This is a genomic window from Yoonia sp. KMU-150, from assembly GCF_056858355.1.
This window is the reverse complement of record NZ_JBXEQF010000001.1, coordinates 1,920,902-1,978,440: the sequence shown is the minus strand read 5'-3', so window position 1 is coordinate 1,978,440 and position 57,539 is coordinate 1,920,902. Positions and strand designations below refer to the sequence as shown.

49 protein-coding genes, 2 tRNA genes and 1 other RNA gene (2 of these 52 running past the window's edge) are annotated in these 57,539 nt (G+C 63.1%); 35 read left to right on the top strand and 17 right to left on the bottom strand.

The genetic code is table 11. From position 1 onward, the window contains the following. Positions 1–383 carry the 3' portion of a hypothetical protein gene (locus tag AC04PH_RS09755; protein WP_483065550.1) on the top strand. 82 nt of this gene lie to the left of the window's left edge, so only the last 383 of its 465 coding nucleotides appear in the window; its start codon lies beyond the left edge, outside the window; the stop codon is at positions 381–383. 11 nt (positions 384–394) lie between these two features. Here AC04PH_RS09755 and fumC read toward each other — a convergent pair whose 3' ends face one another. The 4 genes from fumC to AC04PH_RS09735 form a co-directional block, all read right to left on the bottom strand. Further along, on the bottom strand, positions 395–1,786 hold the full coding sequence (gene fumC, locus AC04PH_RS09750; protein ID WP_483065549.1) for a class II fumarate hydratase: 1,392 nt from the start codon (positions 1,784–1,786) through the stop codon (positions 395–397). 44 nt (positions 1,787–1,830) lie between these two features. Continuing rightward, a complete protein-coding gene (locus AC04PH_RS09745) occupies positions 1,831–2,328 on the bottom strand; it encodes an SspB family protein (protein ID WP_483065548.1) in 498 nt (165 codons plus the stop codon). Between the two features lie 70 nt (positions 2,329–2,398). Then, entirely contained in the window at positions 2,399–3,667 is a 1,269-nt protein-coding gene (chrA, locus tag AC04PH_RS09740) for a chromate efflux transporter (RefSeq protein WP_483065547.1), read from the bottom strand. Beyond that, positions 3,664–4,464, bottom strand: coding sequence for a chromate resistance protein ChrB domain-containing protein (locus AC04PH_RS09735; RefSeq protein ID WP_483065546.1), 801 nt, complete (start codon positions 4,462–4,464; stop codon positions 3,664–3,666). The genes chrA and AC04PH_RS09735 overlap by 4 nt, the downstream gene beginning before the upstream one ends. A gap of 266 nt (positions 4,465–4,730) precedes the next feature. Here AC04PH_RS09735 and AC04PH_RS09730 point away from each other — a divergent pair, with 266 nt between their 5' ends. Continuing rightward, complete coding sequence (locus AC04PH_RS09730) at positions 4,731–5,351, top strand: hypothetical protein (protein ID WP_483065545.1); 621 nt, start codon at positions 4,731–4,733, stop codon at positions 5,349–5,351. A 3-nt stretch (positions 5,352–5,354) separates the two neighbouring features. Here the strand turns inward: AC04PH_RS09730 and AC04PH_RS09725 are convergent, their stop codons facing one another. Next, complete coding sequence (locus AC04PH_RS09725; protein WP_483065544.1) at positions 5,355–6,011, bottom strand: DUF1194 domain-containing protein; 657 nt, start codon at positions 6,009–6,011, stop codon at positions 5,355–5,357. Positions 6,012–6,107: 96 nt separating this feature from the next. Then, positions 6,108–6,459, bottom strand: a transfer-messenger RNA (tmRNA) gene (gene ssrA / locus AC04PH_RS09720). Between the two features lie 112 nt (positions 6,460–6,571). On the opposite strand from ssrA, the gene AC04PH_RS09715 reads away from it, so the two are divergent. Beyond that, positions 6,572–7,240 carry an LCCL domain-containing protein gene (locus tag AC04PH_RS09715; RefSeq protein WP_483065543.1) on the top strand — a complete coding sequence of 223 codons (669 nt, stop codon included), beginning with the start codon at positions 6,572–6,574 and terminating at the stop codon, positions 7,238–7,240. A gap of 50 nt (positions 7,241–7,290) precedes the next feature. On the opposite strand, the gene AC04PH_RS09710 is transcribed toward AC04PH_RS09715, so the two are convergent. The 3 genes from AC04PH_RS09710 to AC04PH_RS09700 form a co-directional block, all read right to left on the bottom strand. After that, positions 7,291–7,635: a DUF4345 family protein gene (locus tag AC04PH_RS09710; protein ID WP_483065542.1), complete on the bottom strand. Its 345-nt coding sequence runs from the start codon at positions 7,633–7,635 to the stop codon at positions 7,291–7,293. A gap of 98 nt (positions 7,636–7,733) precedes the next feature. Continuing rightward, entirely contained in the window at positions 7,734–8,780 is a 1,047-nt protein-coding gene (locus AC04PH_RS09705) for a type 2 periplasmic-binding domain-containing protein (protein WP_483065541.1), read from the bottom strand. 65 nt (positions 8,781–8,845) lie between these two features. Further along, entirely contained in the window at positions 8,846–9,586 is a 741-nt protein-coding gene (locus AC04PH_RS09700) for a FadR/GntR family transcriptional regulator (protein ID WP_483065540.1), read from the bottom strand. A gap of 86 nt (positions 9,587–9,672) precedes the next feature. Between AC04PH_RS09700 and AC04PH_RS09695 the strand changes: the two genes are divergently transcribed. Genes AC04PH_RS09695 through AC04PH_RS09685 form a run of 3 tightly spaced genes read left to right on the top strand, consistent with a single transcriptional unit; the run spans position 9,673 to position 11,655 of the window. Then, positions 9,673–10,428: a DUF2182 domain-containing protein gene (locus tag AC04PH_RS09695; RefSeq protein WP_483065539.1), complete on the top strand. Its 756-nt coding sequence runs from the start codon at positions 9,673–9,675 to the stop codon at positions 10,426–10,428. Positions 10,429–10,441: 13 nt separating this feature from the next. Beyond that, positions 10,442–11,152, top strand: a complete 711-nt coding sequence (locus AC04PH_RS09690) for a DUF1326 domain-containing protein (RefSeq protein ID WP_483065538.1) — start codon at positions 10,442–10,444, stop codon at positions 11,150–11,152. Continuing rightward, positions 11,149–11,655: a DinB family protein gene (locus AC04PH_RS09685; RefSeq protein ID WP_483065537.1), complete on the top strand. Its 507-nt coding sequence runs from the start codon at positions 11,149–11,151 to the stop codon at positions 11,653–11,655. The genes AC04PH_RS09690 and AC04PH_RS09685 overlap by 4 nt, the downstream gene beginning before the upstream one ends. Before the next feature lie 14 nt (positions 11,656–11,669). On the opposite strand, the gene AC04PH_RS09680 is transcribed toward AC04PH_RS09685, so the two are convergent. Further along, entirely contained in the window at positions 11,670–12,278 is a 609-nt protein-coding gene (locus tag AC04PH_RS09680; RefSeq protein ID WP_483065536.1) for a hypothetical protein, read from the bottom strand. On the opposite strand from AC04PH_RS09680, the gene AC04PH_RS09675 reads away from it, so the two are divergent. The 6 genes from AC04PH_RS09675 (at position 12,272) to AC04PH_RS09650 (ending at position 20,898) form a co-directional block, all read left to right on the top strand. After that, a complete protein-coding gene (locus AC04PH_RS09675; protein WP_483065535.1) occupies positions 12,272–13,372 on the top strand; it encodes a dimethylsulfoniopropionate demethylase in 1,101 nt (366 codons plus the stop codon). The two genes, AC04PH_RS09680 and AC04PH_RS09675, sit on opposite strands and share 7 nt — an antisense overlap. A 67-nt stretch (positions 13,373–13,439) precedes the next feature. Further along, a complete protein-coding gene (gene acuI / locus AC04PH_RS09670) occupies positions 13,440–14,423 on the top strand; it encodes an acryloyl-CoA reductase (RefSeq protein WP_483065534.1) in 984 nt (327 codons plus the stop codon). Between the two features lie 180 nt (positions 14,424–14,603). Continuing rightward, on the top strand, positions 14,604–16,286 hold the full coding sequence (locus AC04PH_RS09665) for a BCCT family transporter (protein ID WP_483065533.1): 1,683 nt from the start codon (positions 14,604–14,606) through the stop codon (positions 16,284–16,286). Positions 16,287–16,434: 148 nt separating this feature from the next. Continuing rightward, positions 16,435–18,078: a BCCT family transporter gene (locus tag AC04PH_RS09660; RefSeq protein ID WP_483065532.1), complete on the top strand. Its 1,644-nt coding sequence runs from the start codon at positions 16,435–16,437 to the stop codon at positions 18,076–18,078. 69 nt (positions 18,079–18,147) lie between these two features. Continuing rightward, the gene (locus AC04PH_RS09655) at positions 18,148–19,368 is read left to right on the top strand and encodes an aminotransferase class V-fold PLP-dependent enzyme (protein WP_483065531.1); all 1,221 of its coding nucleotides are present in this window, start codon (positions 18,148–18,150) and stop codon (positions 19,366–19,368) included. 108 nt (positions 19,369–19,476) lie between these two features. Continuing rightward, positions 19,477–20,898: a cryptochrome/photolyase family protein gene (locus tag AC04PH_RS09650; RefSeq protein ID WP_483065530.1), complete on the top strand. Its 1,422-nt coding sequence runs from the start codon at positions 19,477–19,479 to the stop codon at positions 20,896–20,898. Here the strand turns inward: AC04PH_RS09650 and AC04PH_RS09645 are convergent. Beyond that, positions 20,895–21,836: a glutathione S-transferase family protein gene (locus tag AC04PH_RS09645; protein ID WP_483066179.1), complete on the bottom strand. Its 942-nt coding sequence runs from the start codon at positions 21,834–21,836 to the stop codon at positions 20,895–20,897. The two genes, AC04PH_RS09650 and AC04PH_RS09645, sit on opposite strands and share 4 nt — an antisense overlap. Positions 21,837–21,995: 159 nt before the next feature. On the opposite strand from AC04PH_RS09645, the gene AC04PH_RS09640 reads away from it, so the two are divergent. From AC04PH_RS09640 to AC04PH_RS09605, 8 genes are read left to right on the top strand one after another with little or no spacing between them, the layout of a single operon-like run. Then, complete coding sequence (locus tag AC04PH_RS09640) at positions 21,996–23,207, top strand: class I SAM-dependent methyltransferase (protein ID WP_483065529.1); 1,212 nt, start codon at positions 21,996–21,998, stop codon at positions 23,205–23,207. A gap of 51 nt (positions 23,208–23,258) precedes the next feature. Next, on the top strand, positions 23,259–23,699 hold the full coding sequence (locus AC04PH_RS09635) for a TrgA family protein (protein ID WP_483065528.1): 441 nt from the start codon (positions 23,259–23,261) through the stop codon (positions 23,697–23,699). Next, a complete protein-coding gene (locus tag AC04PH_RS09630; RefSeq protein WP_483065527.1) occupies positions 23,696–24,820 on the top strand; it encodes an NUDIX domain-containing protein in 1,125 nt (374 codons plus the stop codon). Before AC04PH_RS09635 ends, AC04PH_RS09630 begins: the two co-directional genes overlap by 4 nt. 55 nt (positions 24,821–24,875) lie before the next feature. Then, on the top strand, positions 24,876–25,913 hold the full coding sequence (locus AC04PH_RS09625; protein ID WP_483065526.1) for a cysteine synthase A: 1,038 nt from the start codon (positions 24,876–24,878) through the stop codon (positions 25,911–25,913). 5 nt (positions 25,914–25,918) lie between these two features. Continuing rightward, positions 25,919–28,441: a DUF3772 domain-containing protein gene (locus AC04PH_RS09620; RefSeq protein WP_483065525.1), complete on the top strand. Its 2,523-nt coding sequence runs from the start codon at positions 25,919–25,921 to the stop codon at positions 28,439–28,441. Next, positions 28,438–29,157 (top strand): alanyl-tRNA editing protein, encoded by a 720-nt coding sequence (locus tag AC04PH_RS09615; RefSeq protein ID WP_483065524.1) that lies wholly within the window; start codon positions 28,438–28,440, stop codon positions 29,155–29,157. The genes AC04PH_RS09620 and AC04PH_RS09615 overlap by 4 nt, the downstream gene beginning before the upstream one ends. Before the next feature lie 2 nt (positions 29,158–29,159). Next, entirely contained in the window at positions 29,160–29,813 is a 654-nt protein-coding gene (locus AC04PH_RS09610) for a M35 family metalloendopeptidase (protein ID WP_483065523.1), read from the top strand. After that, positions 29,810–30,178, top strand: a complete 369-nt coding sequence (locus AC04PH_RS09605) for a hypothetical protein (protein WP_483065522.1) — start codon at positions 29,810–29,812, stop codon at positions 30,176–30,178. Before AC04PH_RS09610 ends, AC04PH_RS09605 begins: the two co-directional genes overlap by 4 nt. Here AC04PH_RS09605 and AC04PH_RS09600 read toward each other — a convergent pair whose 3' ends face one another. Continuing rightward, the gene (locus AC04PH_RS09600; protein ID WP_483066178.1) at positions 30,179–31,309 is read right to left on the bottom strand and encodes an AI-2E family transporter; all 1,131 of its coding nucleotides are present in this window, start codon (positions 31,307–31,309) and stop codon (positions 30,179–30,181) included. Positions 31,310–31,439: 130 nt separating this feature from the next. Between AC04PH_RS09600 and AC04PH_RS09595 the strand changes: the two genes are divergently transcribed. After that, positions 31,440–31,529 (top strand) — tRNA-Ser (locus AC04PH_RS09595). A 48-nt stretch (positions 31,530–31,577) separates the two neighbouring features. On the opposite strand, the gene AC04PH_RS09590 is transcribed toward AC04PH_RS09595, so the two are convergent. After that, a complete protein-coding gene (locus tag AC04PH_RS09590) occupies positions 31,578–32,450 on the bottom strand; it encodes a MurR/RpiR family transcriptional regulator (RefSeq protein WP_483065521.1) in 873 nt (290 codons plus the stop codon). Positions 32,451–32,566: 116 nt separating this feature from the next. Here AC04PH_RS09590 and AC04PH_RS09585 point away from each other — a divergent pair, with 116 nt between their 5' ends. From AC04PH_RS09585 to AC04PH_RS09535, 11 genes are all read left to right on the top strand, one after another. Further along, positions 32,567–33,346: an N-formylglutamate amidohydrolase gene (locus tag AC04PH_RS09585; RefSeq protein ID WP_483065520.1), complete on the top strand. Its 780-nt coding sequence runs from the start codon at positions 32,567–32,569 to the stop codon at positions 33,344–33,346. Next, a complete protein-coding gene (locus AC04PH_RS09580) occupies positions 33,346–33,903 on the top strand; it encodes a TRAP transporter small permease subunit (RefSeq protein ID WP_483065519.1) in 558 nt (185 codons plus the stop codon). The genes AC04PH_RS09585 and AC04PH_RS09580 overlap by 1 nt, the downstream gene beginning before the upstream one ends. Next, positions 33,903–35,231 carry a TRAP transporter large permease gene (locus AC04PH_RS09575; protein ID WP_483065518.1) on the top strand — a complete coding sequence of 443 codons (1,329 nt, stop codon included), beginning with the start codon at positions 33,903–33,905 and terminating at the stop codon, positions 35,229–35,231. The genes AC04PH_RS09580 and AC04PH_RS09575 overlap by 1 nt, the downstream gene beginning before the upstream one ends. A 42-nt stretch (positions 35,232–35,273) precedes the next feature. Then, on the top strand, positions 35,274–36,308 hold the full coding sequence (locus AC04PH_RS09570; protein WP_483065517.1) for a TRAP transporter substrate-binding protein: 1,035 nt from the start codon (positions 35,274–35,276) through the stop codon (positions 36,306–36,308). A gap of 72 nt (positions 36,309–36,380) precedes the next feature. Beyond that, positions 36,381–37,745, top strand: coding sequence for a glutamine synthetase family protein (locus AC04PH_RS09565; RefSeq protein ID WP_483065516.1), 1,365 nt, complete (start codon positions 36,381–36,383; stop codon positions 37,743–37,745). 3 nt (positions 37,746–37,748) lie between these two features. Continuing rightward, on the top strand, positions 37,749–39,119 hold the full coding sequence (locus tag AC04PH_RS09560) for an aldehyde dehydrogenase family protein (protein ID WP_483065515.1): 1,371 nt from the start codon (positions 37,749–37,751) through the stop codon (positions 39,117–39,119). A gap of 4 nt (positions 39,120–39,123) precedes the next feature. After that, a complete protein-coding gene (locus AC04PH_RS09555; protein ID WP_483065514.1) occupies positions 39,124–40,269 on the top strand; it encodes an iron-containing alcohol dehydrogenase in 1,146 nt (381 codons plus the stop codon). 66 nt (positions 40,270–40,335) lie between these two features. Next, positions 40,336–41,397 (top strand): extracellular solute-binding protein, encoded by a 1,062-nt coding sequence (locus AC04PH_RS09550; protein ID WP_483065513.1) that lies wholly within the window; start codon positions 40,336–40,338, stop codon positions 41,395–41,397. Positions 41,398–41,461: 64 nt separating this feature from the next. Next, on the top strand, positions 41,462–42,559 hold the full coding sequence (locus AC04PH_RS09545; protein WP_483065512.1) for an ABC transporter ATP-binding protein: 1,098 nt from the start codon (positions 41,462–41,464) through the stop codon (positions 42,557–42,559). Continuing rightward, a complete protein-coding gene (locus AC04PH_RS09540) occupies positions 42,556–43,416 on the top strand; it encodes an ABC transporter permease (protein ID WP_483065511.1) in 861 nt (286 codons plus the stop codon). The genes AC04PH_RS09545 and AC04PH_RS09540 overlap by 4 nt, the downstream gene beginning before the upstream one ends. Then, positions 43,413–44,261: an ABC transporter permease gene (locus AC04PH_RS09535; RefSeq protein WP_483065510.1), complete on the top strand. Its 849-nt coding sequence runs from the start codon at positions 43,413–43,415 to the stop codon at positions 44,259–44,261. Before AC04PH_RS09540 ends, AC04PH_RS09535 begins: the two co-directional genes overlap by 4 nt. Positions 44,262–44,362: 101 nt before the next feature. On the opposite strand, the gene AC04PH_RS09530 is transcribed toward AC04PH_RS09535, so the two are convergent. From AC04PH_RS09530 to AC04PH_RS09515, 4 genes are all read right to left on the bottom strand, one after another. After that, positions 44,363–49,249 carry a beta strand repeat-containing protein gene (locus AC04PH_RS09530; protein WP_483065509.1) on the bottom strand — a complete coding sequence of 1,629 codons (4,887 nt, stop codon included), beginning with the start codon at positions 49,247–49,249 and terminating at the stop codon, positions 44,363–44,365. Positions 49,250–49,392: 143 nt separating this feature from the next. Further along, entirely contained in the window at positions 49,393–50,031 is a 639-nt protein-coding gene (locus AC04PH_RS09525; protein ID WP_483065508.1) for a glutathione S-transferase family protein, read from the bottom strand. A gap of 123 nt (positions 50,032–50,154) precedes the next feature. After that, positions 50,155–50,229 (bottom strand) — tRNA-Asn (locus AC04PH_RS09520). 85 nt (positions 50,230–50,314) lie between these two features. Then, a complete protein-coding gene (locus tag AC04PH_RS09515) occupies positions 50,315–51,229 on the bottom strand; it encodes an MBL fold metallo-hydrolase (RefSeq protein ID WP_483065507.1) in 915 nt (304 codons plus the stop codon). A gap of 44 nt (positions 51,230–51,273) precedes the next feature. Between AC04PH_RS09515 and AC04PH_RS09510 the strand changes: the two genes are divergently transcribed. From AC04PH_RS09510 to AC04PH_RS09500, 3 genes are all read left to right on the top strand, one after another. Further along, positions 51,274–52,593: an ATP-binding protein gene (locus AC04PH_RS09510; protein WP_483065506.1), complete on the top strand. Its 1,320-nt coding sequence runs from the start codon at positions 51,274–51,276 to the stop codon at positions 52,591–52,593. Between the two features lie 77 nt (positions 52,594–52,670). Beyond that, positions 52,671–53,312, top strand: coding sequence for a hypothetical protein (locus tag AC04PH_RS09505; protein WP_483065505.1), 642 nt, complete (start codon positions 52,671–52,673; stop codon positions 53,310–53,312). Positions 53,313–53,554: 242 nt separating this feature from the next. Further along, on the top strand, positions 53,555–57,539 hold the 5' portion of the coding sequence (locus AC04PH_RS09500; RefSeq protein ID WP_483065504.1) for a beta strand repeat-containing protein. Its footprint extends 1,055 nt past the window's final position; only the first 3,985 of its 5,040 coding nucleotides appear in the window; its start codon is at positions 53,555–53,557; its stop codon lies beyond the right edge, outside the window.

Below are 57,539 nucleotides of genomic sequence, written 5' to 3'. Positions count from 1 at the left end.
CATCGCATGGGCGCGCCGTCGGGGTCGGCAGCGCGGATCGGGCGATCTGGTTGGAATGCAATACCCGGGGCACGACCGCCGTGTTGACCGATGGTCCCACGATTGCGGAACCGGACCTGTTGGGGATGACGCATCAGGGCTTTGTGTTTTCCTTTGATGATGGGCCGGAGACCCTGGTCTATGGCATCTGCGTCGCCGGCGTAGAAGGATGCCTGCTCGATCTGGATACGGGCGATGCGCGGCGCACATTCGTCGAGGCCCTGAAATCCGGCAGTCGTTTGAACGTCTCGTTTTTTAACGGTGGACCCGCAGGAGAGGTGCCGCTTACCGGCTCCTCCGCCGCTATCGAGAGTTTCGCCGCGTCCGGCTGCGTCATGCCGTAGCGCACGCGGCCCTACTTCGGGCCAATCATGTCTTCGGGGCGGACGACTTTGTCGAATGTCGCCTCGTCGACGTAGCCCAGGTTGATCGCCTCTTCCTTCAGCGTTGTGCCGTTCTTGTGGGCGGTCTTGGCGACCGTCGTGGCGTTGTCATAGCCGATGGTGGGGGCCAGCGCCGTGACCAGCATCAGCGATTCGCGCATCAGCTTTTCGATCCGGGTGCGGTCGGCCTGAATGCCCACGACGCAGTTGTCGGTGAAGGCCACGGACGCATCGCCGATAAGCTGCATGGATTGCAGCACGTTGTAGGCCATCATCGGTTTCATCACGTTCAGTTCGAAATGGCCTTGGCTTCCGGCAAAACCCACGGCGGCATCGTTGCCCATGACATGGGCGCAGACCTGCGTGATCGCCTCGACCTGCGTGGGGTTCACCTTGCCGGGCATGATGGAACTGCCGGGTTCGTTTTCGGGCAGCATCAATTCGCCCAAGCCGCAACGCGGGCCGGAGCCGAGGAAGCGGATATCGCAGGCGATCTTGTAGATGCTGGCGGCCACGGTCTTCAACGCACCGGACATCTCCACCAATGCGTCGTGCGCCGCCAGTGCCTCGAACTTGTTGGGCGCGGTCACGAAAGGCAGACCTGTGATGCTGGCCATTTCGTTGGCGACGGTCTCGCCCCAGCCCTTTGGCGTGTTCAGCCCGGTGCCGACGGCAGTGCCGCCCTGTGCCAATTCGTAGATCGCGGGCAAGGCGGATTTGATCCGGCGCAGCCCCATGGCGACCTGATGCACGTAGCCCGAAAATTCCTGGCCCAAGGTGAGCGGCGTCGCATCCATCGTGTGGGTGCGCCCGATCTTGATGATGTCGTCGAACTCTTCCTGTTTGGCCTGCAAGGCGGCGTGCAGTTTTTCCAGACCCGGGATCAGCACGTCATGCGCCGTGGTGGCCACGGCGATGTGCATCGCGGTCGGGAAGGTATCGTTGGACGACTGCCCCATGTTGCAGTGATCGTTGGGGTGCACGGGGTCTTTCGATCCGATCTCGCCGCCGAGGATCTCGATCGCGCGGTTGGAGATCACCTCGTTGGCGTTCATGTTCGACTGCGTGCCCGACCCAGTCTGCCAGACGACCAGCGGGAAGTGATCGTCGAGCTTGCCTTCCACCACCTCCGATGCCGCCTGAATGATCGCATCGGCCAGTGCGTCGTCCAGCTTTCCACGCGCCTTGTTTGCGGTGGCACAGGCCTGCTTGATGACGCCCAGCGCACGCACGATGGCGATGGGCTGCTTTTCCCAGCCGATGGGAAAGTTCATCAGCGACCGCTGGGTCTGCGCACCCCAGTACCGGTCTGCGGGGACCTCCAATGGGCCAAAACTGTCGGATTCGGTGCGTGTGGCGGTCATGGGTCGCTCCATCAGGGAAAATATCGGTCGTGCGGGGGCGCGGGCTATTTGCGGAACTGGTCGAGGCTGACGACTTCGGCGTCCTTGCGCTGCCCTGCATCGGTCTCTGCCTCGGGTTCGGCCATCTCGTCCATCGGGGCTTCGGCGGTGTCGTCGTCATCCTCCGCGTCGTCATCATCGTCCTGCGTCTCGAACCGCAGGCCAAATTCGACCGAGGGGTCCACGAAGGTCTTGATCGCGTCGTAGGGGATGTAGAGCGGCTCCGGCGCGTCGCCGAAATTCAGCGTGATGGCAAAGCCTTCGTCGGTGACCTCCAGATTGTCGAACCAGTGCTGGATCACGACTGTCATTTCTCCGGGATAGCGGTCCGACAGCCAGTCGGCGATCTCCACATCGGGGTGCATGGTGTCGAAGGTGATGAAGAAGTGGTGCTTGCCCGGCAATTTCGGTGGATTGGCCTTGGCGATGCCGCTCAGCACCTCCTGGATCAGGCCGCGCATCGCACGGTGCATCAGGTTGCCGTAATCAATGGATCGGGTCACGGGTCCATGGTCCTCCGGGTCGCGGTTGACACGAACATACGGGGGAAGCGGACGGGATGAAAGGCCCGCTTTAGGCGGAAAAACCGGCGATGTGGATCAAAAGCGCGGCCGCCCCGGACACACACAGAACCGGCGGCAGCGGCATCCCGCGCCGCTGCAGCAGCCAGCCTGCCAGGATCGCCAACAGCACCGGCACGGGCTGGACCGAACCCGCAAGCGGCCGGATCATATAAAGCGGACCTGCGTGTAGTGTCGTGACTTGCGCAAAGAAGACGTGCGCCGCGAACCAGACCGACAGATTGGCGATCACGCCGACCACCGCTGCGGTGATCGCGGCCAGCGCGCCGCGCAGCCGCGGCTGGTTGTCGAGCCGGTCGATCAGCGGCGCGCCGGCGAAGATCCAGATGAAACAGGGCACGAAGGTCACCCAGAGCGTCAGCGCCCCGGCGATCAGCGCCAGTCCGATCCCGCCCTGCGCCATGCCCGCCAGCATCGCCACGAATTGCGTGACCAGAATCAACGGGCCGGGCGTGGTTTCCGCCAGTCCCAGCGCGTCGATCATCTGTTCGGGTGTGATCCAGCCGAAATCCGCAACGATCTGCTGCGTCATATAGGCCAGAACGGCATAGGCGCCGCCGAAGGTCACGACCGCGAGTTTGGAAAAGAACAGCGCCAGATCGGTCAGAAACGGGTCGGGCAGGGCGGCGACGAGGGCGACCGGAAACGCCCAGATCAGCCCGCCGATCACGAGGATGCGCAGCGGGCGATGGCGGATCGCGGTGCCGGGCGGGTCCTGCGGCGCTGTCGCGGCGCCCGCGAACAGGATGGCCCCAAGCACCGCCGCCGTGGCGATCACGAAAGGGAAGGGGACGTCGAAGACGAACAGGGCGGCAAAGCTGAGCAGGGCGATCACCCGATGCGCCGGTCCCAGCAGCGCGCGCTTCGCGATTTTCAGCAGGGCCTGCACCACGATCACGACGACCGTCGCCTGCACGCCCAGAAACACCGCCTGCACGGCGGGCAGGTCGCCATAGGTCGCGTAGAGCAGGGCCAGCACCATGATGACAAGCGCACCGGGTAGTACGAACAGCCCACCACCGATTAGCCCGCCGATGATCCCGGCCTGTCGCCAGCCCGCGTAAGTGGCCAGTTGCATCGCCTCCGGTCCCGGCAGCAACATGCAGAACGACAGCGCGCGCAGGAATTGCGCCTCGGTCAGCCAGTTGCGAGTTTCTACCAGTTCCTTGTGCATCAGCGCGATCTGCGCCGCCGGTCCGCCGAAGGACATCAGCCCGATCCGTCCGAACACACGGATAAGGTCGCGCAAGCGCCGCGTCATGCGCCGGTCCGTGCGGCGGAGTCGTGGCTTTCGCCCATCCCGTCGCGCGCCCAGCGATACAGCGCATCATACACGAGCAGGCCCGCTTCCATCTGTGCGCAATCGTCGCGGAACATGCGCGACAGCCCGACGGAAATCGCGAGCAACCCGGCCGCCTGCGGGGCGAGGTCGTGGGCGTCGGTGTCCGCGGCGCGGATCACCTGCGCCATCGCATCGAGTGCCGGGGTCCGCAGGTTGAAATGCGCGCAGAGCGCGTCGAAGGTGCACGAGGTGCCGTGATGGCGCAACGCCGCCTCGGCCACGTCGAAAGGTATGGCATCGAACCGGTCGGCCACGGCCATGACCTCACCAGTCGGGACAAAAAGGAACCGGGCATCCCGGTCGATGAACCGCCGGATCAGCCAGGGACAGGCGATGCGGTCGATCTTGGGTCGCGCGCGGGTAACCCAGAGGTCGGTCTTTGCAAGATGCGCAAGGGGCATACGCGGCAGGTCTGCCGCGACCCAGCCCGCCATACCGCCCGCCAGAACCTCGGCGGGCCAGCCGCGGGCGCGCAGCAGGGCGGCGGCACCATGGCTTAGCTTGCGCCCTTTCTGACAGACCACGACGACGGGCTGCGCGGGCCGGGTGGCGGCCCATGCGTCGATTTCGGTGTGGGGGACATGCCGACTGCCGGGGATCAGATGCGGGTCGGCGGCCACATCTTCGAGCAGGCAGACGTCGATGATCAGCGGCGCATCGGGTGTTCCGATGCGGCGCATCAGCTGGGCGGGGGAAATTTCGGTAAAGCCGGACATGGGGCATCCCTTCTGAAAGCGTCAGTGGATGCGCGCTTCCGGCCGTGGCCTCACGGGGCGCGTCGCGGACCCCATATGCGATGTTTGGCGGTGCTTTTGCGGGCCGTCAAGCCACGGTCGCCGCCAAAATGCCCCCGTTTGCGGCCTTGCGCGGTCGAATCAGTTGTGATGCGGCGCTTCTCCATGGTAGGCGGAATTACGCTCGCCGCTAAATATAGTGGCGAGGCATAGATCGCATGAATGCGACGCCACCGGGGAGAGTAGTGATGGCAAAGTTTTTCGAAGCAGTGGGTATGCTCAGCGTCGGGGCCGCGACGGCTGCAGGCGCGATGTGGTTCATGTTCGCACCCGAAGAGACCGCGACATCCGCGCCGTCGCCGGTCTTTTCCGCCACACCCGTGGCCCCCGTCGCGGTGACCCCGGCACCGGCACCCGCGACCGTCGCGGTGAGCCGCGCCAGCGGAACGCCTGTCCAACTCGGGGCCGCCGACCAGATACATGCGCTGATGGCGCAGTCGGACGACGCGGTCCACAGCGCGGACGCCTTGACGCCGGAACAGGAGCAGGTCGTCGCCTTTTTCGAAAAGATCGCCCGCGACCGGAACGCCGAGGGCGGCACCGAGGGTGCATTGGTCAATTTCGACAACCTCACCATCGACGATCTGAACGTGCGCTATTATTATTCGACCGCCGCGCGGTTCGAGGCCGTGGACGTGCCGGCGCTGCTGGCAGAGCAGGCACAGCTTGTGCAGGCCAATATCTGCAATCAGCCGTCGATCCGCGCGCTGATCACAGACTATGGCGTCAGCTACAGCTATCGGTTTATCTCGAACGATTTTCGCTACATCGGCGAGGTGACGGGCGACGCGGGTCGCTGCCCGACCTAGACACTATCCCAGCACGCGCGCCAGTTCGCGGATGATCTTGCGCCGGATCGCGGCGGGGTATTCGCGATGCGTACGCGCCGTGATGACGAACCCGTTGCGGGTGATGACCGCGCTGCGAAAAAATCCGGTGATGGCCAGCCCCATGCTTTCGATGGCGATGCCGTTGATGGTGATGCCCGCGCGTTCCGCGACACTGCGCGCGGCACGCGTATCGCTGCCGGAATTTGGCGTGCCGTCGCCCGAGACGTCGATGACCTGCCGCTTGCAGGCCGGTGCATCGTCGAACATGCCGATGGCGAAGAGCAGCGCGTCACCCGGTGCGGTATCCGACAGGACAAAGGCGCGCGGCATCAGCCGCGCCTCGAATGCCAGCGCCTCGGCATCCAGTGCGGTGCGGACCTGCCGCCACGGGATGCTGACTTCCTGCCGCCCGACGCCGGACCATTGCATCACGGCGATCGCTACCTCGCCGCTGACCATCGCCTCGACGATTTCGGGGTCGGTCAGCGCATCGGCCATGCCGTCGACCTGCAGCTTGTATTCCGCCGGGTCGATGGAGTTCGAAACGTCGATGGACAGGACAAGGGCGGTATCGCAGGCGCGGGCCTGAAACGGCAGGGAAACGACGGCGGCGAGGGCGAGGGCAGGCAGGCGGAACATGGGGCAAGTGTTGCGCGGCGTGTGCTGCAATTGCAAGCCACGTCTTTGTCAGCGCGTGACAGGCGGGCTTGGAAATCACTTGTGGAATGAGGGAAAAGCGCAGGTTTCTGTTGCCAGGTACCTGCAAACCCCGCCTGACGCGGCTAGGCATCAGGGCTTAAGTTTCGGCGACATTTACTGCTTACGCAGCAACTGCCATTGCCGGAGCACGGTTGTCATTTGCAACTATACTAAGCGTACCGATAACGGTGGTAACTCACCGAGACAAAGTCATCCCTTTTACACGTTCGTCGATCCTATTTCGGCCCCATCGTCCGCAAATGACGGTGGTTTGGTGGAGCCGCCGGGTACCGCCCCCGGGTCCGATCCGCTTATTATGAGCGCGTTTATGTCCATAGTCCCGAAGGACCTCTCATAGATAGGCGGCGCAGGTCCGTGTGACAAGGGGGGTGCGGACATTGCATCCGCACGGTCGGGAAAACCCGTATTGGGTGACGCTCTCGCTGTGCTAGGCTGTGGCGCGGGCGTTTTGGTCCGCAAATACCAGGGAAGGATTTGACATGAAAATTTTGAAGATCATGGCGACGGCAGGGGCCGGGTTGGTCGCGACGGGTGCCAGCGCGCAGGAGTTTCCGGAATGCGGCATCTTGCCGGACGACACGCGCTCGCACCGCTGCGTGTGTCCTGCGGGTGCGGCCACCGGGTCCGTCTGGGGCAGCGGGCCGTATACCGCCGACAGCAGTATCTGTGCAGCCGCCACCCATGCAGGCGTCGTCGGTGCAGATGGCGGACGGGTGCTGGTGATCCGCAGGCCGGGGGCGGAACGCTACACCGGCTCGGACGCCAATGGCGTCACGACTCGCGATTGGGGGTCCTACCAATACAGTATCGACGTGCGGCCCTGGAAGGGCGACCGCGCCGCGGCACCGACCAATACCGACGCGGCGCTCGAGGCCTGCGCCACCATGCCGACTGGAACCGACGCACATGCATGCAGCTGCCCGGCAGATGCACCCGTCCGCTCGGTTTGGGGGTCCGATCCCTACACTGCCGACAGCGATCTGTGCACCGCGGCACGTCACGTCGGCTATATCGACGAGACCGGCGGCACGGTGCGGGCGCTGCGGGTCCAGGGTCTGGAAAACTACCTCGGCTCGACCGTGAACGGGATCGACAGCCGCGACTGGGGCAGCTATTCCGAAAGCATCGTGTTCGACTGGAACCACTGAGACGAATTGTATTTGGAAATCAACACCCTGCGCGGCGATGTTCGCGCAGGTTACAAGTTGATCAGGATCGCCAGAACACCGACGACGGCCTCGACCCCGAAGAAGATCCATTTCTTCTGCGTCTTGCCGTCGAGCAGGAGTGATGCAAGCCGTCCGCCCGCGGCACCAAGCCAGCAGAACCCCAGCATCATATAGGCTTGCGGCGACCCCAGGATCAGCGCGCCCAGACCCATGCCCACAAAGAGCGCGCCCGATGCGGCGCGTACCTCGGACATGCCCATGGTCGACCCGCGGTCGGACAGATCGAGCGTGCCCATGGCATAGCGTGGATTGATCAGGCTGATCAGGCCCAGCCCGATGCTGAACAAGGCGAAAATGACGTTGAGAAAACCCATGGGATGTCCTTTCCCGGCTCTTGGGGGCAACCCCCGCAAATGTAAGACGGGCAGCACCGGATGGCGCTGCCCGTCATGACATAGCGCGGGCGCCCGGTTTAGAAACCGGCCTTGATCAGCTCGAAGGTCTCGTTCTGCTGCTCGCGGCGTTCGTTGGACATCGGCAATTGCGCCAAAACCGGCACGTCGATTTCGCCCAGACCGGAAGCGACAAGGTCTTCCTCACCGACCTGTGCGGTCAGCGCCGTGGCGTTGGCCGAGCCGTAGCCCGCATCGAGCAGCGGCACGACCGAGGATTCGGCCAGGAATGCGTTGAGGTAGTCATAGGCCTTGTCCTCGTCACCGGGACCGTTGGCCAGGTTCACATAGCCGCACAGCCAGAGCGAGGAGCCTTCCGCCGCTTCACGCTGGAATGCGATCGGGCGGCCTTCCTCTACCATTGTGGGATAGGTTTCGTTCCAGGCCCAGCTGATCAGGATTTCGCCCGAGGCCAGAAGCTGTGCGAGTTCGCCCGGATCAGTCCAGTAGGTGCGCAGGTTGGGGTGCACCTCGCGGAGCCAGTTCGATGCGGCCTCGAATTCCGCGTCCGTGGCCTCGGCCCAGTCGGTGACGCCGGTGGCCAGATAGGCCAGCGCATAGGCGTCGTCGACGTTGTCGGGCAGGGTCATGCGGCCCGCGTATTCAGGATTCTTGAAGACGTCGAGCGATGCCACGGCATCTTCCGGCACTTCTTCCGGGTTGTAGGCGATGGCGGTCGATCCGAAATCGGTCGGAATGAAGAATACGTCGCCTTCACCTTCGCCGACCTGGCTGCCGGTCAGGTTGCGGTCAAGGTCGGCGTAGGCGTCGATCTTGGACGTATCCCAAGGATCGAGGATGCCGCTTTCGGCCCATTTCGTCACAGAGCCCGCGCAGATGTGCGACACGTCGGCCTGAAAACCGGCGCGGATTTTCTGGAACGCCTCGTCCTCGTCGCCGAAAAAGGCGAAGGTCGGGCTGTCGCCGTGCATTTCGACATAGTCGCCGTGATAGGCGGGGTCCTCGAAACCGGAATAGTCGAAGACGAGCAGGTCCGCGTCCTGAGCGGTGGCGGTGCTGGCGAGGGCGATGGCGGATGCCGCGCCCAGATATTTTGCAAATGTCATGCGCAATTCTCCCGTTATGCGTATTTCGCCCGTGACGTTATCACCGCTTTTGCGACCCGCAAGCGTCAATTCGCGGGCCTGGCGGTGCTGCGGGCGGCAAAGACGCTGTCGGCAAGTGCAAGCGTGTAATCGGCCAGCGCCGTCAGATGCGCGTCTGCGGCACCCGCATCGCGGGCTTCGACGGCATCGGCGATCTGGGCGTGCAGTGCGACGATCTTTTCACGCGACCGGGCGGTGAAGGTGATCATGTTCATCAGCGGCTGCATCGCCTCGACAGCGCCCGCCAGTTGATAGGACAGCACCGGATTGCCCGCCGCATCGACCAGCGCGCGGTGAAAGGCCACGTCGGAGGCGCAAAACGCCTCGTCGGTCAGGCCGGGTTGCGCCTGCCTGTGCGCCTCGGCCCGCATGGTGGCCAGATGGTCGGCGGTACGGCGCTGTGCCGACAACGGCGCGCAGGCCCGCTCCAGCGCATAGCGCGCCTCGCAAGCGGTGGCGAAGCTGACCGCGTTCATCGACAAGAGCAGCGTGGAGGTGGTGATCTGCTGGCCATAGGCATCCTCGAACCGCAGGCGGTTGACGAAGGCGCCGCCCGTCGCACCACGCTGCGTGCGGATCAGCGATTGCGCGGCGAGCCGTTTCAGCGCCTCGCGTACGGTGGGGCGGGACACGTCGAATTGCTCAGCGAGCTCCGCTTCTGACGGCAGGCGTTCGTCCACCGGCAGCGCGCCGGAAATGATCGCGTCGCGGATCGCGGTGGCGATCTGGGCGGACAGGTCGGCGGGATTGTCAGGGTCGATTTTCACGGTGGCGCACGCCTTTTTAATTGTCAGACAATTAAACGTCTGACATATGAATTGGCAAGGTCCGAGTCGCGGGGAGGCGATCTGGCATGACGACATCACCGGCGTCACACGTGCTGCGCACGACGCTCTGGCTGGCGTTTTTCGCAAGCATTCTGGCGGCTTGGGCGGTGATGTTCATGATGGCGCGGATGTCGGGTGTCGATGTGATTGGCCGGCCCGTGGGCATGAACATGATGCCGATGGTGACCTTCGGCGCGCTGTTCCCGATGTGGGCGGTGATGATGGCAGCGATGATGTTGCCCACGATGATCCCTACCTTGCGCAACTACGAAGCACTTATGATCAGCGCCGACGGCACGCGGGCCGGGTGGCTGGGCGTGCTGCTGGGATACTTTATCGTCTGGGTCGGTTTCGCCGCACTGATCGCGCTGGTGCAGGTTGTGCTGATCGCGGGCGGGGTCGTCGATACGCTGGGCATCGCCACGAACGGATATATCGCGGCGGCGCTGCTGATCGTCGTCGGCGCATTCCAGTTCACCCGCGCAAAGGAGGTGTGCCACGGCGTCTGCCACGCGCCGATGACCTATTTCCTGGGCCACTGGCGCACCGGCTTTAAGGGCGGGTTGCGCATGGGGCTGGGGTTGGGCGCGTTCTGCGTGGGCTGCTGCTGGGGCTTCATGGCGCTGGGGTTCGTCGGCGGCGTGATGAGCCTGTTGTGGATGGGGCTGGCCACATTGTTCATGGTCTTTGAAAAACTGCCGCAGATCGGGCATCGTCTGATCAAACCTGCCGGGGTCGTGCTGATCGCGGCGGGGGCGGCACTTGCGGCAAGAACGCTTTAGGAAAGGGTGACAGATGCCTGAGAAGAAAAGAGAACCTGCCGACAAGCTGCGGATTTCCCAGCGCATCGACCAGCGCATGGAAAGCAACCCGCTGCGCCGCAAGAAGCACCCCACCGACTGGGCGATCAAGGGGGAATTGTTCCTCAACTGCTCGTGCACGGTCTTTTGTCCCTGCGTCGTTTCGCTGGGCGCGCACCCGCCGACGGAAGGGCATTGCCACGCCTGGATGGCCATCGCCATCGACGAAGGGCATTTCGAGGGCGAGGACCTGTCGGGCCTGAACGTGGGCCTGCTGGTCGACATCCCGGGCCGCATGGCCGAGGGCAACTGGCGCGTCGCGGCCTATGTGGACGAGCGCAGCACGCAGAAGGCCTATAATGGCATCCTCAAGATCTTCAGCGGGGCGGCGGGAGGCACCACCGGCCTGTTCACCATGCTGGTATCCGAGATCATCGGGGCGGAGCGCGAGAAGGTCGAGATCGTGCGCGACGGCACCCGGCGCGGCATCTACATCGGGCGTAAAATTCAGGGCGAGATCGAGATGATGACCGGCAAGGACAAGGATCACCCGGTCATGGTGTCCAACTCGCAATACTGGATGGGCCCGGACATCATCGCGGCGCAGGGCGTGAAATCGAAGGTGCGCGACTATGGCCGGGTCTGGGATTTCGGCGGGAAATCTGCGGAGATATGCCCAATCGACTGGAAAGGACCCAAGCCGTGATCACGCCGCAGTATTGCCGGACAATGGCGCAATACAATCGTTGGCAGAACAACGGCTTGCGCCGCATCGTCAAGGAGATGGACGAGGCGGAGTTGCGCAAGGATCGCGGCGCGTTCTTCGGGTCGATCTTCGCGACGCTGAATCATCTGCTCTGGGGCGATGAGCTATGGATCAGCCGCTTTGACGGTGGCGATGCGCCAACGGTCGGGATCCCGGAAAGCGTTGAGTACAAGAAGAACGTGACCGACTGGTCTCTCGCGCGGTTCCAGACCGATGCGCGGATCACGCTCTGGGCCGAAAATGTGCAGAGCGTCGATCTGGTGGGCGATGTGGAATGGTATTCGGGGGCCATGGGCCGTGACATGCGCAAGCCGAAGGCGCTGTGCATCGTGCATTTCTTCAACCATCAGACCCACCACCGCGGGCAGGTTCACGCGATGTTGACGGCGGCGGGTCACAAACCCGCCGACACCGATATTCCGTTCATGCCGGAAGGGCTATGACCGGCGCGGCACGCTCAGTTGACCGGGCCCGCGCCTTCGTAGGCGTCGATCTGCGCCCCGTTGATATCCTCGAACCCCCATGTGGTGTCGTCGGCGCTGTCGCGGGTCAGCACGATGACGAGGTAGCGGCAATCGTCGGTGCAGCCGTCGGACAGGGACATCGACCCGTCGACGTTGTTATAGCCGAACGGTACCTGCACCATCATCGGGTCGTCGCGGAATGTCCTGGCGGGCAGGGTGGTGCCGTCCCAAGCGTCGAGGCCGTCTTGCCGCCAGCTCGACCACATCTCCCCCCATTCGGCGTCTTCGGGCGACATCGCGGCGAGCGCGGGGGCCATGCGGGCGTTGGTTTCATTGACAAGTGGCGCAAGGGCGGGACCGTCCTTGGCGCGGAAACCCTCGATCACCGCGACGGCGACGGCATCGGGATCGCCGAGGTCGAGATGCGCGTCGGCCTGGACCTGGCTGGCGAGTGCGATGGCCGCCACGGCGGCTGCGGGACGCATGAAGATGCTGAACATGAAAGACGCTCCGTTGAAATTGCTCGTATCGGGCACCCGGAATTGGGTCCACGGATCGTAGCGGCACTGGAAATGACTGACAAGGAATGGCCGCGATGGCATTGATTTCCCCTTCGCGCCGGTTGCGGCGCACGCCTTTTTCCGCCGGTGTCGAGGCGCAGGGCGTTTCGGCCTATACCGTTTACAACCACATGCTGCTGCCCACGGTGTTCGAGAGCGTGGTGGAGGATTACCACCACCTGAAAAAGCATGTGCAGGTCTGGGATGTCGCCTGCGAACGGCAAGTGGAACTGCGCGGCCCGGATGCCGCGCGGCTGATGCAGATGCTGACCCCGCGCGACCTGCGGGGGATGCTCGCCGGGCAGTGTTACTACGTGCCCATCGTGGACGAAACCGGCGGGATGCTGAACGATCCTGTCGCGCTGAAGCTGACCGAGGATCACTGGTGGATTTCTATCGCCGACAGCGACCTGCTGTTCTGGGTCAAGGGGCTGGTCTATGGCTACCGGCTCGACGTGATGGTGGACGAGCCTGACGTGTCGCCGCTGGCGGTGCAGGGGCCAAACGCGGACGACCTGATGGCGCGGGTGTTCGGCGAGGCGGTGCGCAACCTGCGGTTTTTCCGCTACGGCTGGTTCGATTTCGAGGGCCAGAGCATGATCGTCGCCCGGTCGGGTTATTCCAAGCAGGGCGGGTTCGAGATCTACGTCAACGACAGTGCCGTCGCGATGCCGCTGTGGGATGCGCTGTTTGCGGCGGGGGAGGACCTGAACGTGCGGGCGGGCTGCCCCAACGGGATCGAACGGGTCGAGGGCGGATTGCTGTCCTATGGCAACGACATGACGCGCGAGAACACGCCGCATGAATGCGGGCTTGGCCGGTTCTGTTCGACGCAGACCGCCATCGGCTGTGTGGGGCGCGATGCCCTGTTGCGGGTGTCGCGCGAGGGGCCGACACAGCAGGTGCGTGCGCTGCAGATCGACGGCGAGATCGGACCGTGCGACCGCGCCTGGCCGCTTTATGGTGGCGGCAAGCGGGTGGGGCAGGTGACGTCTGCCGCGCGCTCCCCCGATTTCGGGACCAACGTGGCCATCGGCATGGTGCGGATGACGCATTGGGACGCGGGCACGCGGCTGGAGGTCGAGACACCGGACGGCATGCGCGACGTGACCGTGCGAGACGGGTTCTGGGTTTAACGAACGAGGCTGTCGCCGGAGCCTCCGGCGGGAGTATTTTGGGCAAGATAATACGAGGAGACGCGATATGTTCGACGCATTGGTTGTGACGAAAAACGACGAGGGCAAGACACAGGCCGAGGTTAGGCAGATCGGGCTGGACGACCTGCCCGCGGGCGAGGTGACGGTGGCCGTCGAATATTCCACCGTCAACTACAAGGACGGGCTGTGCATCGGGCCGGGCGGCGGGCTGGTGCGTAACTATCCGCATGTGCCGGGCATCGACTTTGCCGGCACCGTGGAGGCATCCGACGATGACCGCTACAAACCCGGCGACAAGGTCGTGCTGACCGGCTGGCGCGTGGGCGAGGCGCATTGGGGCGGGTATGCGCAGAAAGCGCGGGTGAAGGCCGACTGGCTGGTGCCGCTGCCCGACGGGCTGGACACGCGGCAGGCGATGGCGGTCGGCACCGCCGGGTTTACCGCAATGCTGGCGGTGATGGCGCTGGAGGATCACGGGATCAAGGACGGGCCGGTGCTGGTGACCGGGGCCGCGGGCGGTGTCGGGTCGGTGACGACGGCGATCCTGGCGCATCTGGGCCACGAGGTTGCAGCGGTCACCGGGCGGCCCGAGACGGCGGATTACCTGAAAGGGCTGGGCGCGACGCAGATCGTCGCGCGCGAAGACCTCAACGAAACCGTAAAGCGCCCGCTTGAGGGCGAGACATGGGGCGGGTGCGTCGATGCGGTGGGCGGCGACATGCTGGCGCGCCTGCTGGGGCAGATGAAATACGGTGCCTCGGTCGCGGCGGTCGGGCTGGCCGGGGGGGCGGGCCTACCCGCCACGGTGATCCCGTTCCTGTTGCGCGGCGTGAACCTGCTGGGCATCGACAGCGTGATGCAACCCTACGACAACCGCCTGCGGGCATGGGAGCGGATCGCCCGCGACCTGCCGATGGACAAGCTGGAGGCCATGGTGCAGCCCGCGACGCTGGCCGATCTGCCGGGGTTGGGGCGTGACATTCTGAAGGGTCAGGTCAAGGGCCGCGTCGTCGTGGACGTGAACGGCTGACGGAAACTGCCTGCAAAGGACGACGGCACAACCTTTGATTGCGCCGTCGCTTTTGTTCGGAAAGTGCCGGTTCCGCGCCCCTGATGGCGCAATAACGCCGCGCCTTGTCACAAATATGGGTTATATTGTCGCGGTTTCCCGGTATGCTGCACGCATAAAAACAAGCAACAGGGACAAATCATGACAATCAAACCCCCCTTGTCGGAGCTTCCGATCAAGACGGCTGATTCCGGCTTTTACAGCGGTTTCAGCGTCAATGTGGCGGTCATAAGCAAGATCATCATCAGCGTGCTGGCGGTCTGGTGCATCGTCTGGCCCATTCAGGCCGGTGCCGTGCTGGGCGACTGGAACGCACTGATCCTCGAAATCTTCGCGTCCTGGTACATCTGGGTTACGGCGGCATTCGTCGTGACCTGTCTGATCCTGGCCCTCTGGCCCTCGGCCGGACGGATGAAGCTGGGCGCGGATCACGAAGTGCCCGAATTCACCAATTTCTCGTGGTTCTCGATGATGTTCGGCGCCGGTATCGGTGTCGGCATGCTGACCTGGGCCGTGGCCGAGCCGGTGGCGCACTTCCAGAACAACCCGCAGGTCATTCAGGGCATCACAGAAGGCGGCGCGGAGAACAATATCCTGACCGCTTACGAGTGGTCCTATCTGCACTGGGGGTTCAGTGCCTGGTCGACTTATGCGATCGCCGGTCTGGCGCTGGCGTTTTTCAGCTATCGCCGCGGGCTTCCACTGACGATCCGGTCGGCGCTGACGCCGCTTTTCGGGCGGGCCCTGTCGGGCACGCTGGGCAACATCATCGATATCGTGGCCGTTGTGGCGACGATCCTCGGTGTGGCGCAGACGCTTGGTTTCGGTGTGGAACAGTTCGTCGCCGGTCTGAACCGGATCGGTATCGGCGGTCTGGTGCTGGAAGACGGGTCCGCGACGACGATGGGCATCATCGTGGCGCTGCTCTTCATCATGGGGGCATCGACGCTGTCGGCGCTTTCGGGTGTCGGCAAGGGCATCAAATGGCTGTCGAACATCAACATGGTGCTGTCGATCTTCCTGCTGTCGTTCTTCATCATTTTCGGCGCGACTTGGTTCGGCTTCAACGCGTTCTTCGTGGGTATCTTCGAATACCTCAAGGCGCTGCCCTGGATGAGCATCAACGTCTTCGTGTCTGACGGTGTCGAAGGGTCCGAATCCTTCCTTCTGGCACAGTGGCAGGGCTGGTGGCCCGTGTTCTACTGGGCCTGGTGGATCGCGTTCGCACCGTTCGTGGGTCTGTTTCTGGCACGTATTTCGCGTGGCCGGACGATCCGCGAATTCGTCCTGGGCGCAATGATCGTGCCTGCGCTGATGTGCTTTGTTTGGTTCGCATGGGCCGGTGGCACAGCCATCGACCTGGAACTGAACGGTGACGCAGGTGGCACGATCTTCGGTGCGGCCAACGGCGACAAGATCTTCGCAATGACCGAGTTCATGCTGTCGCCGGTCGCCGAGGTTCTGGCCTGGGCCATGGCGGTGCTGATCGTGGTGCTGCTGATGACCTTCCTGGTGACCTCCGCAGACTCGGCCGTTCTGATCGTGAACACGATCAACGCGGCGGGCGATGAAGGTCCGAAGGCACGGCCACATATCCTGTTCTGGGGTGCCGCACTGGCGCTTGTGGTCGGCGGGCTGCTGATCTCGGGCGGGACCGGCGCGATCCAGACGGCCATGGTGATCGGGGCGCTGCCGTTCTCGATCGTGATGGCGCTGATGTGTATTGCGTTGCTCAAGGCGGTCTTCAACGACGGCCGGCGCGAAGCCGCCGGCGTGCAGGCGGTGACGGTCGATTCGCCGATCCCGACGGCACCGGCTGAATAAACGCAGCTTTCGCTGATACGGAAAGGCCCCGCCGGCGACGGCGGGGTCTTTTACGTTTTGGCCGCGAGTCTCATTTTTGGGCAATCTGGTTGAAGCGCAGGCTGCAGTTGTTATGGTCGGGGCAACTTTAACCTGGAAGGGGACGACAATGACCGATGAAAGCGTGTCTCAGGGGATCCCTGCACCGGAAGGTGCGGCGGATGTCATCGAGACGGAATATGAAATCGGACAGGACAACGTCGACGGCTCTGTCGGGCCGTTCGGCTTTGACATCCACAATCCTGTCTTCCTGATCTCGGGGGCCGCCGTCGTGGCTTTCGTGTTCTATACACTGGCCCTGCCGGAACAGTCCGGTGCCGCCTTTTCGGCCATGTTCAACTTCACCACCAAGAACTTCGACTGGTTCCTGATCGGTGCTGCCGATCTTGTGGTGATCTTTGCGCTGCTGCTGGTCGTGACGCCTTTCGGCTCCGTCAGGCTGGGCGGTGCCGATGCCGCGCCCGACTATACCTATCTGGGCTGGTTCGCGATGCTGTTTGCCGCCGGTATGGGCATCGGGCTGATGTTCTACGGCGTGTCGGAACCGCTGACGCATTTCTCGACCGCCTTTGGTCCCACGTCGATGGAAGGCGATCTGCGCACCGACTGGGCGCCGCTGGGGGCCGCGACCGGGGACGAACCGGGGTCGATCCGCCTCGGCATGGCCGCCACGATCTATCACTGGGGCCTACACCCCTGGGCGATCTACGCGACGGTGGCACTGGCGCTCGCGCTCTTCACCTATAACAAGGGCCTGCCGCTGACGATCCGCTCCGCCTTCTATCCGATCTTGGGTGACCGGGTCTGGGGCTGGCCGGGCCACATCATCGACATCATCGCGGTTTTCGCGACGCTGTTCGGTCTGGCGACATCGTTGGGGTTTGGCGCTACACAGGCCAACGCGGGGTTGAACGAGCTGTTCGGGATGCCGATCGGCGTGACCTCCGAGGTGATCCTGATCACCGTCATCACCGCAGTCGCGCTGGTATCGGTGCTGCGCGGTCTCGACGGCGGCGTGAAGGTGCTGAGCGAGGTGAACATGGGGCTGGCGGCATTGCTGGCGATCTTTACGCTGATCGTCGGCCCGACGGTATTTTTGATCACCTTCTTCTGGGACAGCCTGATCGCCTATTTCCAGTATCTGCCCGCACTGGCCAATCCGTTCGGTCGTGAAGACGTGAACTTCAGTCAGGGCTGGACGGCGTTCTACTGGGCCTGGTGGATTTCCTGGTCGCCTTTCGTGGGCATGTTCATCGCCCGCGTCAGCCGCGGCCGCACCGTGCGTGAATTCGTGATCTGCGTGCTGCTGATCCCGTCGATGGTCTGCGTGATGTGGATGTCGATCTTCGGCGGCACCGCGATCCACCAGGTGCTGACCGACGGCTTTACCGGCGCACAGGACGCGGACCTGCCGCTGCAGCTGTTCAAGATGCTGGGTGAATTGCCGCTGGCGCAGATCACGTCGTTCATCGGGATCGTGCTGGTGATCGTGTTCTTCGTGACCTCTTCGGACTCCGGGTCTTTGGTGATCGACACGATTACGGCGGGCGGCAAGGTCGACGCGCCGGTGCCGCAGCGCGTGTTCTGGTGCATCTTCGAAGGGGCCGTGGCCATCGCGCTGCTGGTCGGCGGCGGGTTGGCCGCGCTGCAATCCATGGTGATTTCCACCGGGTTGCTGTTCACGGTCGTGCTGCTGGCGATGTGCTTCTGCATTTTCCGCGGCTTGCAGAGCGAGCGGGCACAGACGAAGTAACTCGTCCGCCCGACAATCCAGAAGGCCCCGGTGCTTGCGCATCGGGGCCATTTTCTTTTTGGTGACGCCATGACACTCGATACCGCATGGGTCCGGGCCCAGTTTCCCGCCTTCGCCGTCACGCCATTGCAGGGGCAGGCCTTTTTCGAAAACGCAGGCGGGTCCTATACCTGCCGACAGGTGATCGACCGGCTGACGCGCTATTACACCGAGCGCAAAGTGCAGCCCTATGCGCCCTATGCGGCCTCCACCCTTGCGGGAGAGGAGATGGACGAGGCGCGGGAGCGGCTGGCCGCGATGCTGGGTGTGGCGACGGATGAGGTGTCGTTCGGTCCGTCCACCACGCAGAACACCTATGTGCTGGCACAGGCGGTCCGTCGCTGGATCAAACCCGGTCAGCACATCATCGTGACCGATCAGGATCACGAGGCCAATTCCGGCCCCTGGCGACGGTTGGCCGAGGACGGGGTGGAGGTGCGCGAATGGCGGATCGACCCGGAAACGGGGCATCTGGACCCGTCGGCGCTGGCCGACATTCTGGACGACAATACCGCGCTGGTCTGCTTTCCGCATTGTTCCAACGTCGTGGGAGAGATCAACGACGTGGCGGCGATTACGGCGCTGGCGCAGGATGCCGGCGCGCGGGTGATCGTGGATGGTGTGTCCTACGCCCCGCACGGGCTGCCGGACGTTGGTTCCTTGGGCTGCGACGTCTACCTGTTCAGCGCCTACAAGACCTACGGCCCGCATCAGGGGATCATGGCGATCCGCGATGGGTTCGGGCGCGAATTGCCCAATCAGGGGCACAATTTCAACGGGGGCAGCCTGTACAAGCGGTTCACGCCCGCCGGACCGGACCATGCGCAGGTCGCGGCGTGTGCGGGGATGGCGGACTATTTCGAGGCGCTGAGCGCGCATCACGGCGGAACCGGTGCGGGAGCGAGGGCGGCCCGGCACGCCCATGACCTGATGCGCGACGCGGAGGTAGCACTCTTGCAACCGCTCCTTGACTACGTCGCAGCGAAGAACTCGGTCCGCCTGATCGGTCCAGCCGATGCGGTGCGTCGCGCACCGACGGTCGCAATGGCCACGCAAGCGGGCGCGGAAGATATCGCGGCCCGGCTGGCCCCGCTGGGGATCATGGCAGGGGGCGGTGATTTCTACGCGCAGCGCCCGCTGGAGGCGATGGGGGTCGATCTGGACATCGGCGTGTTGCGGGTCTCTTTCACGCATTACACGACAAAAGACGAGGTCGATGCGCTGATCGACGGGCTGGAGCGCGTGATTTGAGCGCCGGAGCGCTGCGCGCTTTTTGAGTATTTTTGGCAAAATGATGCAAGCCGTCCGGTTGCCATCACAACGCGTGCGCTATGTTTCGGCGCATGAAGGATATCTGCAATGACAGACAAGACACCGATCATCCTGTGGTTTCGCCGTGACCTGCGGCTGGGCGATCATCCGGCGCTGACTGAGGCCTGCAAGAGCGGCAGGCCGGTTATCCCGCTGTTCATTCACGACGAGGTGGTGGACGGGCAGGGTGCGGCACCGCGGATGCGGCTGGGGCTGTCCGTCGCGTCGCTCGCGGACGATCTGAAAGGCGCGGGCAGCCGGTTGATCCTGCGCAAGGGGCGTGCGCTGGATGTGTTGCGCGATGTGATCGCGCAGAGCGGGGCGGGCGCCGTCTATTGGTCGCGGCTCTACGACGGGGCGGCAAAGGCGCGGGATACGAAGGTGAAAGCCGCCTTGAAAGACGACGGCATCGACGCGCAGAGCTTTGCCGGGCATCTGCTGTTCGAACCCTGGACGGTCGAGACGCAGACCGGCGGGTTCTACAAGGTCTATACGCCGATGTGGAAGGCGGTGCGCGGGCGGGAATTGCCTGACGCGCTGCCCGCGCCCGGGACGATCCCCGCGCCCGACGACTGGCCCGCCTCCGACGATCTGGGCGACTGGCGCATGGGCGCGGACATGCGGCGCGGCTATGACGTGGTGCTGCCGCATTGCACGGTGGGCGAGACGGCGGCGAGCCACAGGCTGGGCGCGTTCATCGCGCATAAGGTCGACGACTATAAGGAAAATCGCGACATTCCCGGCGTCGACGGCACCTCCGGCCTGTCTGAAAACCTGACTTATGGCGAGATCAGTCCGCTGAAATGCTGGCACGCGGGCTGGCGCGCGCTGCATGACGGCAAGAGCGATGCAGAGGTGTTCCTGAAAGAGCTGGTCTGGCGCGAGTTCGCCTATCACCTGGTCCACCACACCCCCCGGATCGAGACCGACAACTGGAAGGAGGATTGGGATGCTTTCCCGTGGCAAGACGACGAACGCGCGGCGGAGATCAAGGCCTGGAAGCAGGGCCGCACGGGGATGCCCTTCGTCGATGCGGCCATGCGCGAGATGTATGTGACCGGCACCATGCACAACCGGGGCCGGATGATCGTCGCGTCCTACCTGACCAAACATCTGATGACGCATTGGAAGGTCGGCATGGACTGGTTCGCCGATTGCCTGACAGACTGGGACCCGGCCAGCAACGCCATGGGCTGGCAATGGTCGGCGGGGTCGGGGCCGGATGCGACGCCGTTTTTTCGCGTCTTCAACCCCGAAACGCAGGTCGAGAAATTCGACCGCGACGGCACCTACCGGCGCAAGTGGATCGCCGAGGAATATGGCAACCCGTCGGATACGGCGCTGTCCTACTTCGACGCGATCCCCGAAAGCTGGGGCATGTCGCCGGACGATGACTACCCCGATCCGATCGTGAGTGCTGCGGACGGGCGCGACAAGGCGCTCGCCGCCTACAAGGACCGGGATTTCTAGGTCGCAGGGTTCGACCAGTCGACAGTCGGTCCGATGGGGACGATGCCCAGCGGATTGCGCTTTTCGGATGCGCTGAAATAGCCCTTCTTGTAGATGTCGAACCGTACCGTCTTTGCCACCCCCGGCAGGTGGTAAAGCCGCCGCGCGTTGGGCCACAGGTGGGCGTAGTCGCTGATCTTGTGCAGGTTGCATTTGAACGCGTAGTGATAGGCCACGTCGAACCGCGCGAGGGTCGGGAACAGGCGGATGTCGGCCTCTGTCAACCTGTCGCCGCAGAGGAATTTATGCTGGGCCAGATGCGCGTCGATCATGTCGAGCGTTTCGAATACCGCGCGCGCGCCGGTCTCGTACGCGTCTTGCGTGGAGGCGAACCCGGCGCGGTAAACCCCATTGTTCACGTCGCGATAGATCCGGTCGTTCCACCGGTCGATGTCATCCGCCAGATCGGCGGGGTAGAGATCGGCGGCGTCGCTGTCGAAGGCGCGCAGCATCCGCAGGATATCGGCGCTTTCGTTGCTGACGATGCGGTTCTGCGCCTTGTCCCACAGCACCGGCACGGTCAGCCGCCCGGTATAGCCTGACGGATCGGCGCTATAGACCTCGTGCACCGCGCGCACGCCGCGCAGCGGATCGGCGTAGGGGCCGTCCGTGTCATAGACCCAGCCCTGATCGGTACGGTTCGGGCGGGCGTAGGAGACGCCGAGGGCATCCTCCAACCCGTAGTGCACACGCCCCAGCAAGGCGCGGTGCGCCCAAGGGCAGTTCCATGCGACATAGAGGTGGTAACGCCCGGGGTCGGGGGTAAACCCGCCGATCCCAGTCGGACCGGGCGCGCCGTCCGGCGTGATCCAGTGACGGATCGTGCTTTTCGCGCGCTCGAACGTGCCGCCGTCACCGGACGACGGTGGTTCGCCGGTGTGATAGATGCCGTCGGTCATATAGCCCAAGTCGCGGTTCCTTTCGTGGCGTCCGTCCGTATTAGCGGGTCATGCCGCGAAACTAAATCCCGCGCGATGCGTGACTTCCCTGAACGACGGATTAATATCTTCCGCAACAGCCGGTACTCACCCGGCAATGACAAAAATACAGGGCTGACAATGATCTTGACGACCACCGAGGGGCAAAAAGACCTGCCCCGCTATTTTGCTGCCATCTTCGACGTGATCGGAACGATGAAGCGGGGCCGCGTGGACATCACGCTACCCGATGGCCGCACCTTCCGCGCCGAGGGCGAGGAGCCGGGGCAGGTGGCCGCCGTCACGATCCACAACGGCGATACCTTCGCCCGCACCATCCGCGACGGCGACATGGGGTTCTGCGAGGCCTATCTGGACGGCTGGTGGTCCACGCCTGACCTGATGGCCTTCATGGACCTGATCCATGATGATCAGGCCGAGAGCATCTATGACGGGTTTCCGGGCCAGTTCTTTGTGCGCGCCTACGAGCGGCTGCGGTTCTGGATGCAGTCCAATTCCAAGAAACAGGCGCGCAAGAACATCAGCTATCACTACGATCTGGGCAACGACTTCTACAGCCTGTGGCTGGACGACACGATGACCTATTCTTCGGCCAAGTTCGAGACCGGACAGGAGAGCCTGGAGGCGGCCCAGCGCCTGAAATACAAAAGCATGGTCGACGAGATGGGCGCGGAACCGGGTGATCACGTGCTGGAAATCGGCTGCGGCTGGGGCGGATTCGCGGAATATGCGGCGAAGGAACGCGGACTGCATGTGACGGGTCTCACGATCAGCAAGGAGCAGTTCAACTACGCCGTGGATCGCATTGAAAAAGCGGGACTTTCCGATCAAGTCACGTTCAAGTTGCAGGACTACCGCGACGAGACCGGCACCTATGACGGCATCGCCAGCATCGAGATGTTCGAGGCGGTGGGCGAACAATACTGGCCGGTCTATTTCGACACCGTGCGCAACCGGCTCAAGCCCGGCAAAAACGCGACGCTGCAGATCATCACCGTCGCCGACCGGCGCTGGGAGGTCTATAAACGCGGGCCGGATTTCATCCAGAAATATATCTTTCCGGGCGGGATGCTGCCCAGCCCGAAGGTGCTGCGGCAGGTCGCGGAAAAGGCCGGTCTGTCGGTCGCCAGGTCCATCGAATTCGGCGAGGGGTATTCGCAGACCCTGCGGCGCTGGCACGAAACGTTCAATGAAAAATGGGATCAGGTAGCGGCGCTTGGCTTCGACGACCGGTTCAGGCGGATGTGGAACTTTTACCTGACCTCTTGCGCGGCCACGTTTCATAGCGGAAACTGCGACGTGACGCAGATTACCCTGACCAAGGGCCACTAGGCCCGCGCCCATCAGACGGCAGGCGGGGTCCAGACCAGAGGGAGCAGCCCCATGCCAACCGCAGGACGCCTTGCCGGAGCCGTGGCGTTTGCCGCGTTCGGCTATTTTCTTGCCAGCTATGCGATCCAGTATTTCGAGGAAGGACGCGCGCCCGGCTTCTGGATCCCGCTGGGGGTTCTGTCCGGTGTGTTCGCCGGTTGGATCGTGGTGGGCAAGCGTACCGGGCAGGGGTTCGGATCGGGGATCAGCAACGGCATCACCGGCACGGTGACGATGCTGTTCTGGATGCTGTTCATCCTGTCCTTCGCCGAGATGATCGGCAAATCCATGCGTCGCCGCTATGAAGGGCCGGTCGAGGCGGTCGTCGATGTCTTCGCGCTGATGGGCGAACATGCGCTGCGGTTCGCGCAGGCCGATCTGGGCATTCTGATCGCTGTCGGGGCTGTCGTCGCCGGGCTGTTCGCGGAGTTCTTCGGCAAGCGGTTTTCGTGAATTCGCCTGTCTTTCTGTTTGGCACCTTGCGCGACGACGTTCTGCGCAACCGGCTGATCGGGCACGGTGGTGAGTCGGTACCGGCGGTGTTGCCGGGGCATACCGTGTTGCGGCAACGGGATACGACGTTGCCGTATCTTTGTGTACGCGAGGGTGCAGCCTGTGACGGGCTGTTGCTGCGCGATGTCGACGCCGATCAGCGCGCACGGCTGAATGCCTATGAACTTCCGTTCGATTTCGCGCCGCGCGCGGTTATAGCCTTGGTCGACGGTGTGGAAACCCCGGCGATGGCCTATTTCCCCGGCGAAACGGTGCGGGCATCGGATGAGCCATGGTCGCTGACCGACTGGCAGGCCGACATGGCGCTGCTCTCGCGCGAGGCGGCATCCGAGATCGGAAGCTATGATCCGCCCTTGAGCGGCGATGCGCTGGCACGGCAGTGGGGCATGATCCACACACGTGCAGCGGGGCGACTGCGGGCGCGGGCCAACCCGGCCCCGGCGACGGTGCGTCGGGACGCGGCACCGGGCGATTTCACGGTGACGCAGGACGGAGCCCTTTGGGGGCAGTTCTTCAAGGCCGGTGGCATCCGGGTGCGGCACCGGACTTTTCAGAACGAAATGTCGAAACCGCTCTACCGCGAGTGTTTCCATGGCACCGACGCGGCCATCGTGCTGCCCTATGATCCCGCAAGCGACAACGTGCTGCTGGTGGAACAGATCCGCATGGGGCCGATCGTGCGCGGGGCGGCGAACCCCTGGTCGCTGGAACCCATCGCGGGCATGATCGACGGCGGCGAAACGCCGGAGCAGGCGGCGCGGCGCGAGGCGGAGGAGGAGGCCGGGCTGGAGAATGTCGGGCTGGAGCGCATGTTCGCCTTCTACGCATCACCCGGTAACACCACCGATTATTTCCATTGTTTCGCGGGCTTGTGCCGCTTGCCCGAACCGCGCACTTATGCCGGCGGGCTGGACACGGAGCACGAGGACCTGCGGCTGCACATCCTGCCGTTCTCCGATGCCTTCGCCCTGATCGCAAGCGGCGAGGCGAATGTCGGGCCGCTGATTTCCATGCTGCTCTGGCTCGACCGGAACCGCGACCGATTGCGCGCGGCTGCTTGAGTTCGCAGGGGCGCGGTCCTACACAGGGCGGCAAGCATCACGAAGGGCGCGCACCATGCAGATCAACCCAGACCTCGCCGCGAGCATCGGCAACACCCCCCTGATCAAACTGCGCGGCGCGTCGGATGCCACGGGCTGCACCATTCTGGGCAAGGCGGAGTTCATGAACCCCGGCCAGTCGGTCAAGGATCGCGCGGCGCTCTACATCATTCGCGACGCGGTCGCGCGGGGTGAATTGAAGCCCGGCGGCACCATCGTCGAGGGGACGGCGGGCAACACCGGCATCGGGCTGGCGCTGGTTGGCGCGTCAATGGGGTTCAAGACAGTGATCGTGATCCCCGAGACGCAATCGGAAGAGAAAAAGGACATGCTGCGGCTGGCGGGCGCTGAACTGGTGCAGGTGCCCGCCGCGCCCTATCGCAACCCCAACAATTTCGTGCGCTATTCCGAGCGACTGGCCAAGGCGCTGGCCCGCACCACGAATGAGGGTGTGATCTGGGCCAACCAGTTCGACAATACCGCCAACCGGCAGGCCCATGTGGAAACGACCGGACCGGAAATCTGGGAGCAGACGGACGGCAAGGTCGACGGGTTCATCTGTGCCGTAGGCTCCGGCGGCACGCTGGCGGGGGTGGCGCAGGTGCTGCAGCCCAAGGGTGTGAAGATCGGTATCGCCGACCCGGACGGGGCGTCGCTGCACAACTACTACACCAAGGGCGAGTTGGAGATGTCGGAGGGGTCGTCGATCAACGAGGGGATCGGCCAGATCAGGATCACCAAAAACCTGGAAGGGTTGCAGCCTGACTTCAGCTATAATGTCCATGATTCCGAGGCGTTACCGGTCGTTTTTGATGTGCTGGAACACGAGGGGCTATGCCTTGGCGGGTCGTCCGGTGTGAACATCGCAGGTGCGATGCGGATGGCGCGCGATCTGGGGCCGGGGCATACGATCGTGACGATCCTGTGCGATTACGGCACGCGCTATCAGTCCAAGCTGTTCAACCCGGAATTTCTGCGCAGCAAGGACCTGCCGGTGCCGGGCTGGTTGGAGCGCGATGCGCCGGACCTGCCTGACGTCACCGAAGACGTGTGATGTGGATGTGCGGCGACCGTCTGCACCGGATCATGCTGCTGTGTCTTGCGCTAACGTTCGGCAGCGTCGCCGCTGTTGGGCAGGAGGCCCAGACGCCGGAGAGCGCGCCGGATACGGCGACGCAGGACGAATCTGCACCGTCTGACGCAGCGCCGCTTGAAACCGACCCGGTCGATCCAACCATCAGCGGGCCGGATTTCGGTCACTTCACGCCCGACTACAAGTCTTGGGAGGAGGCTGCGTCGCGCGCGGAAAAGATGATCCTGCGCGATGTGTCGTCACGCTTTGCTCTGACGCGTCAGCGGCAGGCGCTTGTGGTCTGGCGTGACGCCTTCGGCATGATCCTGAACGAGAACACCGGGCGGGTCGCGACGCTCGATGCGCAGCTTGCCGCATTGGGGCCAGCGCCGGAAGAAGGCAGCGAAGAGCCGGAGCCGGTAGCGGCGCGGCGTTCAGCGCTCAACGATCAGCGGGATGCGCTGGTCGCACCGGCCCTGCTGGTCGAAGAGGCCTTTGCCAGGGCGAACGGTCTGATCGGCGAGATTGACACCATCATCCGCAACCGCGAAGTGGCCGACCTGAGCGTGCGTGGTCCCAGCCCGCTGAACCCCGCACATTGGGGTGACGGTGCCGCGGCCCTCTGGGTCTCCGCCGGCAAGCTGTCATCCGAGATACGCGGTGCCGTCGCGCGCGACTACGCCTCTGGCGCGGTTACGCGCAAGTTGCCGCTGATCGTGATCTATCTGGCATTGGCGTTCGTGCTGCTGAGGCGCGACAGGTGGAGGCGTGCGAGCACCGAGGACGACAGCGCGCAAACCGAACCGCGCCCGCTGCAGCGTCTGGCCATGGGACTGGCGCGTATCGCCCTGCCACTCGTCGGGCTTGTCGCGCTGACACTTGCGATCGTGACGCTCGACCCGGCCGGGCCACGCAGCCGGGCTGTGTTCGAGGCTGTGCCGGTCGCGGGTCTGGTGATCGTCGTCGGTTTGTGGCTGGGGCAGCAGATCTTTCCGCCACGCCCACATTTCGGCCCGCTTGGCTATGATGCGCAAACCCGAGAGGGCGCGCGTTTCGTGACCAACTGGCTGTCGTGGATCGTGGGGTTGTGGATATTGCTGATCGCGTTGATGGACAGCGACGATGTCGGCGATGCGGCACAGGCTGTGGTGCACCTGCCGGTGGTCGTCATCCTCTGTCTGCTGTTGTTTCGACTTGGGCGTCTGTTGCGCCATGCGCCTGCGGCGGACCTGCCGGAGGACAACCAGCAGCAGGGGCGCATGCGCCCGCTGATCGGGCGGTTTTGCCAGGCGGTCGCACTGGTCACCCCGGTGCTCGCGGCCCTGGGCTATGCCGCGGCGGCGGAGGCGCTTTTGTTGCCGACGCTGGTGACGCTGGCGCTGCTGGGCACCGTGATCGTGCTGCAACGCTTCGTCAGCGACGTCTATACGCTGTGGTCGCAGGCGCGGGGCCGTCAGACCGAGGCGCTGATGCCGGTGCTTGCGGGTTTCGTGCTGATGCTGCTGGCGCTGCCCGTTCTGGCGCTGATCTGGGGCGCGCGCCCGTCCGAACTGGTCGAGATCTGGGCGCGGTTCCGCGAAGGCTTCGCCGTGGGCGAGACGCGAATTTCGCCAACTGACTTCATGGCTTTCGCCGCGATCTTTGCCGGAGGGTTCCTTCTCACCCGGCTGGTGCAAAGCACCCTGCGCGGGTCGGTTCTGCCGCGCACGAAACTGGACATCGGCGCGCAGAACGCGCTGGTCTCGGGGCTAGGATATATCGGGATCGGGCTGGCCGCGATCGTAGCGATCACCGGGGCGGGGATCGACCTGTCCAATCTTGCCATCGTGGCCGGTGCGCTGTCCGTCGGGATCGGCTTCGGGTTGCAGAACATCGTGTCGAACTTCGTTTCGGGCATCATCCTGCTGATCGAGCGCCCGGTGAGCGAGGGCGATTGGATCGAGGTGGGCGGCAAGATGGGTTACGTGCGCGACATTTCTGTGCGGTCCACCCGGATCGAGACCTTCGACCGCACCGACGTGATCGTGCCGAACGCCGATCTGGTCAGCAATCAGGTCATCAACTGGACCCGCGGCAATCTGGTGGGTCGGGTGATCGTGCCGGTCGGCGTGGCCTATGGGTCCGACACGCAGCAGGTGACGGAAATCCTGCAGGACATCGCCGAAAATCACCCGATGGTGCTGATGACGCCGCCGCCTGCCGTGCTGTTCATCTCTTTCGGGGACAGCAGCCTGAATTTCGAGATCAGGGCGATGCTGCGCGACGTGAATTTCGTGCTGACCACGCAGTCCGAAATGAACTATGAAATCACCCGCCGGTTTGCCGAAGCCGGGATCGAAATACCGTTCCCGCAGCGCGACCTGTGGTTTAGAAACGGGGACAGCACGGCGCCCGCGACCAAGGCGCAGACACAGGCCGCGACGCAGGACGATCCGGTACAGGCCGCCGCGACCCTGACCCGGTCGGACATGGACAACGAAGCGGACGGCGACGGCGGAGGAGACAAATGACCACGGCCCTTTTTCTGGAAGACGCCTATCTGCGCGAGGCACCGGCCCGTGTCACCGCGATCACTGACGAGGGCGGTATCGTGGTCGATCGGTCCGTGTTCTATGCCACCTCCGGCGGGCAGCCGGGCGACAGCGGGCGGCTGGTCTGGGAGGGCGGCGAGATCGAGATCGCGGTGGCCGTGAAGGGCGCGGGCGACGATATCGTGCTGGTCCCGGCAGAGCCGCGCGGTCTGCCTGCGGTGGGCACACAGGTGATGCAGCATATCAACTGGGACCGGCGCTATCGCCATATGCGGGTGCACACTGCGCTGCATCTGTTGTCGGTCGTGATCCCGCTGCCGGTGACCGGCGGGTCCATCGGCACCGAAAAGGGACGGCTCGACTTCGACATGCCGGAAGCGCCCGAGGATCGCGAGGCGCTCGACAAGACGCTGAACGACCTGATCGCCTGCAATTTTGCCGTACATTCCGAGTGGATCAGCGAAGACGAACTGGACGCCAACCCCGGCCTTGTCAAAACCATGTCCGTGGCCCCGCCGCGCGGTGCCGGACAGATCAGGCTGGTGCGGATCGGGCAGGGCGAGAACACCGCCGATCTGCAGCCCTGCGGCGGCACCCATGTCGCATTGACGGAAGAGATCGGGCGGGTCAGATTGGGCAAGATCGAAAAGAAGGGCCGTCAGAACCGGCGGGTCTATCTGCATCTGGAGGGATGACGATGCAACGACTGGCGCTGACGATCCTGACCTGCAGCGTGCTGGCGCAGGGAGCGTCGGCCCAGGTCTATCAAAGCTGCACGAAGGCCGAACAGGCGATCATCGGCGATGCGCTGACCGGGTCGAAGGCGATTGCGCTGCGGGCGGCGGCCAATGTCGGCAACAACGAAATCTATGAACGCTGGTTCGGCAAGTTCACTCCGGCGCATGGCGAGCGTGTCCGTCGCAACCTCAAGGCTGTCGTCACGGCGATCCGCACCGGTGCGATCACCATGCAGTGCGACAATGTCGGTTTCGACGGCTGCGAGCGGGACACCTATGCCTGGGTCTATCCCGACGAGCATTATGTCGTGCATCTGTGCCCCAATTTCTTTTCCCTGCCCGGAATGGACACGCTGCGCCCCGGCGACCCGAAAAGCGAGAACGGCACGCGCGAGGGCACGGTGATTCACGAGGTCAGCCATTTCTTTCGCGTCGCGGGAACGGACGACTATTGCTATTCGCGCGAGGTGTGCAGCGGGATGGCGATGCGGCGGCCCGAGGATGCCGTGATCAACGCCGACAGCTACCAGTATTTCGCCGAAGACATCAGCCATTTCTTCGTGAACGATCCCACGGGCGCGATCCCGCGGGTCGATCAGGCCGGTCGGCCTTGAGCTTTCGCATTATCGCCATGCTGATCGCGGCCTTCTGTGCGGCCCTGTCGGTGCTATGGTTCTTCGATGTGGGTGTCTATACATCGGCCTATGGCGTGCAGGCCGACGGTGGCACGCATTTCTTTGGCCGTCGCGTCGCGCCGATCCTGATGGGATTGGCTGTGATGATCTATCTTGCGCGCAACGCGCCGCCGTCGCCGCTGCGCCGTGCGGTCGCCATCGGGATCGCGGTGGCCTTTGCCGGCGTGGGGGTCACCGGGCTTCTGGCCTACTGGGGCGGGGTCGCGTCCTTTGCCATCGTCGTGGCCGCGGGCACCGAGTTTGCCGCCGCTGCCGCCTGTCTGGCCGTCGCGCAGGATCGCTGATCAGCTCTGGCCGAACAGGTCGCGATCGGTGTCGTGCAGCGTGTTTTCCGATTCCGGCAGCCCCTCGCGCGACAGCAGGATCGCGATCGGCCGCAGGGCGGTCACGTGGCTGCAGACCACAAGCAGCATCACCATGATCGGCACCGACAGGAACATGCCCGGAATGCCCCAGACCGCGCCCCAGAAGGCCAGGCTGATCAGGATGCCGAAAGACGACAGCCGCAGGGCGCGGCCCATCAGCATCGGGTCGATCACGCTGCCGTTGACGAACTGGATCGCCCCGGCGATGGCGAAGATGCCCGCCGTCGTCGCCGGATCGCCCAGCTCTACATGGGCCACCAGCGCGATCATGCCGGTCGCGATGATCGAGCCCACGTTGGGGATGTAGTTGAGCACGAAGGTCAGCACGCCGATAGCCGCCGCAAGCTGCAGGCCGAAAAGCTGGGCCAGAACGTAGATCATCGCGCCGGTCACCGCGCTGACCGCCGTCTTGACCAGCAGGTAGTAGTTCACGCGCCGAATGATCGACCCGATGATGCGGCTCACCCGGTCGGCCTGCGCCGGATCGCCCACGAAGTTGGTGAGTTTCGTACCGAACCAGATGCGTTCGGCGAAGAGGAAGCCGACGAACAGAATGATCAGCACCGCGGCTTGCGTGATGTTGCCGGCCTGCGCCGCCGCCGTGCGGATATAGCCCGACACTTCGACCGAGCGCAGGGCGTTCAGCACGGATGTTTCGGTATCCTCGCCCATCCAGGAAAACAGCGACGCGATGGCCGACGGTGCCTGTTCGGCATAGGTCAGCGTGTTGATCAGCACGGTGTTGATCTGGGCGAGCAGGATGCCCGACAATGTCAGTAGGGCCGTCGCAATCAGCAGCAGGGCGACGATGCTGGCCACGAAATTGGGCACCCGGAACGGGCCGAACCGCTGGCGCGCGATGAAGTTGATGACCGAACTCGTCAGGCTGAACAGGATGATCGCCGTGGCCAGCGAGATCAGCAGGAACCGCGCCTGCACCAGCAGGAACAGAACCACGGCAAAGGCGATGATCACCAGCGCGCCGGTCTGGATGCGTCCGAGATCGACCCGGCCTTCCGGGGTGGAACTGCGAAACGAGGGGCGTTGCATGGTCATGGCATACTTTCAACGGGTCGGCGGGCAATATGCGGCGATGCAGCACAGGTTACAAGTGATCTGCGCAAAACCGGCAGCAGAGGTCTTGCAATCCGCTGGCCTGACGGGTTAGACGCCTGCGCAGGGACGGGTGGCCGAGTGGTCGAAGGCGCACGCCTGGAAAGTGTGTAGGCGGGAGACCGTCTCCAGGGTTCGAATCCCTGTCCGTCCGCCATCACCTCACGCTTCGATTGCATTGATCCGCCTTGTGCGGTGCGGGCAGTCAGGTGAATTTCCGAAAAAGCTTCGTGCGGTCGAACATATCTTCGAGGGCCTCCATGCGGTCGCGTGTGGTGCCCCAACCGAGATCCTGCATTGCCGCGATCAGGGTTTCGGTGAGCAGGAGCGGCGTGCTCAGGCTGTCCCAGGCCGAGGGGACGACGATGCGCGTCGAGAACGAGATGGTGGCCATGCGGCGCACCGGCGAACGCCACTGGTCGGTGAACAGGATGATATCCGCCCCCTTGTCGCGTGCCATCTGCGCCAGCTTGAGCGTGTTGTTTTCGTAGCGGCGCAGATCGTAGATCACAAAAACGTCGCCCGGTGCCACGTCGAGCAGATGATGCGGCCATGCACCCGACGTGGACTGGATATGCGTGACCCCGCCGCGTGCCACCTGCAGGTGCAGGTAGAGGTATTCGGCGAGTGTATGGGTGATGCGACCGCCCACGATGTAGAGCCTGCGTGCATCATCCGCGATCATGGCGCAGGCGCGGTCGAATTCGGCGGTGTCGATCTGCGCGAGAGAGTTGCGGATATTGTCGGTCACGGCGTCGGTGAAGCGGTTGAGAATATGCCCGGAGGGCGCGTTTTCGGCCCATGTGTCGTGTTTGGCGATGGGGTTCTTGACCTTCGCTTTCAGTTCCTCGCGCAGTTCGGCCTGAAACTCCGGATAGCCGTTGAAGCCAAGTTTCTGCACCATCCGGGCCACGGTGGGCACCGATACGTTCGCGTCTTTCGACAAGGCCGACAGCGTGCCAAGACCGGAGGCGGGATAGTTTTCCAGGATCGACTGGGCCAGCTGGCGTTCGGCGCGTGTCAGATCGTCGAGCCGGGCCTGTATGCGGTCTGCAATGGTTGCGCCCTGATCCGTCATCTGTTCCGTGCCTTGTCTTTATTTTTATCAGAGCGGGTTTTGCTGTGATATTATTTTCAGAATTGTGTTGACAGACTCTCGATCTGGCAAGCACTTTGTAACGCAATGGGGGCACGATGGCGAAGCTGCAAGGTCAAATTCCGGATCGGTCGGACATGGTGATGAACCCGCATGGGGCCGCGCCTTTCGTGCTGGTCTGCGAACATGCGTCCGACCATATCCCGCCCGCGTTCGACCATCTTGGCCTGTCCACCGCCGCCCGGCGCAGCCATGCCGCCTGCGATCTGGGTGCCCGTCCGATGGCGCGTCGTCTGGCGTCGACGCTCGATGCGGTGCTGGTCGAAGGGGTGGTTTCGCGGCTTGTCTATGATCTGAACCGCCCGCCCGATGCACCCGACGCGATGCCCGCGGTCAGCGAGGTGTTCGAGGTTCCCGGCAATGCCGGACTTTCGCCGGACGCGCGGGCGACACGCAGCGCAACTTATTACGAACCGTTTCACAGCACGCTGGCGCAGACGATCGCCGTGCGGGACACCCCGGTCATCGTGACGCTGCACAGCTTTACACCGGTTTATCACGGGGCGCGGCGCGATGTCGAAATCGGTGTGCTACACGACAGCGACAGCCGCTTTGCCGATGCCATGCTGGCGTGCGCATCGGCACATACCGGGGCGCGTGTCGCCCGCAACCAACCCTATGGCCCTGAAAACGGTGTCACACACACCCTGATCAGGCACGGTCTGTCGGCGGGGCTGCGCAATGTCATGCTGGAAATCCGCAACGACCTGCTGGAGACGGTGGCGCAACAGGAGGATATCGCGGCAATGCTGGCGGCCTGGCTGACCGATGCGCTGCGCCGCAAGAACCACGACGAGGCGGCGCAATGGTCCGCATGATGAAAGCCTATATCCGGGGTGTCGATGCGGTGAATTACCGGATCGGCAGGATGGCGATGTATCTGCTGTTCGTCCTGATGGCGATCCTGCTGTGGTCGTCGATTTCCAAGACCTTTTTCCTGCCGTCGCTCTGGACGCTGGAATTGGCGCAGTTCGTCATGGTCGGCTATTACATTCTTGGCGGGCCGTATGCGGTGCAGATGGGATCGAACGTGCGGATGGATCTGCTTTACGGTGGCTGGTCGATGCGGCGCAAGGCGGCGTTCGATCTGGTCACGGTGCTGTTCCTGATCTTCTATCTGTCTGTCCTGCTTTACGGGGCGGTCGCGTCCACGGCCTATTCACTGGGCTATTGGGGGACGGAGCCGTTTTCCTACTTCGGCGGACTGATCACCGGGTCAGAGGAGATCGGACGAACCGAACGGTCCAATTCCGCGTGGCGTCCCTATCTGTGGCCGGTGAAGGCTGTGATGATCCTTGGCTTTGCCCTGATGCTGCTGCAGTGCCTGTCGGAGTTCTTCAAGGATATCCTGCGTCTGAAAGGGGCCTTCGCCTGATGTCGCATGAAATCATCGCCACGTTGATGTTCTCGTCGATGATGCTGATGCTGCTGACGGGGCAGCGCGTCTTTGGCGCCATAGGTTTCATCGCGGTCGTGGCGGCGCTTTTGCTTTGGGGCGACCGGGGCGGGTTCGACATCGGGTTCGCCGCCGCGATGAAGCTGATGAAATGGTATCCGCTGCTGACGCTGCCGATGTTCATTTTCATGGGCTACGTGCTGAGCGAGAGCCGGATCGCCGACGATCTTTACAAGATGTTCCACGTGTGGATGGGCGGGCTGCGGGGCGGCCTGGCGGTCGGCACGATCGGTCTGATGGTGCTGATCTCGGCGATGAACGGGCTGTCGGTCGCGGGCATGGCCATCGGCTGCACGATTGCCGTGCCGGAGCTTTTGAAACGCGGCTACGACAAGCGCATGGTGACAGGGGTGGTGCAGGCCGGGTCCAGTCTTGGCATTCTTGTGCCGCCGTCGGTCGTGCTGGTGCTTTATGCGATGATCGCCCGCCAGCCGGTGGGGCAGCTGTGGCTGGCCGGTGTGGTGCCGGGGCTGATGATGGCGTCGCTGTTCATCGCCTATATCGTGATCCGGTGCAGGCTGAACCCGTCACTGGGGCCAGTCCTGCCCACCGCTGACCGCGACATACCCCGCGCCGAAAAGATGCGTCTTTTGCGGGCCGGTATCCTGCCGATTGCGATTTTTGCGGTGATGATGGTGCCGTTCGTGCGTGGCTGGACCAGCCTGGTCGAAAGTTCGGCCATCGGTGCGCTGGCGGCGGTGGCGGCAGCTGTGCTCAAGGGGCGCATGACCCGCGAGGTATTCGAAAATTCGGTGCGCAAGACCTTGGGCATCACCTGCATGTTTATGTGGATCATTCTGGCCGCACTCGCCTTTGGTGCGGTGTTCGACGGGCTGGGTGCGGTCAAGGCCATCGAGAGTCTGTTCACGGAACGGCTGGGCCTGTCGCCCTGGATGATCCTGATCCTGATGCAGCTGAGCTTTATCCTGATGGGGACGTTTCTGGACGACACGGCGATGCTGGTCATCGTCGCACCGCTTTACGTGCCACTGGTCGCGGCTCTTGGCTTCGATCTGATCTGGTACGGCATCCTTTACACGATCACGACGCAGATCGCCTATATGACGCCGCCGTTCGGATACAACCTGTTCCTGATGCGCGCGATGGCGCCGCCCGAAATCACGCTACGCGATATCTACAGCTCCATCGGCCCGTTCGTGCTGGTGATGGTGGGTGCGCTGGCGCTGGTGATGCTCTTTCCGGGTCTTGCGACCTGGTTGCCCGACTACGTTTACAATCAACCATAACAGAGGCCGAAAAGGTCCCTTTTTTCAACAAGGAGACAGAAGATGACCACAAGAAGAAAGTTCATTCAGGGTGCCGCCGTCGCGACCCCGGCAGCCCTCGCCGCGCCTGCGCTGGCGCAATCGACGATCACGTGGCGTCTGCAGACCTATGCCGGTGCCGCGCTGGCCGCAGAGGTCGTGCAGGGCATGGTCGACAACTTCAACATGATCGCCGGGGATCGCATGCAGATCGAGCTTTACTACGCCGATCAGTTGGTTCCGACCGGTGAGCTGTTCCAGGCGATGCAGCGTGGCACGATCGACGCGGTGCAGTCGGACGACGATTCCATGGCGTCCCCGACCGAAGTCACCGTGTTCGGCGGCTACTTCCCCTTCGGCTCGCGCTATTCGCTCGACGTGCCGGTGCTGTTCAACCAGTACGGGCTGAACGAGATCTGGGACGAGGAATATTCCAAGGTCGGCGTGAAGCACATCAGCGCAGGCGCCTGGGATCCGTGCCACTTTGCCACCAAGGAGCCGATCCGCAGCCTTTCCGATCTGGAAGGCAAGCGGATATTCACCTTCCCGACGGCAGGCAGGTTCCTGCAGCAGTTCGGTGTGGTGCCTGTCAACCTGCCGTGGGAGGACATCGAGGTCGCCGTGCAGACGGGCGAGCTGGACGGGATCGCCTGGTCGGGGATCACCGAGGACTATACAGTCGGGTGGGCGGACGTGACCAATTACTTCCTCACCAACAACATCTCGGGTGCCTGGGCGGGGTCGTTCTTTGCCAATATGGATCGCTGGAATGAACTGCCCGAAGACCTGCAGACGCTGTTCCGCACCTGCTGTGACCAGTCGCACTATTACCGGCAATACTGGTATTGGGGCGGCGAGGCGCGGCTGCGGGTGAACGGCGACAAGCTGCAACTGACCTCGATCCCCGATGATGAATGGGCCACCGTCGAAGAAGCGGCACGCGCGTTCTGGGACGAGATCGCCGCGGAATCCGAGACCAAGGCCCGCGTCGTCGAAATCTTCAAGCAGTACAACGCGGATATGGAAGCGGCCGGTCGCCCGTATCGCTACAACACCTGAGCATCGCAATCTTGCCGGGGCGGCCATCGTCGCGTCGCCCCGGCAAAACCTTCAATAATACGGATCGCAGACATGCCCGCGCAGATGAGCTTTGATGACCTGAAATCCGCCGTGACCGACGGCAGCGTCGATACGGTGCTGGCCTGCCTGGTCGACATGCAGGGCCGGTTGATGGGCAAGCGGTTCCATGCGGTCAATTTCGTCGAATCCTCTTTCGAGGAAACCCATTGCTGCAACTACCTGCTGGCCACGGATCTGGAGATGGCGACGCCGCCGGGCTATGCCGCATCAAGCTGGCAGGCAGGCTATGGCGACTACGTCATGGCGCCTGACCTTGCGACCATCCGTCCGATGCCGTGGCTCGACAAGACCGTGATGGTGATGTGCGATGTGCTTGACCATGACACCCATGCCGCGGTGCCGCATGCGCCCCGCGCGATGCTGCAAAAGCAGATCGACAGGCTCGCTAAAATGGGCCTGACGGCAATGATGGCCACGGAACTGGAGTTTTTCCTGTTCGGCCAGACCTACGACGAAATTCGCAAAAGCGGGTTTCGACCGCTCGACCCGATCAGCGGATACAACGACGATTATAACATCCTGCATTCCACACGGCACGAAAACGTGCTGCAACCGGTGCGCAATCACCTTTTCGCTGCCGGTCTGCCGATCGAGAACACCAAGGGCGAGGCCGAAACCGGGCAGGAAGAGCTGAACATCCGCTATGCCCCGGCGCTGGCCTGTGCCGACCACCACACCATCGCGAAACACGCGATCAAGGAGATCGCATGGCAGCAGGGGCATGCCGCGACATTTCTGCCGAAGTGGCACGCCGACAAGGTCGGATCGTCGAGCCATGTGCACCAGTCGCTTTGGAAAGACGGTGACCCGGTTTTTGTCGATACGTCCGATAAGCTGGGCATGTCGGAGACGATGAAACACTACATGGCCGGGCTGATCGCCTATTCACCCGACTACACGGCGTTCCTTGCGCCCTACGTCAACAGCTACAAACGGTTTGCCAAAGGCACCTTTGCGCCCACGAAAACCGTCTGGTCTGTCGACAACCGTACCGCAGGGTTCCGCCTGTGCGGGGCAGGGACCAAGGGTATTCGCGTGGAGTGCCGGATCGGCGGGTCCGATCTGAACCCCTATTTGGCGCAGGCGGCCATGCTGGCCGCCGGGATCAAGGGGATCGAGGACAGGATGGAACTGGCACCGCCCACGACCGGCGACGTTTACGAGGACGCAAAAGCGACCGACATTCCGCAAACCCTGCGCGACGCGACCGAAACGCTGCGCAACTCCGCCATGCTGCGCGCCGCGATGGGCGACGATGTCGTCGATCATTACACCCGTGCCTGCGAATGGGAGCAGGAGGAGTTCGACAAGGTCGTCACCGACTGGGAAATCGCGCGCGGTTTTGAAAGGGCCTGATCCATGACCATCACCTGCATCTCACCCATCGACGGGTCCGTCTATGCGACCCGCGAAACGCTCGACCGGGACGCGGCAGAGGAAGCCGTCGCGCGGGCGCGCGAGACACAGGCGGCGTGGGCCGCGCGACCGTTGTCCGAGCGTATTGACCTTGTGATGGCAGGTGTCGCCGAAGTGGGCCGCATGAACGACGCCATCGTGCCGGAACTGGCGCATCAGATGGGCCGGCCGGTCCGCTATGGCGGAGAATTCGGCGGCTTCGAGGAACGCGCCAGCTATATGGCCGGGATTGCCAGCGATGCGCTGGCCGATATCGAGATCGAGGACAGCGCCGCGTTCCGACGCCTGATCAAGCGTGTGCCGCACGGGGTGGTTCTGGTCGTGGCGCCCTGGAACTATCCCTATATGACCGCGATCAACACGGTCGCGCCCGCCCTGATCGCGGGCAATGCAGTGGTGCTGAAACATGCGTCGCAAACCCCGCTGGTGGGGGAACGGATGGCGCAGGCATTTCATGCGGCAGGCGTCCCGGCGGACGTATTTCAGAACCTGTTTCTGGACCATGGGACGACGGCGGACCTGATCGCGGGACGCGCCCTCGGCTTCGTCAATTTCACAGGCTCCGTCAGCGGCGGGCAGGCGATCGAACGCGCGGCGGCGGGGACCTTTACCGGTGTCGGGCTGGAACTCGGCGGCAAGGACCCCGGCTATGTGCTGGACGATGCAGATGTCCCTGCCGCCGCAGAGACGCTGATCGACGGGGCGATGTTCAATTCCGGACAGTGCTGCTGCGGGATCGAGCGGGTCTACGTACATGAAAGCCTGTTCGATGATTTCGTCGCCAGGGCGGTCGAGATCGTCAACAGCTACCGGCTGGGCAACCCGCTCGACCCCGAAACGACCATCGGCCCGATGGCCCACGCCCGTTTCGCCGCCGAGGTGCGATCCCAGATCGACGCGGCGGTCGCGGATGGCGCTGTGGCGCATATCGACAGGTTTTCGGCGGATGACGGCGGGGCTTATCTGACCCCGCAAATCCTGACCAATGTCACCCACGACATGCGCGTGATGCGCGAAGAGAGCTTTGGCCCGGTCGTCGGGATCATGTCCGTGAAGGACGACGATGAAGCCATCGCACTGATGAACGACAGCCCCTACGGGCTGACCGCCTCGCTCTGGACGCCAGACAGCCTGCGGGCCGAGGCGATCGCGGATCGTATCGAAACCGGCACCGTCTTTCAGAACCGCGCCGACTACCTCGACCCGGCGTTGTGCTGGACCGGGTGCAAGAACACCGGGCGCGGCGGCGGTCTGTCGGTGATCGGCTATCACAATCTCACCCGCCCCAAATCCTATCATTTCAAGAAGGCCTGACCACATGACACTGACCGCCAACTGGTCCTACCCGACTGCGATACGCTTTGGCGCGGGGCGCATTTCCGAAATCGCGGAGGCCTGCGCCGTCGCCGGGATCAAACGCCCCTTGCTGGTAACCGACAAGGGGCTGGCCGGTATGGAGATCACCGCCCGGACGCGCGATCTGCTTGACACGGCCGGTCTGGGACGAGCGATGTTTTCCGATGTCGACCCGAACCCGACGGAAAAGAACGCGGCGGCGGGGGTGCTGGCCTTTCGCGATGGCGGGCATGACGGTGTGATCGCGTTCGGCGGCGGTTCCGGCCTCGATCTGGGAAAACTGGTGGCGTTCATGGCCGGGCAGACGCGCCCGCTGTGGGATTTCGAGGATGTCGGTGACTGGTGGACCCGCGCGAATGCGGATGCCATCGCGCCCATCATCGCCGTGCCGACGACCGCCGGGACCGGATCGGAGGTCGGACGCGCCAGCGTCATCACCAATTCCGAAACACATGAAAAGAAGATCATCTTTCATCCGAAATTTCTACCCACAGTCGTGATCTGCGACCCTGAACTGACGGTCGGCATGCCGCCGCACATCACCGCAGGCACCGGGCTGGATGCCTTCGCCCATTGCGTCGAGGCGTTTTCCTCGCCGCATTACCACCCGATGAGCCAGGGTATCGCGCTGGAGGGCATGCGGCTCGTGAAGGATTTCCTGCCGCGGGCCTATGCCGAGGGTGGCGATCTTACGGCGCGCGCGCATATGATGTCGGCGGCGGCGATGGGGGCGACGGCGTTCCAGAAGGGGCTGGGGGCGATCCACGCGCTGTCACACCCCATCGGCGCGATCTACCATACGCACCACGGCACGACGAATGCGGTCTGTATGCCCGCCGTGTTGCAGTTCAACGGCAGCGCGATCCGGGACCGGTTCGATATGGCCGCGGCCTATCTTGGAATCGCCGGTGGATTCGACGGCTTCTGTCGCTATGTCGACGATCTGAACCGGAGCCTGAATATCCCCACGCGGCTATCGGGTCTTGGGGTGACGGATGTGGATATCGACCGTGTCGTGGCCGGAGCGCTGAAAGACCCCAGTACCGGCGGCAATCCGGTCGAGATGACTGCGAACAATACGCGACAACTGCTGTTGGAGATCGTCTGATTTCATACAGCTGTTACGCTTGGGAACGACACACGCAAAAGCAAACCAAACAACGGGAGACTTCACATGACCAAGACACTGATGCTTACGGCTTCGGCGGCGGCGCTCGCCCTCGCGGTGCCGGCGCAGGCCGACACGCTGCGCCTTCTGACATGGGGTGGCTATGCCCCCGACGCCGTGATCGACCTGTTCGAGGAAGAGACTGGCCACACGGTCGAGGTGACGCTGTCCAACAACGAGGAAATGATCGCCAAACTGCGCGCGACCGGCGGCGGCGGCTTTGATCTGGTGCAGCCCAGCCAGGACCGGATCGCCGGGCCGCAGACCGAATTCGGTATCTACAAGCCGATGGACCTGAGCCAGATCGACACATCGCTGTTCATCGATTCAATGATGGCGGCGACACAGGCGAATACCACCGTGGGTGACGATGTTTACGGCGTCCCGCATGTCTGGGGCACGTCCGGACTGATCGTCAACGCGGCCGAGGCAGGCGATGTGGCCGACTATACCGACCTGTGCCAGGACAGTCTGGAAGGGCGCGTGACCTATCGTCTGAAGCGGGCCACGCTGATCGGCTTCGGCTATGCGATGGGGATGGATCCGTTTGCGGCCTATGGTGACGCTGACGCCTATCAAGGCATCCTTGATGAGGTCGAGGCCGCGCTGATAGCGTGTAAACCCATCGTACGCACGTATTGGAGCGGCGGAGACGAGTTGATCAATCTGATGCGGTCGGGCGAAACCGTCGCCGCCATGGCTTGGGACACCGGCGGCTGGAAGCTGAACGCCGACAATGCGGATATCAACTTCGTCGCACCCGCCTCTGGCGCGTTGGGCTGGGTCGATACATTCGCGCTGCCTGCGCAGGGGCGCGCGGACGAGGCGGCCTATGCCTGGATCAATTTCGTGATGCAGCCCGAAATCGCGGCGATGATTACCGACGAGGCTGGTAACTTCACGGCGTCGAAGGGTGCCGATGAATTCGTCAACGATGACCTGAAGGCGCGCTATCAGGCGTCGTTCCCGCCCGAGGCCGTGGACAACATCCGCTGGTATCCGCCCGTGCCCGCCGAAATCGAGCGTATCGAGGGGGAGGCGCTGGACCGGATCCAGGCCGCCAACTGAACCACGACGCAACCTGTGGCCCGGTGCATGCCGGGCCACAGGCTCCATAACGAAAGCACCGTCGATGCCATCCACCCATGACCTTGAGTGCCGGGGCCTATCGAAGACCTTTGGTGATGTGCAGGCGGTACGCGGAGTCGATTTTTCGGTTCCGGCGGGATCGTTCTTTTCGATACTGGGGCCGTCCGGCTGCGGCAAGACGACGATCATGCGCATGATCGCCGGGTTTCTGGAGCCGACGTCCGGCGATATCCTGATCCAGGGTAAATCGGTTCTGGGCGTGCCGCCGAACAAACGGCCGGTCAACATGGTGTTTCAGCATCTGGCGCTGTTTCCGATGATGAACGTGGCCGAAAACATCGGCTATGGGCTGCGCCGTCAGGGTGTGGCCAAGGCAGAAATCACGCGCCGCACCGGCGAGGTTCTGGAGCGCATCCATCTGCCCGACATCGCGACCCGCAAGGTATCGGAACTGTCGGGCGGGCAGCGGCAGCGCGTGGCCATCGCCCGCTGCATGGTGCTTGAGCCGGACGTGCTTTTGCTTGATGAACCGCTGGGCGCGCTGGATCTCAAGCTGCGCGAGAGCATGAAGGTGGAACTGAAGGCACTGCAGGCCGAATTCGACACGACCTTCGTCTATATCACCCACGATCAGGGCGAGGCGCTGGTCATGTCCGATGCGATTGCCGTGATGAACGACGGCGCGTTCGAACAGGTCGGCACCGCGCGCGATCTTTACTACCGGCCCGATACCGCATTCGTCGCGGGCTTCGTCGGAGAGGCGAACCGCTGGCGCGGGACGGTCGCCGAAAGCGGCGGGGCGGGTGCGACGGTCCGCACCTCGGACGGCATCGCGATCCAGACCGGCAACACCGATCTGCTGCGCGACGACACGGTCGAGGTATTCGTCCGCCCCGAAGCCATCACCGTCGCGCGCGACGCCGCCGGGGTGGCGGAGGAGGCCAACCGGATGAGCGCCACCGTCACGGCACTTTTGTTCAACGGCGCGGCCAGCCGGATTCTGGTGCGCGACGCGATGTCGGGGGGGGCGCTTGATGTGGCCTTGCCGCAGTCGTCGCAGTTTGCGGGTATGGAAAAGGGCGACACGGTACATATCGGCTGGTCACGGGCGCAGACGCTGGCCTTTGGGACGGCGGGATGAGCCGGTCGCTGGGTTTCTATCTGCTGCTTGCGCCGCTGGTGATCTGGCTGGGCCTGCTGATCGTCCTGCCGCATATCGACATGGCGATCGTCTCTCTGCGGACGCGCATCGCACCCGGTGAATACGCGCCTTCGCTGGAAAACTATCGCGATTTCATTACCGAACCTCTCTATATCAACACTTTCCTGCGGACGGCGGTGTTCTCGATCATCGCGACGGTGCTGACGCTCTTCATCGCGTTTCCCATCAGCTACTATATCGCCAAGGTCGCCAAAGGGCGCAGCCAGGCGGCCCTGTTTCTGATGTGTCTCGTGCCGTTCTGGGTGTCGGAACTCGTGCGCACGTTCGGCTGGATCATCCTGCTGCGCGAAACCGGGGTGATATCGGGCCTGTTGCAGTGGTCGGGACTGAGCGATCAACCTGTCGAGATGCTCTACAACGATGCGGCGATGATGCTCGGTCTGGTCTATACGTCGATGCTGTTCATGGTGGTGCCGCTGTCGTCGACGCTCGAAAGTCTTGACGATGCGGTGATCGAGGCGGGCTATGATCTGGGCGGTACGCGGTGGAGCGTGCTGCGCGAAATCGTGATCCCGCACGCGATGCCCGGCATCGTATCGGGCTGCATCGTTGTCTTTATGCTGTCGCTGGGCAACTATCTGACACCCACGATGCTGGGCGGCAAGGACAGCCTGTGGTTCACCGAGGCGATCTATTCGCAGTTCATCGTGCGCTTCAACTGGGAACTGGGTGCGGCATTCGGTTTTTGCCTTCTGTTCGCGTCATCGGTGATCGTCTGGGCGATGCTGCGCCTGACCGGTCAGACTCTCGAACGCACGATGGGAGAGGGGCAATGATTCCCTCGATCCCACAGCCGCGCGCGACGCGCCTGATCTACAACGCCTATGTCGTCGCGTTTTTCGTGTGGCTGGCGCTGCCATTGATCACGGTTTCGGTCTTTGCCTTCAACGACAGCCAGTTCCCGTCGCTGCCGTGGGAAGGGTTCACCTGGGGCTGGTTCTTCGGCGAAGAGCGGCCCCAGATCGGCCTGTTTCACGAGCGGCGGATCCTGTCGTCGATCTGGACCTCGGTATTTGTCGCCCTTTGCGTGTCGGCATTGTCGGTATTCGTCGGCACGACGAATGCCTTTCTGTTCAACCGCTACAGTTTCCGCGGACGCGGGTTCCTTTACATCCTGATGCTCTTGCCGCTTGTGGTGCCAGGAATCGTTCTGGGCATTTCGATCCTGATTTTCTCCAGTCGGATCGCGACCGGTGTGCAGGACGTCACCGGGCTTTACGTCGAGGCGCTGCGCCCGGGGCTGCCGCTTGTCATCGCCGGGCAGTTTTCGTTCATCACGACCATCGCCACGCTGGTAATTTCGGCGCGCTTGGTGAAGTTCGACCGCGCGCTGGAAGAGGCCGCACTGAACCTTGGTGCCACGCCGCTCGTCGCCATCCGCACGGTGACGCTGCCTTATCTGCTGCCCGCGCTGGTGGGTGCGTTCGTCGTCGCCTTCCTGATGAGTTTCGAGAATTTCAACACGACGCTGATGCTGGTGGGGTCCGATGCGCCACTGACGATCACGATGTTCGACCGTCTCAAGGAAGGGTCGACACCGGTCCTCAACGCGGTGTCGCTGCTTTTGATGATCGGTTCGGGGATACTTGCCCTGGTGATGATCGCGTTTCAGCGTCGCTAGGCGGGCAGGGGGCTTGCCGTGTGTCCACGAACCCCACCATCGGCCGAGCATGCCCGAGCCATAGGTGCGGGCATTGCCTTGACGATGAGCCGACCGCCCGATCAGAAGAAGGTGAAATCACCGACGTCGAAATCAGCCTGAAGCGCACCGATGACGGTCACGACACCATGGCTCGACGTGATGGTCACATCGGCCCCGGCCTGGGCGATGGTCAGGTCGCCGAAGGTCAGACCGTCGCGGTATTCGAAGATGTCCGACCCGTCCTCGAAACCGAAGACCCTGTCGTTGCCGGAGTTCGTGCGCATCACGAACGTATCCGCGCCATCGCCCCCGAACAGATCGTCGTTGCCGCCCCCACCCAGCAGGCGGTCGTCGTCGTCACCACCGTAAAGCCTGTCGGCACCACCTGCGCCGACCAGCACGTCGTTGCCGCCCAGCCCGATCAGGTCGTTGTCGTCGTTGCCGGAGGTCAGGTTGTCGGCATAGTTGGAACCGCCGACGCTTTCGACGTCGATATAGGTGTCGCCCGCGGCCTCACCGGCGTTGAGCGCCTGATTGATGAAGTTTGCGGTAATCCCGTTCGAGGCGCTGGTGTAGAACACCCGGTCATTGCCTGCGCCACCGTTCAGCACATCCGACCCCAGACCGCCGAACAGGTCGTCGTTGTCGTTGCCACCGTTCAGCGTGTCGTCGCCCACACCGCCGCGCAGCACGTCGTTGCCACCCAGCCCGTTGACCACATCGTCGTCCGCGCCGCCGTCAAAGGTATTGGCATCGTTGTCAAGTGTGTGCGTCACGGTATTGCCGGTGGGCGGCGGGGAGGGGTTGACGAAGGTAAAGTCCGCCGCGGTCAGGTTCGTGGCGGTAAAGCCCATCAGGCGGACCAAGCCGTTGATCGACAACACTTCGGTATCGGCCCCGACCTGCGTGATCGTCAGTTCAGCGAAAGCGCCCGGCCCGCCGACGTATTCGATCGTGTCCTCGCCCGAGACGAAGCCGAACACGCGGTCCGTGCCGGCACCGACCTGAATGACGATGGTATCGTCGTCGCCCTGTCCGAAGATGTCGTCATTGCCGTTGCCACCGAGGATCCGGTCCTCGCCGTCGCCACCGTAGAGCCTGTCGCGGCCACGCGCGCCGATCAGCACGTCATCGCCGCCAAGACCGATCAGGTCGTTGTCGTCATTGCCGGACGTGATGGTGTCGCTGAAATTCGTGCCATTGATGCTTTCGACAGAGATGTAGGTATCGCCCGCCGCTTCACCGGTGTTCAGTGTCTGGTTGATGAAGTTCGCGGTCACGCCCGCGGCGGCGTTGGAATAGAACACCCGGTCGCGCCCTGCGCCACCGTCGAGCAGGTCGGCACCGGTGCCGCCGAACATATCGTCGTTGCCCTCACCACCATAAAGCGCGTCATCGGCCGCACCGCCGCGCAGCGTATCCACGCCGCCATTGCCGTAAAGCGTGTCCTGACCGCCTTCGCCGGACAGGGTGTTGTCGAACGCACCCTTGTCGTCGGTGGTCTCCAGCACGTTGTTTTCGCCGTCGCCGACAAGAGACGCCTCACCCGCGACCCGCAGGTTCTCGATGCTGTCGAAGGTGTCACGGACGAGCGTCCCGCTGACGGTCTGTACACCCGTCGTCAGGTTGAATGACGTGGTGTCGGACCACGAGACGCCGGTTGCCTGGTAGGTGTCCGTGCCGGTCCCGCCGTAGTTATGATCGGTATCGGATGCTCCTGCGGACAGGTCGTCGACGATCAGGTCGTCGCCGCCGCCGCCATAGATGCTGTCCGCGTCGTCGCCGCCATTCAGCGTGTCGTTATTGGCCCCGCCGTAAAGGACGTCGAGGTCGTCACCGCCGTCCAGCGTATCGTTTCCGTTGCCGCCGAACAGGGAATCGTTCGCATCTTCGCCATTCAGGATATCCCGCCCGTCGCCGCCATAGAGTTCGTCGGTCCCGTCGCCGCCGTAGAGTTCGTCGTCTTCGTCATCGCCGAACAATTCGTCCGCGTCCGCACCGCCATAGATCGTGTCGGCGTCGTTTCCGCCGAAGATCTCGTCCATCCCGTCGCCGCCGTAAAGCGTGTCAGTGTCCTTCAGGCCGGTGATCGTATCGTTACCGTCGTTACCCGAAATGGAATTCGCGTCATTGGAGCCGCCAAGCACGTCGTCACCCTTGCCGGCGATGATGTTCTCGAATTGGGCAATGGTCGCGACCTGGACACCGGATGCGATCACGGTGAATGATTTTGCCTCCAGATCGGCAGCATAATCACTGCCGAAGGTTTCGAAGGCGAATGTGTCCGTGTCCTGGCCGCCGTCGAAGTTGTGGCCGGAACCGAGGTTCGATTGCCCGAAACCGGCCAAAGCCAACCCGATGGTATCGTCGCCCTTGCCGCCGAACAAGCTGTCGGTCGCGGGTGCGGGGAAGGACGTGCCCGAGGCGCTGCGGGTGAGGATGATGTCGTCGCCGCTACCGCCAAAAATCGTATTGTTGCCGGCGCCGCCAAACAGCGTATCGTTGTGATCGGATCCGATGGTGTTCTCGACATCGAACAACCGGTCGGTTCCGGCACCCAGCGTGTTCTGTCCGCTGGTCGTGCCCAGATCGACCCGCACACCGCTGGCCGCGCTGGCATAACTGATCGTGTCGATCCCGTCCTTGCCGCTGAACGTATCGTTGCCCGGTCCGCCGTCGAAAATATCGCCGAAATTGCTGCCCGTGACGGTTTCATCGTTGGCGTTACCGGAGACGATGACGGTGTCGCCCTGTGCGCCCCAATTGCTATAGGTCCAAAGGCTAAGATCGACGGAGGTGGTACCGTTCGATATAGCCAGACTGATCGTGTCGGTCGACCCGGTCAAATTGTTCCCGATCACGTTCAGCGCGCCGCCCGATGGCAGATAGTTGGTCCTGTAATTTATCGATTGGTCTGTATTCGTCCCGCCGGTGAACTCGATCGTTTCGATCGACGTGACACTACCATTTAGGTTAAATGCGGCACCGTCGGACCCGGCCATCCTGATCCTGTCGGATCCGTTGCCGCCGAAGAGAAAGGTCTGCGTCAGATTCAGGCTGTCGTCGTCGAACAGAAATATATCGTCGTCATTTCCGCCGAACAACTGCGCATTGTTGCGCACATGCAGGGTGTCGTTGCCGCTGCTGCCGGATATGTTGCTGCCTGAACCGCCGGTCAAAGTGTCGTCGAAATTTGATCCGCTGATCTGTTCGATGTTGCGCAGCGTGTCGTTACCGCTGGCCCCGCTCACGTTCGGGCCCGACAGATCGGTCAGGTCGACGGTCACGCCACCGGATGCATCGAAATAGAACACCGAGTCGTGGCCGTCACCACCGTCGATCGATTCCGCCTGATCAGACAGAATGTAGGTCTCGTCGTCTTGGTCGCCGGTCATGGTGATCAGGTCACCCTGATCGCCCCAATCGGTGAAGGTCCAAAGGCTAAAATCGATGGAGGTGGAGGTTGACCCAAAAACAACATCGATCGTGTCCGTCGATCCTGTCGAGTCGTTGCCGATCACATTCAGATCAGGATTGGTTATAAGAAAATTGGTCCTGTAAGTCAGCGACTGGTCGGTATTCGCGCCGCCGGTGAACTCGACCGTTTCGACTAAGGTGACACTGCCGAACAGGTTGAAATCTGCGCCATCGGACCCGGCCAGCCGTAGCCTGTCGGACCCGCTCCCGCCGAAGATTGCGTGCGAGGAGACAGCTACGCTGTCATCGTCGAACAGAAAAATATCGTCATCGCTGCCGCCGAACAAATCGACATTGTTGCGCACGTAGAGAGTGTCGTTGCCGCTGGAGCCGGATATGTTGCTGCCGAAATCGCCGATCAACGTGTCGTCGAAAGCGGAGCCGGTGACCTGCTCGATGTTGCGTAACGTGTCGGCGCCGCTGGCCCCGCTCACGTTAGGTCCGGATACATCCGTCAGGTCGACCGTCACGCCGCCGGCTGCATGGATGTAGAAGACGGAGTCGTGACCATCACCACCGTCGATAACTTCGACCTGATCGGACAGGATGAAAGTTTCGCCGTCCTCATCACCGGTCGCAGTGATCAGGTCGTCCTGATCGCCCCAGTCGGTGAAGGTCCAGAGGCTGAGATCCAAAGTGGTACCTGTTCCGAACCTCACATTGATAGTGTCGGTCGATCCTGTCGTATCATTGCCGATCACGTTCAGGTCAGGGTTGAGCAATAGAAAACTGGTACTGTACTCCAGCGTTTGGTCGGTATTCGCGACGCCGGTAAACTCGACCGTCTCGACCGAATTGACATTGCCGAAAATGGAAAAGTCGGCACCGTTGGAACCAGCCAGACGTAACCTGTCGGAACCACCGCCACCAAATATAAAGATAGCGTTAGGGGTCTGGCTGTCATCGTCGAAAAGGAAGATGTCGTCGTCTTGGCCGCCGAACAAGCGAACGTTGTGGCGCACGATCAGCGTGTCGTTGCCATTGCCGCCATACATGCTGTCGCCTGTTTGTCCGATCAGAAAGTCATCAAAGTCGGTGGCGTCCACGCGCGCGATGTTGCGCAGGGTGTCGAGGCCGGCCGCCCCGGCGACATTGCTGCCGACCAGGTCCGTCAGATCGACCGAGATCGCACCGGTCATGGCGGAATAGTCGACGCGGTCGGCACCGCTGCCGCCGTCGTAGTAATCGTTGCCGAGCGATCCATAATAGGTATCGGCACCCGATCCGCCGAAAATATCCTCGTTCCCGCTGTGGCCGAAAATCTCGATGCTGCCGGATCCGGTCGTGGTGAAATCATCGACGTTCGATGCCAGCGTGACTTCGACCCCGGTCGTGGCGCTGGTGATGTCCAGGATCAGATCGTCGACATCGACCGCCACACTTTCCGGGCCGCTATAGCCGGGATCGACGACGATGGTATCGTTCGCCGTGGCGGCATCCACCGCATCCTGGATCGTCAGATACCCGAACGGAACATTGAGAATTGCCATGATATGCCTCGCACCGCGTGGGCACGAAAATTGCGTGCGCACCAAAAAATCGAAATCAATTGGGCTCTTTTAGACAAAAAGGGGGCCTCTGGCAAATCTGGAAAACCTGACCCCCGGGTGGTTCCCGTCTGGGTTGTGCCCCGTCAGGGCATGGGCACGTTCGTCACGAAATGCGGAACCTGATAGCCGCGCTGCACGGCAGGACGGGCGGCGATTTTAGTGTACCAGTCACGGACCGCAGGGTAGGTGTCAAGGTCGATCTGCTGCCATTCAAATCGCGACACCCAGGGCCAGATCGCCATGTCCGCGATGCTGTAGGTTCCGCGCCCATCGCCCGCGACGAAATCGCGCCCTGTCAGCCGGGTGTCCAGCACGCGGTACAGGCGCTGTGCCTCGGTCGCGTAGCGCGCCGCGGCATAGTCGGATTTGCCGGGGTTGTATTTCACGAAATGGTGGACCTGACCCAGCATCGGACCCAGCCCGCCCATCTGCCACATCAGCCATTCCATCATCTGCCAGCGCGCAGGACCGTCGCACAGGAACTGCCCATACTTCTCCGCCAGATAAAGCATGATCGCGCCGGTCTCCATCATGCTGATGCCGGTCTCAAGGTCGACGATGGCCGGGATCCGGTTGTTCGGCGCGATGGCCAGGAAATCCGGCGCGAATTGTTCGTCCTTGGTGATGTCGATGGGGTGAACGGCATAGGGCACGCCCAGCTCTTCGAGCAGGATGGACACCTTGCGCCCGTTCGGGGTGGTCCAGGTGTAAAGGTCGATCATGGCGCAGGGCTCCCGTTTTGCATCGGTCGCAGTCTGCGCGTTCGCTCACAAAAGGGGAAGCGGTCAAAATCGCCGCAGGCGATACCGCCGACAGACTTCTGGTGGAATGGCGAAAGGGGATGTTGGCTCCGACGGTAGGGATCGAACCTACGACCAATTGATTAACAGTCAACTGCTCTACCGCTGAGCTACGTCGGAACACGGTGTGCGCGGTCTATAGCAATGCGATTCCGGCGCGTCCAGAGGGTTTTGCGCAGAAATTCGAATTCGGCGACAGGCTGCGTCAGGACGCCGGACCGGACCTGAATACGGCGCTTTGTGACAGGCCTGTCGACGGATGCGCGAGGTCGCGTTGAACAAGGTCGACAAGATGCGCAAAGACGTTGCGGCTGGCAGCCGGCAGCAGGGCCGGCGCGACATCGGTGTAGATCGCGGCGGTGAGGCTGTCGACAGTTTGCGGCCCTTTGTCCAGCAGTGTCCGAATTTCGGTCTCGCGCGCCCTGCGATGGGCGATCAGGCCGGCGAGCCGCGCCTGCGGATCGGTCACGGGCGCACCGTGACCGGGGTAGTAGATGCGCGACGGGATGGATTGCAGCCGCGCGCAGGAGGCAAGGAAATCGGTCATGTCGCCATCGGGCGGTGACACCAGCGATGTGGACCAGCCCATGACATGATCGCCGCTGAAAACGGTGTCGCCGGACCGCACGCAGATGTGATTGCCGATGTGGCCCGGCGTGTGCAGCACCCCAAGCGTCCAGCCGTCACCGGTCAGCCGATCGCCGTCAGCCAGCGTGATGTCGGGCCGGAAGGTCCGGTCGATGCCTTCGCCACCACCGGTGTAGCCACGGGCCACCAGCCCGCGCATCACGGCAGACCGCCCGGCATCGGGACCGCCGTACGCCGCAATCGGGGCGCCGGTCAGATCGGCCAGTGGCCGGGCGAGGGGGCTGTGGTCGAGATGCGTATGGGTCACGACGATATGGCTGACCGTGCGCCCGGCGATGGCGGCGACGAGGGCGTCGAGATGGCTCTGGTCCAGCGGGCCGGGGTCGATCACCGCAAGGCTGTCGTGGCCAAGCAGATATGTGTTCGTGCCGAGATAGGTCATCGGCGACGGATTTGGGGCCAGCACCAGCGCCACATCATCGGCAAGCGGCAGGGTCTGGCCCGGCACCGGAGCGAATTCGGCAGCGGTCATCTTGCGGCTTTCCGTTCGGGGCGGCGGACGATAGCGTTCATCTCATGTCCTTCGTCTGGCTCAAATCCTACATGCCGCGCAGCCTCTATGGCCGGGCAGCGCTTATTCTGGTGTTGCCGGTTCTGTTGTTGCAGTTGCTGGTGTCGGTCGTCTTTATCCAGCGCCACTTTGACGGGGTGACCCGGTCGATGACAAGTGCGGTGAATATCGAGCTGCGCTACGTGCGCGACGCGCTTGCCGGTGTCGACGACCGGTCGGAGGCGATCACGCGGCTGACGGATGTGGCCACGCCGCTTGAACTGAACCCGGTGTTTCCTGCCGGTCCGATTCCGGAGACCGATGTGATCCCGCTGATCGACCTCACAGGCTCTACCGTGATCGAGACCCTGCGCGCGGGCGTGCCGCAGGTCATGCGGGTGTCGCTCGCCGATCGCAGGATCGTGCAGCTGTGGCTGGAGACCGACCCGGGCACGGTCGCCCTGACGTTTCGGCGGGGGCGGGTGTCGGCGTCCAATCCGCATCAGCTTCTGGTGATCATGGTCGTTCTCGGGGCGGTGATGACGACGATCGCCTATTTCTTTCTGCGCAACCAGTTGCGCCCGATCAAACGGATGGCGGATGCGGCGACGGCCTACGGCAAGGGACAGGTCACCCCCTATCATCCCGGTGGTGCGACCGAAGTGCGTGCCGCGGGCACGGCATTTCTGTCGATGCGCAATCGGATCGAACGACAAACGCAAAGCCGGACGATGATGCTGTCCGGTGTGAGCCACGATCTGCGGACGCCACTGACCCGGCTGCGTCTTGGTCTGTCGATGATCGACGACGCAGAGGCAACACCGCTGCTGCGCGACGTGGACGACATGCAGCGCCTGCTGGATGCGTTTCTCGATTTCGCGCGCAGCGATGCCGGCGACGTGCTGGCACCGACCGACCCGCACGACATGATCGCAGCGGTTCTGGCGGATGCGGACCGGACCGGTCAGGCGCTCACGCGGGGCGTGGTCGAGGGTGCACGGGCGCAGATCAGCCTGCGGCCGCACGCCATCCGCCGTGCGCTGGACAACCTTGTCGGCAACGCCCTGCGCTATGGCGACAGGGCCATGATCGGCCTGACCGTTTCCGACCGCGCGGTGCGCTTCGTGGTGGAGGACGACGGGCCCGGCATCCCTGCACCCCGGCGCGAGGAGGCGCTGCGGCCTTTCGTACGGCTCGACCCGTCACGCAATCAGGATCGCGGCACGGGTGTCGGCCTCGGTCTGGCAATCGTCAGCGACATCGCCCGTACACACGGCGGTATGTTGCGCCTGTCGCAGAGCGAAACACTGGGTGGATTGAAAGCAGAGCTGGTACTGGCGCGTTGACGCAACGTCAGAGAATCCTTGCAATCGGGGCAACGGGCCGCGTTAGTTGTGGCATACGGATTTGGGAGGATTGATTGATGACATATAAATTTGGCTTGGCCGCAGCAACTGTCGGCATGCTTTCGGCCTGTGGCGGCACGACCCTTGGCATCGAGGATGTCGGCAGCGGCCCGCTGACGGCGGGTGAAATCAATGCTTTTGTTGACGCGGTCGACGATCTGGGTCCGCTTGTGGAAGGGGCGGTACCGAGTGCCGACCTGCGGACGAGCGGGTCCGCCACCTACAACGGCGCACTGTCGGTATCGCGTATCCTGGTGATGAACGACGCCGGCAATCTGATAGGCCGGGCAGAGATCGACGTGGGTTTTGCCGGTGCAGGCACCGTCACCGGGCGCGCCACCGATTTCGTTCATGTCAGTGATGATGCAAACGACGATGCGATCACAAGCGCGGATCTGACACCGGTCAGTGGGACGATCAATTTCGTGAATGGCAGCGTCGTGCGCAGCGAGGCGAATGCCATGTTGTCCGCTGACCTGACGGGGCAACTTGCGCTGCCGTCGGCATTTACCGGCGTGCCGGGGACGCGGCAGGCGACCGTGACCGGCGAGACCGGCGGTGTCTTTGCGGCCGATCAGATCGTCATCATCGGAGGACCGGAGTTCACAGGCGACGGATTTACGTTCAATTCCCTCGCGGTTGGTGTTCTGGAAGACTGATAGACTTTCCGGTGCCAAGGCGGCAGCACAGTGCCGGTAATGACACGCCGCACAATCGTTAACGGATCAGTCTTGCAATCATAGGACCGTTTGCCGTTCAATGCGCCCAGACAGATCGAGTAAATTTACGACGCCGCCCGGGCGAGCGATGCGCAGAATTTCAGCGCCGCTCCGGGCGGGTGGCTTAACGGAATAAATCTGGCACCGATGCGGTAGCCACAAATAAGAGCGGGGACTTTGAAATGGCGATTGGTTTGGGCGGACTGGCATTCGTTGGCTACAATTCCGAGGGCGAGGACAACTTTGCCATTGTTCTGTTGCAGGACATCACGTCCACGGAAACGGTGTTCTTCACGGATGATGAATGGGACGGCTCGGCGTTTCTGGGCGGGGAAACCACCTTGACCTGGACGACGCCTGCGAGCCTCGCTGCCGGCACGATCGTGCGGTTCGACAACGTCGCCCCGATTTCGGGTGTCAACACGACCGTCGCGAGCGTCAGCCATGGATCGCTCAATCAGTCTGCCGGAAATCCATCTGCCGGGCTGGCGCTAGGGACGAGCGGAGACAACATACTGGCCTATCAGGGCAGTGCAGGGTCGCCCAGTTTCATATCCGGCATTCATTATGACGAACAGGGGTTTGCGCAGGGGGGTGGTACGCTGAGCGGTACCGGTCTGACGATCGGTCAGAACGCGGTCGAGCTGGGCGGCGGTGCCGACAGTTTCGACGGCGGTGCCTATTCTGGTACGCGCTCCACTGCTGCGAACTTTTCCGACTATTCAGCCATCGTGAATACAGCTGCCAACTGGTCGCTGACGAATGATGGCGCATCGGTCGTTCCCTTCAGCACTGCGGCGTTCACGACCGGCGGTGCCGATACGACAGCGCCTATTCTGGTCAGCACCAGTCCCGCCGACAACACCGAGGGCGTGGCGGTAGGTGCTAACCTGTCGCTGACCTTCAACGAGGATGTCCAGAAGGGCAGCAGCGGGACGATCAGTATCGTGCGCAAATCCGATGGCACAGTGATCGAATCGATCCCGGCAAGCGACGGCCGGATCAGCGCGTCCGGCCCGACGATCACTATCAATCCGGCGGCCGATCTTGCGACCGCAGAGCGGTATTATGTCGAGGTCAGCGCCGGTGCGATCGAGGATACGTCTGGCAACGCCTTTGCCGGAATTTCCGGCCCCGGCGTATTTGACTTTGCCACGGTGACCCCGACGCTGGGTGCGGCACCGGCCGGGTTGACGGCCGGGTCCATCGCCTTCGTCGGGTTCAACGCCGAAGGCCAGACCGATGACATCGGGATCGTGGCGCTGGAGACGCTTGACGGCTCGACCACGCCATTTGCGATCTACTTTACCGATCAGGACTGGAACGGGAGCGCATTCTCCGGCGGCGGAACGATGACGTGGATCGTCGACGAACTGATCCCGGCGGGCACGATCATCAACTTTACCGACACAGGTGACGGCGGGGGAACAGACGTCGATTCGATCAACGTCAGCCACGGCTTTATCGAACGTGACGGGTCTTTCACCATCGCGACGGCCGGTGACGGAATCTATGCCTATGTCGGCGGCTTCGACGCGCCCCGCGCGAATGGTTTCCTGACTGCGTTTAATTCCGACGCGGTCGATCTGAACCTGACCAACACGGGGCTGACCTTCGGCGTGAATGCCGCTGACTTCGGCGCAATCTTCGACGGCTACGACGGCGGGCGTTTCGTCGGCGATCGCAGTTCGCAAACCTCGTTCTCGGATTACCAGACCATCATCAATGACCAGCCTTTTAGTGACTGGGAATTTACCAACGACGACGGCGAGGTGTTTTCACCGTTCGCCACGACGGCGTTTACGGTCACCGGCGTGGACACCACTCCGCCGGTCGTCGCTGCCTTGAACCCTGCCGATCAGGGGAGGGATGTCGCGGTCGGAGCGAACCTTTCGGCGACGTTCAACGAGACGGTGGCCAAAGGCACCGGCAACATCACGATCTATGCCAAACAGGGCGATACGGTCGTCGAAACCATCGACGTGACCAGCGGTCAGGTGACCGTCAGCGGCGATACCATCACCATCGACCCCAGCAGCGACCTCGATCCGGCGGCCGCATATTACGTGCAGATCGACGCGGGTGCGATCGAGGATGCGAGCGGAAACGACTTTGCCGGTATCTCGGACGAGACCACCTGGAACTTCTCGACCGCGATCCCGACGCTGAGCGCGCCGGGTCTCTCCACTGGCGACATCGCTTTTGTCGGATTCAACGCGGACGGTGACGAAGACCTTGCGTTCGTCGCGTTGACCGATCTGGATGGGTCGACCAATCCGTTCGACATCGTGTTTACGGATCGCGACTGGCAGAACCCCGGCTTTGCGACGACGGAAGGCGACGTCAGGCTGACGATCACCTCCGCGATCACCGCCGGTACGGTCGTCACTCTGACGGACATACTGGACGACAGCACAGCCGACCATGGCGCGTCGGTCGGCCTGATCACGACCCAGGGCTCCTATAACATGGCGCAGTCCGGCGACACGATCTGGGCCTATGTCGACGACGGCGCTGGCGGGCAGACGTTTCTTGCAGCGCTCTCGACTGAGCCTAACGGATTTGCCGACAGCGGCGGGCTGGCCGGGACCGGCCTGACGGCTGGCACCACGGCCGTCACCTTCGAAAATGCGACCTCTCCGTCAGAACCGGACGCCGGTGAATACACCGGACCACGCGCGACACAGTCGCCGTTCTCGGACTACCTTGCGCTGATCAATGGCGACCCCAACGTGACCGGGAACTGGAGCACGAGCGACACGGGCACGGACATCGTGCCGTTTGACGCCACGGCGTTCACGTTGCCCGCCAACAGCGCACCCGCCATCGCCGGTCTGGACGCGACCCCGACCGTTTCGGAAAGCAGCGGCGTGTTCGTCGTGCTGGACGGCGATGCGACGCTTTCCGATGCGCAGCTTGACGCGACGAATTACGCGGGCGCGACACTGACCGTGCAGCGACAGACGACCGCCAGCAGCTTCGACAGCTTCGGCTTCGGCGGCGGCACGGTCACCGCCAGCGGATCCGACCTGCAAATCGGCGGGACGACCGTCGCGACCTTCGCGCAGGCCGGCGGGGTGCTGACCATCACCTTCACCGCCAACGCGACCGCTGCCAACGCGGATTCGGTTCTGCAGGCGATTGCCTATCAGAACTCCGAACAGGCCCCACCCGTGGGGACCAGCCAGAACGTGACGCTCGATGTAACGATCAATGACGGCAACACCGGGGCGCAGGGTTCCGGTGGTGCGTTGGCGGATACCAAAAGCATCGTCGTCACGGTCAACGGCACCGACAACAACGACGTGTTCAACGGCACCGCGATGCGCGACGTGTTCGACGGCGGCGTCGGCAACGATACGCTGCTTGGGCTGGATGGCAACGATATCCTCACCGGCGGTGCCGGCAACGACGTGATCGACGGCGGCGTGGGCACCGTCGATACGGCGTCCTATGAAACCACGACGATGGGCGTCGTCGTCGACCTGTCGGCGGGGGCGGACAATGCGACCGGTTCCGAGAGCGGAACCGATCAGTTGGTCGGGATCGAAGGTGTGCTTGGTGGTTCCGGCTCGGATACGATTACGGGCGACGGCTTCGACAACTTCCTGAACGGCGGTGGCGGTCTTGATCAGTTGTTCGGGGGCGGCGGCAACGACACGCTCTACGTCGACGATGCCGATAACGGTTCCTTTGTGTTCGGCGGCACCGGTCGCGATACGGTGGTCGTGACAGCCACCACAGCCATTGGGCTGACCGTCAACAACGATATCGAACGTGCGATCGGCGGCGACAGCCGGGACACGATCACCGCTCTTGGTAGTCGTATCAACAACATCACCATCAGCGGAAACGGCGGTGTCGATACGCTGACGGGCGGAGCCGGCAACGATCTGATATATGGCGGTGACGACAACGACCGCCTGTTCGGTGGTGGCGGCAATGACCGCCTGTTCGGCGGGATCGGGTTTGACGGACAATTCGGCGGTGCAGGCAACGATTTCCTGTATTTCGAAAATGGCGACCTGTCGTTCGGCGGCCAGCTTTTTGGCGGTGCCGATTTCGACACACTCGTCGCGGTCGGAAATCTGGGCGTCAACACGACGCTGCAGACCGACATCGAACGGGCATTTGGGACGTTCACTTTCGATAGACTGAATGCCAGCA

Bases quoted from the DNA above. Each gene is read 5' to 3' on its own strand.
- fumC (WP_483065549.1), bottom strand. From the start codon at position 1,786: ATGACCGCCACACGCACCGAATCCGACAGTTTTGGCCCATTGGAGGTC.
- acuI (WP_483065534.1), top strand. From the start codon at position 13,440: ATGTTCGACGCATTGGTTGTGACGAAAAACGACGAGGGCAAGACACAG.
- AC04PH_RS09730 (WP_483065545.1), top strand. From the start codon at position 4,731: ATGGCAAAGTTTTTCGAAGCAGTGGGTATGCTCAGCGTCGGGGCCGCG.
- AC04PH_RS09665 (WP_483065533.1), top strand. From the start codon at position 14,604: ATGACAATCAAACCCCCCTTGTCGGAGCTTCCGATCAAGACGGCTGAT.
- AC04PH_RS09570 (WP_483065517.1), top strand. From the start codon at position 35,274: ATGACCACAAGAAGAAAGTTCATTCAGGGTGCCGCCGTCGCGACCCCG.
- AC04PH_RS09645 (WP_483066179.1), bottom strand. From the start codon at position 21,836: ATGACCGACGGCATCTATCACACCGGCGAACCACCGTCGTCCGGTGAC.
- AC04PH_RS09725 (WP_483065544.1), bottom strand. From the start codon at position 6,011: ATGTTCCGCCTGCCTGCCCTCGCCCTCGCCGCCGTCGTTTCCCTGCCG.
- AC04PH_RS09625 (WP_483065526.1), top strand. From the start codon at position 24,876: ATGCAGATCAACCCAGACCTCGCCGCGAGCATCGGCAACACCCCCCTG.
- AC04PH_RS09565 (WP_483065516.1), top strand. From the start codon at position 36,381: ATGCCCGCGCAGATGAGCTTTGATGACCTGAAATCCGCCGTGACCGAC.
- AC04PH_RS09510 (WP_483065506.1), top strand. From the start codon at position 51,274: ATGTCCTTCGTCTGGCTCAAATCCTACATGCCGCGCAGCCTCTATGGC.
- AC04PH_RS09705 (WP_483065541.1), bottom strand. From the start codon at position 8,780: ATGACATTTGCAAAATATCTGGGCGCGGCATCCGCCATCGCCCTCGCC.
- AC04PH_RS09640 (WP_483065529.1), top strand. From the start codon at position 21,996: ATGATCTTGACGACCACCGAGGGGCAAAAAGACCTGCCCCGCTATTTT.
- AC04PH_RS09530 (WP_483065509.1), bottom strand. From the start codon at position 49,249: ATGGCAATTCTCAATGTTCCGTTCGGGTATCTGACGATCCAGGATGCG.
- AC04PH_RS09560 (WP_483065515.1), top strand. From the start codon at position 37,749: ATGACCATCACCTGCATCTCACCCATCGACGGGTCCGTCTATGCGACC.
- AC04PH_RS09525 (WP_483065508.1), bottom strand. From the start codon at position 50,031: ATGATCGACCTTTACACCTGGACCACCCCGAACGGGCGCAAGGTGTCC.
- AC04PH_RS09535 (WP_483065510.1), top strand. From the start codon at position 43,413: ATGATTCCCTCGATCCCACAGCCGCGCGCGACGCGCCTGATCTACAAC.
- AC04PH_RS09505 (WP_483065505.1), top strand. From the start codon at position 52,671: ATGACATATAAATTTGGCTTGGCCGCAGCAACTGTCGGCATGCTTTCG.
- AC04PH_RS09575 (WP_483065518.1), top strand. From the start codon at position 33,903: ATGTCGCATGAAATCATCGCCACGTTGATGTTCTCGTCGATGATGCTG.
- AC04PH_RS09715 (WP_483065543.1), top strand. From the start codon at position 6,572: ATGAAAATTTTGAAGATCATGGCGACGGCAGGGGCCGGGTTGGTCGCG.
- AC04PH_RS09540 (WP_483065511.1), top strand. From the start codon at position 42,556: ATGAGCCGGTCGCTGGGTTTCTATCTGCTGCTTGCGCCGCTGGTGATC.
- AC04PH_RS09610 (WP_483065523.1), top strand. From the start codon at position 29,160: ATGCAACGACTGGCGCTGACGATCCTGACCTGCAGCGTGCTGGCGCAG.
- AC04PH_RS09710 (WP_483065542.1), bottom strand. From the start codon at position 7,635: ATGGGTTTTCTCAACGTCATTTTCGCCTTGTTCAGCATCGGGCTGGGC.
- AC04PH_RS09660 (WP_483065532.1), top strand. From the start codon at position 16,435: ATGACCGATGAAAGCGTGTCTCAGGGGATCCCTGCACCGGAAGGTGCG.
- AC04PH_RS09735 (WP_483065546.1), bottom strand. From the start codon at position 4,464: ATGTCCGGCTTTACCGAAATTTCCCCCGCCCAGCTGATGCGCCGCATC.
- AC04PH_RS09600 (WP_483066178.1), bottom strand. From the start codon at position 31,309: ATGCAACGCCCCTCGTTTCGCAGTTCCACCCCGGAAGGCCGGGTCGAT.
- AC04PH_RS09615 (WP_483065524.1), top strand. From the start codon at position 28,438: ATGACCACGGCCCTTTTTCTGGAAGACGCCTATCTGCGCGAGGCACCG.
- AC04PH_RS09620 (WP_483065525.1), top strand. From the start codon at position 25,919: ATGTGCGGCGACCGTCTGCACCGGATCATGCTGCTGTGTCTTGCGCTA.
- AC04PH_RS09650 (WP_483065530.1), top strand. From the start codon at position 19,477: ATGACAGACAAGACACCGATCATCCTGTGGTTTCGCCGTGACCTGCGG.
- AC04PH_RS09580 (WP_483065519.1), top strand. From the start codon at position 33,346: ATGAAAGCCTATATCCGGGGTGTCGATGCGGTGAATTACCGGATCGGC.
- AC04PH_RS09590 (WP_483065521.1), bottom strand. From the start codon at position 32,450: ATGACGGATCAGGGCGCAACCATTGCAGACCGCATACAGGCCCGGCTC.
- AC04PH_RS09675 (WP_483065535.1), top strand. From the start codon at position 12,272: ATGGCATTGATTTCCCCTTCGCGCCGGTTGCGGCGCACGCCTTTTTCC.
- AC04PH_RS09655 (WP_483065531.1), top strand. From the start codon at position 18,148: ATGACACTCGATACCGCATGGGTCCGGGCCCAGTTTCCCGCCTTCGCC.
- AC04PH_RS09550 (WP_483065513.1), top strand. From the start codon at position 40,336: ATGACCAAGACACTGATGCTTACGGCTTCGGCGGCGGCGCTCGCCCTC.
- AC04PH_RS09680 (WP_483065536.1), bottom strand. From the start codon at position 12,278: ATGCCATCGCGGCCATTCCTTGTCAGTCATTTCCAGTGCCGCTACGAT.
- AC04PH_RS09635 (WP_483065528.1), top strand. From the start codon at position 23,259: ATGCCAACCGCAGGACGCCTTGCCGGAGCCGTGGCGTTTGCCGCGTTC.
- AC04PH_RS09545 (WP_483065512.1), top strand. From the start codon at position 41,462: ATGCCATCCACCCATGACCTTGAGTGCCGGGGCCTATCGAAGACCTTT.
- chrA (WP_483065547.1), bottom strand. From the start codon at position 3,667: ATGACGCGGCGCTTGCGCGACCTTATCCGTGTGTTCGGACGGATCGGG.
- AC04PH_RS09695 (WP_483065539.1), top strand. From the start codon at position 9,673: ATGACGACATCACCGGCGTCACACGTGCTGCGCACGACGCTCTGGCTG.
- AC04PH_RS09690 (WP_483065538.1), top strand. From the start codon at position 10,442: ATGCCTGAGAAGAAAAGAGAACCTGCCGACAAGCTGCGGATTTCCCAG.
- AC04PH_RS09585 (WP_483065520.1), top strand. From the start codon at position 32,567: ATGGCGAAGCTGCAAGGTCAAATTCCGGATCGGTCGGACATGGTGATG.
- AC04PH_RS09515 (WP_483065507.1), bottom strand. From the start codon at position 51,229: ATGACCGCTGCCGAATTCGCTCCGGTGCCGGGCCAGACCCTGCCGCTT.
- AC04PH_RS09555 (WP_483065514.1), top strand. From the start codon at position 39,124: ATGACACTGACCGCCAACTGGTCCTACCCGACTGCGATACGCTTTGGC.